Raw genomic sequence first — 57,097 nt, 5'->3', positions numbered from 1 at the left:
GCCGCCCCACCGCGACGGCCCTCCACCGCAAGCTCCTGGACGAGCTGGAGGGGCAGGGGCTGCGGTACCTGCCCCCGCGCCGGGCGGCGGACGCACCGGAGCCCGGGATCCTCGGTACCGAGCGGGAGTTCGTCGTCTACGACAGCGCCCTGGACCTGGACGCCGGGTGGATGGGCGCGTCGCCGGTCGCGGCGCCCGAGGAGCCCGGGCGCAAACGCCGCGCCGGCATGGAGCGCCAGCGGTACCCGAGCACCCACCTGCCGGTCACGGCCGGTCCGCACGCCAGGCAGGACAAGGTGTTCGACCCGGCGCTCAAGCACTTCGACCACGCGTACCGCCCCGGGGAGCCGGTGTTCACGGACCAGGGGCTGGAGTCGGAGTGGTGGCAGATGCAGGAGTGCGCCATGGAGCACGTGCTCACGGCGATCTGCGGCACGCGCTGGCGGGAGCACCTGGTGCTGCGCGGCAGCATGCTCATGCCGCTGTGGGTCGGCCCGGCCGCACGCCGCCCGCGCGACCTGGACTTCGTGGTGGTGCCCGCGGACATGGAGCCGGTCGGCGGGGACGCCGAGCGGATGATCGGGGACATCGTGGAGGGCGTCAGCGACGGGGTGCCGGACATGCCGGGGCTCGCGTTCGACCGGGACGGGGTGACCACCGAGAGCATCTGGACCTACGAGCGGGCGGAGGGGCGGCGCATCGTGCTGCCGTGGTCGTGGGAGGACCTGCCGCGCGGGTCGGTCCAGATCGACGCGGTGTTCCGGGAGCCGCTGCCGGAAGAGCCGGTGCGGGCGGTGGTCGGCCGCGAGGAGGTGCGGGCGGCGGGCCCGGAGCTGTCGCTGGCGTGGAAGGTGCTGTGGCTGTTCACGGACGCCTACCCGCAGGGCAAGGACCTGTACGACGCGGTGCTGCTGGCGGAGCGGTGCTCCTTGGACCGGGACCTGCTGCTGCGGGTCCTGGAGCCGACCATCTCCCAGGAGATGGGGGTGAGCGCGGAGTCGGTGGACGAGACGTTCCTCCGGTCGGAGTCCACGGACACCTACATCGAGGAGGAGTGGGGGCACTTCGCCCGCGAATGCCCATGGGTCGAGGGCACCTGCGAGGAGTGGCTGAGGCGCTTCGAGGAGGCGATGGCGCCGGTGTTCCACCGGGGATGACGGCGGTCGACGAGTCGGCCGTTCACTTCGGCCCCACCGAAAAAGACGAATACGACTGGAGAACGACAGTTGAGCGACCAGACCGCCGTCGGCGCGGCACCCGCCCCGGCGCCCCGCCACCCCGGGGCCTTCTTCACGGGAGGACGCCGCTTCCGCCACCCCGCTTTCGGGAACGAGGTGGTCGCGACCGAGGTCCTACCCCGGGGTGAGCTGGTGTTCCCGACCGGACGGCTGATCGCGGGGGACCCTACGGGGGTGGAGTTCACCGAGGACTACGCGCCGTACGTACAGGAGGTCCCGCCGGGCCGGTACCCGCTGCACATCGTGGTCGCCCGCCGCGACGGGGACACCGGGGACGATGGGGTCGACGGCACGAGGGTGTGCGCGGCGGTCCTGGTGCTGCGCGACGAGCCGGTGGCGGAGTGGGAGATGGCCCTGCTGCCCGGCCAGGATCCCGCGGCACTGGCCGTCGAGGAGGACCACGACGAGGAAGAGGGCGGCGACTTCGCCTTCTTCGGGTTCGGGGTGGACGGCGGGATGGCGTGCTTCTTCGACGCCTCACTGCTGGACCACTTCGCGGGGGTCCTCGCCGACGACGACCCGGCCCCGGATGCGCCGAGCTGGATCACCCTCCTGTGCGGAGGCGGCCCCTACCCGCGCGTCCAGGGGACCGACACGGTGACCCTGGAGGCCCCGGACGGGACGCCGGGCCTGGCCGCCTTCGAAAGCGGCTTCGGAGACGGCGCGTACCCGGTGTGGTTCGGCCGCACGGGCGACGGCGAGGTGGCGGCCGTGGCCGCCGACTTCCTGATCCTCCACGACGCCGTCCCCGAGGGAGAGGGCTGAGAGGCGCCCCTCCCCTGCCGTCAGGGGAGGGTGTCCCCCTTCAGGAGGGTGAGCAGGGCGGCCCCGTCACCAGCGGTGAAGGAGAGGTGCCCGAGGTGGGGTGACTTGGAGTCGCGGACGGAGGCCCTTCCGCCGGTCAGGACGTCTCGAGGGGTGATTCATCGGGCACTACCTCTGCCCCGCTTGGAGCGGGGGGCGCTTCATTCCCGATGCCATGTCGCAGCGCGCTACAGAAGCGGCCGGGAGAGGGAACCTGAATTCCCGGGACGCCCCCAGCGGCGACGGCCAGGCGTAAGGAGGGCGGCGGGCCGACACGGACGCCGCCGCGCACCTGGGGGTGGGAGGGCCCAGACGGCTTCGACGACCACCGCGGCGGGCGGTGGTGATAACACCCCCGACCACAGCCCCTCTCCGGCCGGAATCGGTTCACCTCACCCCATGTGCGGGTAGCGCCAGTCCGTCGGGGGGACGAAGGACTCCTTCACCGCCCTCGGGCTCGCCCAGCGGACCAGGTTGAAGATGGACCCGGCCTTGTCGTTGGTGCCGGAGGCCCGCGCCCCGCCGAAGGGCTGCTGGCCGACGATCGACCCGGTCGGCTTGTCGTTGATGTAGAAGTTCCCGGCCGAGAACCTCAGCGCCGCGTCCGCCTGCTCCACCGCCGCCCGGTCGCGGGCGACCACCGCGCCGGTCAGCGCGTACGGCGCCACGTCGGCCATCTGGGCGAGCACCTGCCCGTACCGGTCGTCGTCGTAGACGTGCACCGCCAGGATCGGCCCGAAGTACTCGGTGCGGAACACCTCGTCCTCGGGGTCGTCGCACTCCAGCACCGTCGGCTGCACGAAGTACCCCTCGGAGTCGTCGGCGTCGCCCCCGGTCAGGATCGTGATCGCGTCGGTGGCCTTGGCCCGGCGCAGCGCCTCGGCGTTCTTGGCGAACGCACGGTCGTCGATCACCGCCCCCATGAACGTGGACAGGTCGCCGGTGACGTCGCCCATGGTCAGCGCCTCGGTCTCGGACAGCAGGCCGTCCCGCATCCGCCCCCACACGCTGCGCGGGACGTACGCGCGCGAGGCCGCCGAGCACTTCTGCCCCTGGTACTCGAACGCCCCGCGGATCATGGCGGTGCGCAGCACGTCCGGATCGGCGGAGGAGTGGGCGACGATGAAGTCCTTGCCGCCCGTCTCCCCCACGATGCGCGGGTAGGAGTGGTAGCGGTCGATGTTCTCCCCGGCGGTGCGCCACAGGTGCTTGAAGGTGCGGGTCGACCCGGTGAAGTGGATGCCCGCCAGGTCGGGCTGGGACAGCGCCACCCGGGACACCGCCTCGCCGTTCCCGGTGACCATGTTGATCACGCCGGGCGGCATCCCCGCCTCCTCCAGCAGCCGCATCAGCCACCACGCGGCCGTCGTCTGCGTCGGCGACGGCTTCCACACGACGACGTTGCCCATCAGCGCCGGCGCGGTGGGCAGGTTCCCCGCGATCGCGGTGAAGTTGAACGGGGTGATCGCCAGGACGAAGCCCTCCAGCGGGCGCAGCTCCTGGCGGTTCCACACGCCGCGCGGCGACAGCGGCTGCTCGGCGTACAGGCGGCGGGCGTAGTGCACGTTGAACCGCCAGAAGTCGATCAGCTCGCAGGCGGCGTCGATCTCGGCCTGCTGCACCGACTTGGACTGGCCGAGCATGGTGGCGGCGTTGACGGTGGCCCGCCACGGCCCCGCGAGCAGGTCGGCGGCGCGCAGCAGCACGGCGGCGCGGTCGTCGATGGACATGGCCCGCCAGCCGGGCGCCGCCTCCCGGGCGGCGCCGATCGCGGCGCGCACGTCGTCGTCGGTGGCCTCGGGCATGCGGCCCAGGACATGGGAGTGCCGGTGCGGCACGACGGCGGGCAGGGTGGGACCTGAGCCCATGCGCCGCTCTCCCCCGATGGTCTGGTCGAGTTCGGCCTCGCCGCCGCTCAGCCGCACGATCTCGGCCTCCAGCAGGGCGCGCTCGGGCGTTCCCGGGGCGTGGGTCAGGTTCGGCTCGTTGACGGGCTCGGGCACGCGGGTCACGGCATCCATCGTCGCCTCCAGGACGGGTCTGCGGACTGGCATACCCGGGCGCGCGGCGCGGGTCACGCATCGGCCGCCGGCGCCCGCCATCAGATCCGTGACCGGCACAAACAGGGCTTGAAGGTGACGCGGCGTCACGTTCTAGGCTCGGTCCACGGCTCCCGACGAGGCCGTCTACAAGGTCGGCGAACTGGCCCGGGCGTCCGGGCTGACGGTCCGGACGCTGCGCTACTACGACCGCATCGGGCTGCTGCGCCCCACCCGCCGGACCGGTGGCGGCCACCGGGTGTACGGCGAGGAGGAGGTGCGGCGGCTCTACCGCATCCTGCTCATGCGCGGCGCGGGGCTGTCGCTCGGGGAGGTCGGGCGGGCGCTGGACGACCCCGGCTGGGACCTGCCGGGGGCGGTGCGCGCCCACCTGTCCTCCCTGGACGGGCGGCTGTCCGCCGCGCACCGGCTGCGGGACCGGCTGTCGGCGATGGCGGCCACGCTCGACCGTGCGGACGTGCCCACGGCGGTGGAGTTCTTCGAGGCGATGGAGGAGATGACCATGCTGGACAGCGCGGTGCGGCGCCGGGTGTCGATCCTGGTGTACGACGACATCGAGGCGGTCCACGGCCACCTGGTCCGGGTGTTCGGCCTGGGCGCGGGGCCCCTGGCCCGCGACGGACAGGGCCGGTGCGTGCACGGCGAGGTGGACGCGGGCGACGGCGTGATCTGGCTGCACCGCCGGGCGCCGGAGTACGGGCTGGACTCCCCCGCGACCCTGGGGGCCGCCACGGCGACCACGGCGGTGATGGTGGAGTCGGTCGACGACCACTACCGCCGCGCGGTGGCCGAGGGCGCGGAGATCGTGTACGCGCCCGTGGACCAGCCCTACGGGTACCGCGAGTACTCCGCCCGCGACCCGGAGGGCGGCCTGTGGTCCTTCATGGCGCCGCTGGGCTGAGGCGCGCCTTCCCCGGGCCGCCCTCTGGGCCCCTACTCGAACAGGTACTTCAGCTCCTGGACGGCGTACCACATCAGGTCGTGGTCGTCCTGGTGCCCGGCCTCGGGGTCCGCGGCGGCGCGGGCGATGTCGTCCTCGGCCCCCACATCGTCCACATGCGCGGACGCGAGCTTCTTGTACGGGATCGACCCGTCGACCCGCACCGCGGCCGGGCCGCCCAGGTCGGCGTCCTCGGTGATCGCGGCCTCGGGCATGTCGGCGGCGAGCACGACGCGACGCCGGGGCGCGCCGGGGTCGGCGGCCAGCAGGCGCAGGGAGGCGTCGGCCGCGGAGAGCATGGCCTCGTACTCCAGCTCCTCGTCGTCGCCCCCGGTGGCGCGCAGGGCGCCGGTGGCGGCGAACGCGGTCGACGGCTCGCCCCCGACCCGCCCCTCGGCCAGGATCTCGGCGAGGGCGGGCAGCGTGCACGGCAGGTAGATGCGCATGGGAGAAGTCTGCCAAAACCCGGCCCCTGGGCAGGCCGGGGACAGGCCGACCTGTGGACGGCGCCCGGCCGAACCGATCAAGGCGGCCGGACACGGTGCGTCACCCCCGCCTCATCCGGCCGCCTTGATCGGCGAGGTCCTCTGGTCACAGATCCTGGTGGGCTTCCTCCTCCGGGCCTCGGCACGGAGCTGAGAAACACGTTGATGCGAAATACCGAGCGCGCGAGCCGCATCGCGCTGTGAAGCGCCTTGGGCCATCAGCGCTTCGATGGCCGCGCTCATGGCCTGCCCCTCCTCGGCCGCGGCCCGCTCCCGTTCGGCACGCGCCCGTTCCAACCGTGCCAGCTCGTCGGCTGCCGCCGTGATCTCCAATTCGACCTCGACATCCTCGATCGGCAGGTCGAGGACGCCCGCGATCGCGTCGCGAGCCATCTCCCTTGCGTCGTCCAGATCTCGGCCGAATGTGTGGAGACGGAGTTCGGGTACGTCGACGAGCCAGTGGCGGCCGTCCTTCTCACACTGGGCCCGGTAGGTCTTCACAGGTCTTCGACCTCCTTGATGATCCGGCGGGCAGTGGGTTCCGCGATGTCTGCATGACGGGGCACGACGAACCGGTAGCCGCTGACGCTGTAGATGTCGTGTCGACTGCCGTGCCGCACGAACACCAGCGTCGCCCCCTTGTCCGCCGCCTTGCGCAGTGTCTCCAGTAGCTTCCGCTGCTTCATGCAGGCGTGTCTATATTACTAGGCACAGCGCGGCTATCAGTATAGACAAACTCATCGCCCGCAGCGGGGAGATGCCGGACATGACCCCCGACACCTCCCCGATGGGAACGGCTCGGTACCGGGCCTTGGGGACGCCCGGAACCGCCAAGGGCCCGACCGGGTCAGGCGCCCGCGGGCTGGAGGTCGGCTCCGAAGGCCTCGGCCAGGAGAGTGCGGGTGGTCGCGGCGTCGGTGTGCAGGATGCCGGTCATCCCCAGCTCGATCGCCGCCGCCACGTTGTGCTCCAGGTCGTCGATGAACACGCACTCCTGCGGCCTCAGGCCGCCGCGTTCGGCGGCCAGGTGGAAGATCTCCCGCTCCGGCTTGCGCATGCCCACCTCGCCCGAGATCACCACCGCGTCGAAGACCTCGGCGAACCTCTCACGCGGGTAGCCGTTGCCCCACGAGTTCGACAGCAGCGCGGTGCGGACCCCCTGGTCGCGTGCCAGCCGCAGCACCTCGTACATCTCCTCCACGGGGTGGAAGGCGGAGAACATCCGGGAGATGAGCCCTTCGGCGGGGACCCGGCCGCCGTCCACCAGGCGCAGTTCGGCGGCGAGCCTGCTCTCGAACTCGGGGACGGGGATCTCGCCGCGCTCCAGGGCGTGGATGGGGTTGCCGCCGCCGTCGGTCTCCCGCAGCCCGGCGAACCACTCCCGCATGACGGCGCCGTAGTGGTCGCGGTCGATGCGGTCGGCCGCCAGCCACGCGTCGATGGTGGGGCCCAGCGGGCCGGTGAGCACCCCGCCCCAGTCGGTGATGATGCCGCGCAGCGCGTGGGGCATGCGATCGCCTCCTCAGCCCCCGGGGGTCTGCGGTACCGGGGGACGGGCATTGTTCCCCTCCGGCCGCCCGCGAACCCTTCCGGCGCCCGGGGAAAAACATCGGCCACCGGAAGATACCGACCGGTCGGTGAAGTGGCATACTCGACACCATGGACTTCGGACTCAGCCCCAAGGCCCGCGACCACCTGTCCCGCCTCGAAGAGTTCATGGACGCCTGCGTCCTGCCCGCCGAGCCCGAGTACCGGCGCTGGCGCGCCGAGGCCGGCCCCGACGACCACCGCCTCCCGCCGGTCATGGAGGAGCTGAAGGCGCAGGCGCGCGAGCGCGGCCTGTGGAACCTCTTCCTGCCCGAGGTCGGCGGGCTGAGCGTCTCCGAGTACGCCCCGCTCGCCGAGGTGACCGGCCGCTCCCCCCTCGCCCCGCAGGCCCTGAACTGCTCGGCGCCCGACACCGGGAACATGGAGGTGCTGCACATGTTCGGCACCCCCGAGCAGAAGAAGCGCTGGCTGGAGCCGCTGCTGGACGGCCGCATCCGGTCCGCCTTCGCGATGACCGAGCCCGACGTGGCCTCCTCCGACGCCACCAACATCGCCACCTCGATCACCCGCGACGGCGACTCCTACGTGGTCAACGGCCGCAAGTGGTGGATCAGCGGCGCCGCCGACCCGCGCTGCGAGATCTTCATCCTCATGGGCAAGACCGACCCGGACGGCCCCGTGCACCGGCAGCAGTCCATGATCCTGGTGCCCCGGGACACCCCCGGCGTGGAAATCGTGCGCGCCCTCCCGGTCTTCGGCTACCAGGACCAGGAGGGCCACTGCGAGATCCGCTTCACCGACGTGCGGGTGCCCGCGGAGAACCTCGTCTCCGGCGAGGGCGACGGCTTCATGATCGCCCAGGCCCGGCTCGGCCCCGGCCGCGTCCACCACTGCATGCGGGCGCTGGGCGTGGCCGAGCGCGCGCTGGAGCTGATGGTCGACCGCGCGAAGAACCGCGTGGCCTTCGGCGCCCCCCTGGCCGACCAGGGCGTGGTGCAGCAGCAGATCGCCGAGTCGCGGCTGGCCATCGACCAGGCGCGGCTGCTGGTCATGAAGACGGCCTGGCTCATCGACGAGTACGGCGCCAAGGAGGCCCGCAACGAGATCGCGGCCATCAAGGTCGCCGCGCCCCGCGCCGCCCTGGAGACCGTCGACCGCGCCATTCAGGTGCACGGCGGCGCCGGTGTGAGCGACGACGTCCCGCTGGCCCTTATGTACGCCCACACCAGGGCGATGCGCATCTTCGACGGCCCCGACGAGGTCCACCTGCGCTCGCTGGCCAGGCGGGAGCTGAAGAAGCGGTCGTGACGCTTGTTGATCTCGGGGAAGTCGGGTTTATGACGCCCGTTTTTACCCCGACTTTCCCGAGATCATCGCGGAGGGGGCGGGCTCAGTACGACAGGCCGTCGCCGTACTCCATCCCCGTCTCCGGGATCGGCACGGGCAGCTCCCCCTTCGGGTCCACCTCCCCGGCGACGGCGCGCGCCGCCGCCGTCCGGGACACCGGGACCGACGAGTACACCGCCAGGTAGGCGTCGACGTCCGGAAGCGCCTGCAGGTCGTACGGCGTCCCCTGGGCGACCACGGCCACCGGGGCTCCCCCGGACGCCGCCTGCTCGACCGCCCGGCGCTGCTCGGCGTCGCCGCGCGCCCCGTTCGTGCCGACCACCACCAGGTCCGCGCCCGACGCGGTCCCGGTCGTCCGAACGCCCAGGTCCTCCAGAGCCGCCGAGATCTCCTCGGCCCCGACGCCCTGCACGGCGACCCGCGCCCCCTCGTCCACCGGGAGCGCGCCGCCCTCGTTGCGCAGCATCGTCACCGACGCGTCGGCCAGGCCCTGGGCGGCCGCGGCGGTGTCGTCGGAGGAGAACACCTCCGCCGCCGCGTCCGGGTCCACCGGCTCGGCGTCGAGGATGCCCCGCTTGGCCTTGAGCTCCAGGATCCGGCGCACCGACGCGTCCAGCCGGTCCTCGCCGATCCTGCCCTCGTCGACCGCCGAACGGACCGCGGCGAACGCCGCCTCGGGGTCCGGCGGCATCAGCAGCTGGTCGGCCCCGGCCTCCACGGCCCGGACCGCGACCTCCCCGTCGTCGTGGGTCTGGCGCACGCCCTCCATGTTCAGGGCGTCGGTGGTGACCACCCCGTCGTAGCCCAGCTCGTCGCGGAGCACCCCGTCGATGACCTCGGGCGAGAGCGTGGCCGGTTCGCCCGAGTCGTCGAGCGCGGGCATGACCACGTGGGCCGTCATGATCGCGTCGACCCCGGCGTCCACCGCTTCGGCGAAGGGCGGCAGGTCGTCGCGCTCCCAGTCGGCCCGGTCCTTCTCGATGACGGGCAGCCCCGTGTGGCTGTCGGTGCCGGTGTCCCCGTGCCCGGGGAAGTGCTTGACCACCGGCACCACCCCGCCGTCGGCGAACGCCCCGGCCTCGGCCGACGCCATCCGCCCCACCAGGCCGGGGTCGGCGCCGAACGAGCGGATGCCGATCACCGGGTTGTCGGCGTCGGTGTTCACGTCGGCGACCGGCGCGTAGTCGAGGTTGATCCCCACCGCCGACAGCTCGGCGGCGGTGGCCGAGGCCAGCGCCTCCGCCTGCCCGGTGTCCCGGGTGGCGCCGACCGCCATGGCGTCGGGGAAGCGGGTGCCCTCCTCCAGCCGGGCCACCATGCCCTGTTCCTGGTCGACGCCGAGCATCAGGGGCACCCCGGCCCCCTCCCCGGCGGCCGTCTCCTGGAGCCCGTTGGACAGTTCGGCGATCTCGGCCGGGGAGCCCAGGTTCTCCGGGAAGTAGATGAGCCCGCCGGGGCGGTAGTCGGCGATGGCCTGGGCGTTCTCATCGGGTGTGGTTCCCGCGGCGTTGAGCACGAGGAGCTGGCCCACCTTGTCGTCCAGGGACATCTCCCCCAGCACGGCCTCGGCGCGCTCGGCGGCCTCGGCGTCGGTGGCCGGGGGCCCGGAGCCGCCGTCCCCGCCCCCGGGCCCGTCGGCCCCGGACGTGCAGGCGGTGGTCAACAGCAGCAGGCCCGCACCGAGCGGCGCGAGGCGGCGGAGCGCGGACATGGCGGTCTCTCCGGCGTGGTCGACGGGAAGGGTCGGCGGGGGACGGCGGGCCTGGGCCCGCTGATGGACTGTACCGCCGACTCCGGCCTGGACCGCCCTCCGCTCAGGACGCGATCGACGAGCACCCCGACGCGGTGCTCACCCGAGCTCCTGGGCCAGGGCCACGATGACGCCCTCGGGGCCGGACATGTAGCAGAGCCGGAAGACGTCCTCGAAGTCGGCGATCTCGCCCACGAGCTCGCCGCCGTGGCGGCGCAGGCGTTCGACGGTGTCCTCGATGTCGTCGACGGCGAACATGACGGTGCGCATCCCCATCACGTTCGGCTGGGCGGGTCCCGGCTCGGGGACGGCCGCCTCCGGGGTGCGGTACCTCGTCAGCTCGATCTTGCCGTTGCCGTCCGGGGTCCGCAGCATCGTGATCTCCGAGCGCATGCCCTCGATCCCGACGACGCGGCCCGCCCACTCCGCGTCGATGGGCATCGACCCCTCCACCTCCATGCCCAGCTCGACGAAGTACGCCGTGGCCGCCTCAAGGTCGCCGACGACGATGCTGACGTGGTCCATCCTCTTAATCGCCATGGGGCGACCGTAGAGGGCGCTGGTGACGTTCTCCTGGAGGAACGCGTCGGGGCCGCCCACCGGTTCGGCGGGCGGCCCCGGACAGGCCCCCTTACAGGCCCAGTTCGGCCACGCCCGACAGGGCCTCGCGGGCCGCGCGCTTGGCCTCGTCGACGCCCGGGGCGTCCAGGGCGGCGCTCGCGGCCGCCTTGCACTCCTCCAGGGTCGCGCGGCTCAGCGCCGCCCGGACCAGCGGCAGCGCGGACGCCCCCATCGACAGGGTGGTCACCCCGGTGCCCACCAGCACGCACGCCAGCAGCGGGTCGGCGGCGGCCTCACCGCACACCCCGCACGGGCGGTCCGCCGCGGCGGCGGCACGTGCGGTGGCCGCGATCAGCTCCAGCACCGCGGGCTGCCACGGGTCCTGGAACCGGCCCAGCCCGCCGGCCTCACGGTCGGCCGCGCAGGCGTACTGGGTCAGGTCGTTGGTGCCGATGCTGAAGAAGTCCGCGCTGCGGGCCAGGTGGCGGGCGCCCAGCGCGGCCGCCGGGACCTCCACCATGACGCCCGCGTGCTCGATCCCCGACTCCCGCGCGCGCTCGGCGAACCAGGCGGCGTCCTCGGCGTCGGTCACCATCGGCGCCATCACGTTGAGCACCGCCTGCGCGCCGTCCGCCGCCTCGGCCAGCGCCGAGAGCTGGGAGGACAGCATCTCCGGGTGGCGGCGCATCATCCGCAGGCCGCGCACCCCAAGGGCCGGGTTGGGCTCCTCCCCGGGCGGCGGCAGGAACGCCAGCGGCTTGTCGGCACCGGCGTCCAGGGTGCGCACCACGACCTTGCTCCCGGCCGGGAACGCGTCCAGCACCGTCCGGTAGGCCTCCACCTGCTCCTCGCGGCCGGGGGCCTCGCCCCGGTCCAGGAACAGGAACTCGGTCCGGTACAGGCCCACCCCTTCGGCGCCGTTCTCCAGCGCCGCCGGGAGGTCCTTGGGGCCGCCGATGTTGGCCAGCAGCGGCACCCGGTGGCCGTCGGCGGTGGAGCCGGGGCCGGAGCTGCCCGCCGCGGCGGCCTCGCGGGCGGCCTGGCGGGCGGTGGCCCGTTCGACCTGCTCGCCGGTGGGGTCGGCGACGACCACGCCGCCGGTCCCGTCGACGAGCAGCTCGGTGCCGTCGGTGATGCGGTCGGCGGCCTCCCCCGCGACCACCGCGGGCAGCCCGAGGGAGCGGGCCAGGATCGCCGAGTGGCTGGTGGGCCCGCCCTCGCGGGTGACGAAGGCCAGCACCGTGGCCGGGTCGAGGGTGGCGGTGTCGGCCGGCGCCAGGTCGGCGGCGACCAGCACGAACGGGGTGTCGGACTCGGGCACCCCGGGGACCGGCACGCCCATCAGCCGGGCGACGATGCGGTCGCGCACGTCGTCCAGGTCGGCCACCCGGGCGGCCATGTACTCCCCCGCCGAGGCGAGCATGTCCCGGTAGACCGCGAACGCGTCGGCGACCGCGCGGGCGGCGGCCGCGCCCTCGCCGACGCGGCGGCGCACGTCGTCGGCCAGGGCCGGGTCGCGCGCCATCAGCGCCTGGGCCGACAGCACCTCCTGGGCCTGCCCTCCGGCGCGCTCACCGCGCGCCGACAGGTCCTGCGCGGTGGCCTCCATCGCCTCCAGCGCACGGTCCGCCTCGGCCCCGGCGTCCCCCTCGTAGCCGCCCGTGGGCGGCTCGGGCACCGAGCGGGCCAGGCGCAGCGCCGGGCCGTGCCCCACACCGGGGCTGACCCCGGTGCCCTCCAGCACATCGCCCGCGGACGTCCCCATCAGGCGGCACCCGCGATCTCGGCCAGGCGGTCGAGCACCGTGCCGGCGTCCTCGCCGTCCACCCGGATGGTGATCTCGTCACCGTGCCGCACGTCCAAGCCCATCACGGCCAGGATGCTCTTGGCGGAGACGGGCGCGCCGTCCCCCTTGGCGACGGTCGCCTCCCCGGACGCCTTCGAGGCGGCCTCGACGAACATCGCCGCGGGACGGGCGTGCAGCCCGACCTCGGACTCGACTTTCACGCGGCGCTCTGCCACAGCTGGCTCCTCTGTATTCCTCATGCCTTGGCTCGGCCGGTCCCGGCGGGCGGGGGCCAGCCCACTTCGGTCAGGCGGTCGACCACCAGGTCGGCACCGGACAGTGTCTCGCGGGCGTGTGTGGTGGTGATCCCCACCACGCCCATCCCGGCCCTGCGGCCGGCCTCCACCCCGGCGGGGGTGTCCTCGAAGACGGTGATCCGCTCGGGCGGCACCTCCAGGATGCGCGCCCCGGCCAGGTACCCCTGCGGGTGGGGCTTGCCCTCGGCCACGTCGGCGGCGGTGACCAGGCCGCTGAACAGCTCGGCGATCCCGGCCATGGCCAGCGCGGTCTGGGCCCACTCGCGCCCGGCGGAGGTCACCAGCGCGACGGGCACCCCGCGGCCGTGCAGGGCCTGCACGAACTTCACCGACTCGGGCAGCACCTCCACCGGCGGCAGGTCCGGCGCGGAGCCGATGCGCTGCAGCTCGACCAGGAGCACGTCCCAGGACACCCCGGGGAACAGGGAGGGGTCCTCGGCGATGACGTCGGGCCCGCGCCGCCCCATGAAGCGGTGCAGCACCTCGCGGTCGTAGGGCCGGCCGTGGGCCTGGAGCAGGCGCGCCCAGACCTCCATGGACCGCGGCTCGCTGTTGACGAGCGTGCCGTCCAGGTCGAACAGGGCGCCGCGCCCGGCGGCGCCGGCCGCGCTCACCGCCATGCGAACAGGGCGGTGGCGCCGGCCTCGACCGCGCCGGACTCCACCGTGTCCAGCACCGTGTCCTTGGGGGCGTCCAGGGCGACGACGGGCACCGCAGGGGAGCGGCCGCCCTGCTCGACCTCGGCGGGGTCCCAGCGCACCAGCGGGGCCCCGGCCTCGACCGTGTCGCCCTCGGCGGCCAGGGTCTCGAACCCCTCCCCCTTGAGGTCGACGGTGTCGATCCCCAGGTGGACCAGGACGCCCTTGCCGTCAGCGCCCGCGATCACGAAGGCGTGCGGGTGCAGCTTGACGATGGTGCCGGCGATGGGCGCGACCGCGGTCTGCGGGGCGCGCTCGGGGTCGACGGCGGTGCCCGGGCCGACCATCCCCTGGGAGAAGACGGGGTCGGGGACGCCGGACAGGCCGGTCGCGGTCCCCGGTACGGGCGAGAGGACTTCGAGCATGGTGGGCACCTCCCGGTGCGGGGCGCGGGCCGGGTGTGCGGCCCGCGCCGGGTGCGGATGTCAGTCGAGGATGTCGTTGATGTCGTCGGTGAGCGCGTCGGCCTCGGGGCCGACCACCACCTGGACGACCTTGCCCTGGGAGAGGACGCCGTGGGCGCCGGCCGCCCGGAGGGCCGCCTCGTCCACCTTGGACGGGTCCTCCACCTCGGTGCGCAGGCGCGTGATGCACGCCTCGATCTCGGTGATGTTGTCGGCGCCGCCGAGCCCGGCGACGATCGCGGCTGCCTTGTCGGCCATTGTGGTTCCTTGCCTTCTTCGAGGTTCCGGCGGGCCGCCCGCGCCCGCGGGCGGTCGGGGACCGGCGCGACCTGCCGGTCCAAGCAGAGCTTAAGCCCGCGCGGCGCGCGGGCCGAAGTGTCCGGCCCGGGCCGCCCGGCGCGTGGGCCTCAGGAGGTCTGGGTGACCTTGCCCAGACCGCGGGGCGCATCGGGGTTGTACCCCAGGCGGCGCGCCAGCCGCTCGGTGAGCAGCTGGGCCGGGACGATCAGCCCGATGGGCGCGGTCCACTCGGGCATGTCCGGGCCGGGCAGGGCCAGGTCGCAGGCGGAGGCCAGGGTGGCGCCGCCGCCGATCCCGTAGACGGGGGCGCCGGCCGAGGAGACCCGCTCGGCGAGGGCGGCGGTGCCCGGCAGGGTCGGCCCGGAGTTCGCCGCCACCAGGATCGCCGGGGTGTCCTGGTCGACCACGGCGATGGGCCCGTGCAGCAGGTCGGCGTAGGACAGGCCCATGGCGTGCAGGTAGCAGGCCTCCTTGAGCTTGAGGGCGGCCTCCAGCGCGGTGGAGAAGGCCATGCCGCGCCCGGAGACGACCGCGCCCGGCACCGGCGCCAGCCGCTCGGCCAGCTCGTCGACCCCGTCGCCGGGGGCGGCCAGCAGCTCCTCGATGGCGTCCGGGACGGCGTTCAGCTCGCCGGGGTCCAGATCGGCGCCCAGCCCCAGGGCGAGCACGGCCAGCGCGGCGAGCTGGGTGGTGTAGGTCTTGGTGGCCGGCACCGCCAGCTCGTCCCCCGCGCTGGTGACCAGCGCCAGGTCGGCGGCCTCGGCCAGCGGGGAGCCCTGGCCGTTGGTGACCGCGACGGTGCGGGCGCCGCAGTCGGCGGCCCAGGCCATGGTGTCGACGATCTCCTCGGTGCGGCCGGACTGGGAGATCGCCACGGCGAGCACCCCGTCCAGGTCGACCTTGGAGCCGTAGGTGGTGGCGATGGACGGCGAGGCCAGGGTGGCCAGCCGCCCGGCGTGGGCCTGCAACAGGTAGGAGCCGTACACCGCGGCGTTGTCGGAGGAGCCGCGGGCGATGAACAGCACCTGCCGGGTGCTGCGGCCCAGCTCGCCCAGGGCACCGGTGAGCGGCGTCAGGTCCTGCAGGGTGCGGCGCAGCGCCGCGGGCTGCTCGGCGATCTCGGCGCGCATGACGCTCGTCGTCGTGGTCATCAGGCATCTTCCCCATCGCTGGTGCCGCCGGGAGGCGCCGGCGCCCGTGTTAATCGCTGATCGGCCGGGAACGGATCGGCACATCGACGATGTACTCTGGTCTAGTCCGGCCTATACCAGTCATACCAGAACGTCCCACCAGCGAACAGGCGACGCGATCATGATCGACCCCACGAGCCCGGTGCCCAAGTACGCGCAGCTCCGGGACCTGCTGCTGGACTGGATCGATGAACACGGGCTCGCCGTCGACGACCCGATCCCCTCCGAGCGCGAGCTCGGCAACCGCTACGGGCTCTCCCGGATGACCGTCCGCCAGACCGTGGACGTGATGGTCTCCGAGGGCAAGCTCTACCGCGTGCCGGGCAAGGGCACCTTCGTGGCCCGCCCCAAGATCGCCATGCCCCTCGAGCTGGCCTCGTTCACCGAGGATATGCGGGCACGCGGGTTCACACCCGGATCCCGCGACCTGGCGCGCCGCACCTCCCCGGCCTCCGCGCACACCGCGCGGCTGCTCGACCTGCCCCCCGGGGACCCGGTCCTGCACATCGAGCGGCTGCGCACGGCGGACGGCGAGCCGATGGCGGTGGAGCGCACGACGCTGCCGCTGGCACCGCTGCCCGGACTGGAGCGCATCGCGCTCGCCGACCGCTCCCTCTACCGGATCCTGGAAGAGGAGTACGGGATCCTCCTCGACTCGGGGGAGCAGACCATCGAAGCAGGGATCTGCGACCCCGCAGACGCGAAGCTGCTCGGGCTGGCCAACAACAGCCCGGTGCTGTCCATGCAGCGCCGCAGCTTCTGCAAGGGGGTCTGCATGGAGCTGGCCGTGTCCAGCTACCGCGCGGACCGCTACCAGTTGCACTCGCGTCTGGACCCGCGGCGCCCCTCCGGCGGCTGAGCCGCCGACGCCGTCCGCCGACGGCCCATCCGCCGGGCGCGCCCCGCACACGCGCCGGCGCCGCCATCCCATCCGTCCGCACCACATGGAGGACCAGTTGAGTTCCACGAAATCCGCCGAGAGCGGCGCAGGGGCGGGATCCTCGCTCCTGGGGCTGCTCCAGCGCATCGGGCGCAGCCTGATGATGCCCATCGCCGTGCTGCCGGCGGCGGCGATCCTGCTGCGGCTGGGCCAGGGCGACATGCTCGGCGCCAACGGGCCCGAGCCCGGCGGCCTGGCCGACGTGCCCGGCATGGGCTGGATGGAGCCGGTCGCCGGGGTGATCGGCACCGCCGGCGACTCGCTCTTCCAGGCGCTGCCGCTGCTGTTCGCGGTGGGCGTGGCCATCGGCTTCGCCAAGAAGGCCGACGGCTCCACCGCCCTGGCCGCCGTGGTCGGCTACATGGTCTTCGACCGGGTGACCAAGTACCTGTTCTTCAACTTCGACCCCAGCGGTGAGCTGAAGGCCAGCGTGTCCACCTTCGACGACGCCGGCGAGGCCATCATCAACTGGGGCGTGAAGAACCCCTCCGACGTGCTCGGCGGCATCGCCGTGGGCCTCCTGGCCGCGGTGCTGTGGCAGCGCTACTACAAGATCAAGCTGCCCTCCTGGCTGGGCTTCTTCGGCGGGCGCCGGTTCGTCCCCATCATCACCGCGGTCGCCTCGCTGCTGCTGGCGGTCCTCTTCGGCTTCATCTGGCCCACCGTCGGCGGCTGGATCAACGACCTGGGCACCTGGATCGTGGCCTCCGGCCCGCTGGGCGCCGGCGTCTACGGCGTCGTCAACCGCCTGCTCCTGCCGTTCGGCCTGCACCACATCGTCAACTCGGTGGTCTGGTTCGTCTTCGGCAGCTTCGAGAACCCCGCCACCGGCGAGGTCGTGCACGGCGAGATCAACCGCTACCTGGCCGGGGACCCGACCGCGGGCGGCTTCCTGTCCGGCTTCTTCCCGGTGCTGATGTTCGGCCTGCCCGCCGCCGCCCTGGCGATGTGGCGCGCCGCGCACCCCAGCCAGCGGGCCGCGGTCGGCGGCATCATGATCTCGGCGGCGCTGACCGCGTTCGTCACCGGCATCACCGAGCCGATCGAGTTCGCGTTCATCTTCATCGCCCCGGTGCTGTTCGCGGTGCACGTGGTACTGACCGGCATCTCGATGGCGATCCTGAACGCGCTCGACGCCCACCTGGGCTTCGGGTTCTCCGCGGGCCTGATCGACATGGTGCTCAACGCCTTCAAGTCCAACACCACCGGGCTGGTGTGGATCCTGCTGATGGGCGTGGTGTACTTCGTGCTCTACTACGCGATCTTCACCTTCCTGATCAAGAAGCTGAACCTGCCCACCCCGGGCCGTGAGCCGATCGAGGAGAACGCCTCGGTGGCGGCCGACCCCGACCAGGCGGGCGGCGCGGCCGCCCCGGCCGAGGGCGGCACGGGCGAGGGCAAGGGCGGCACGGGCTAGCCCGGCACCGCGCCCGGGCACCGCGCCCGGGCACTGGGCCCGCACGCACGACGGGAGCCCCCGGCCGCATCGGCCGGGGGCTCCCCCTTTCTCTCCCCGTCCCCTTCCGCGCATGCGACGGGGCCGCTCCCGGAGGGAGCGGCCCCGATCAGCGTGAAGGCGCGGCTACTTGTTCTTCGGGTCGCCGTGGCACTTCTTGAACTTCTTGCCCGACCCGCAGGGGCAGGGGGCGTTGCGCGGCGTCCCGGCGTAGGAGTCCTCCACCGTCTCGGTCCGCTTGTCCACCCCGCCGTCCTCGGACGGGGCCGAGTACTGCAGCCGGTCCGGGCCCCGGTCACTGCCGAAGCCCGGGACCACGACCTCCTCGGCGCCGTCGGCGCCCCCGTCCTCCGCGGAGGGGCCGCCGTCCCCGGCGGCCTCGCCGTCGGCCTCCCCGGCGTCCATTCCGGCGGCCTCGGCCTCCTCCTCGGAGGCGGTGCCCACCGCCGCGGACACCGCGGCGCCGTTGGCGGCCGCGGCCGCCGCCGCGGAGGGGGCGCTGACCTCCTTCTTGCCCTTGACCTGCACCTCGACGTTGAAGACGTGGCCGACCGCCTCCTCCTTGATGGCGGCCAGCATCTCCTGGAACATGTCGTAGCCCTCCCGCTGGTACTCGATCAGCGGGTTGCGCTGGGCCATGGCGCGCAGGCCGATGCCCTCCTGGAGGTAGTCCATCTCGTACAGGTGCTCGCGCCACTTGCGGTCCATCACCTGCAGCACGATGCGCCGCTCGACCTCGCGCATCGCCTCCGAGCCCAGCTCCTCCTCGCGCTTGGCGTAGGCGGCGTGCGCGTCCTCGCGGACCCGCTCGGAGATCAGGTCCGGGGAGAGCGACCCCAGGCCGCCGTTCTCCTCGATGAGGTCGTCCACCGTGAAGGAGATCGGGAAGACCTGCTTGAACGCGGTCCAGAGCTTGTCCAGGTCCCAGTCGGCGGCGTCGCCCTCGGCCGTGGCCGAGCGCACGTACCCGTCCAGCACGTCGTCGACCATCCCGGCGACCTGGTCCTGCAGGTCGGCGCCCTCCAGCACCTTGCGGCGCTCGGAGTAGATGACCTTGCGCTGCCGGTTGAGCACCTCGTCGTACTTCAGGACGTTCTTGCGGATCTCGAAGTTCTGCGCCTCGACCTGGGTCTGCGCGCTCTGGATCGCCTTGGTGACCATGCCCGAGGCGATCGGCTGGTCATCCGGGAAGTTGGTGCGCTCCATGATCATCTCGACCCGGGCGCTGTTGAACATGCGCATCAGGTCATCGCGCAGCGACAGGTAGAACCGGCTCATGCCGGGGTCGCCCTGGCGCCCGGAGCGGCCGCGCAGCTGGTTGTCGATGCGCCGCGACTCGTGCCGCTCGGTGCCCAGCACGTACAGCCCGCCGGCCTCGACGACCTGCTCGTGCTCGCTGGCGACCTCCTTCTCGGCCTTCTCCAGCGCCTCCGGCCAGGCGGCCTCGTACTCCTCCGGCGTCTCCAGCGGGGTCAGGCCGCGCCCGTGCAGCTCCTCGTCGGCCATGAACTCGGCGTTGCCGCCGAGCATGATGTCGGTGCCGCGGCCGGCCATGTTGGTGGCCACGGTGACCCCGCCCAGCCGCCCGGCGCGGGCCACGATCGAGGCCTCCCGGGCGTGGTTCTTGGCGTTGAGCACCTCGTGCGGGACGCCCTGGCGCTTGAGGAGCTTGGACAGCAGCTCGGACTTCTCCACGCTGGTGGTGCCCACCAGGACCGGCTGGCCCTCCTCGTGGCGCTCGGCGATGTCCTCGACGATCGCGTCGAACTTGCCCTCCTCGTGCTTGTACACGAGGTCCTTCTCGTCCGCGCGGATCATCGGCTTGTTGGTGGGGATGGGCACCACGCCGATGCCGTAGGTCTGGTGGAACTCGGCCGCCTCGGTCTCGGCGGTGCCGGTCATGCCCGAGAGCTTGTCGTAGAGGCGGAAGTAGTTCTGCAGCGTGATCTTGGCGAGCGTCTGGTTCTCGTCCTTGATCTTCACGCGCTCCTTGGCCTCGATGGCCTGGTGCATGCCCTCGTTGTAGCGGCGGCCCCGCAGCACGCGCCCGGTGAACTCGTCGACGATGAGCACCTCGCCGTCGTTGACGATGTACTCCTTGTCCTTGCGGTAGAGCTCCTTGGCCTTGATCGCGTTGTTCAGGAAGGAGACCAGCGAGGTGTTCGCGGGCTCGTACAGGTTCTCGATGCCCAGCTGGTCCTCGACCTTGGCGACGCCGGACTCGTTGATGCCGACCGTGCGCTTCTTCTCGTCGACCTCGTAGTCCTCGTCCCGGCGCAGGCGCGGGGCGATCTTGGAGAAGACCTCGTACCAGCGGGAGTTCTGCTGGGCCGGGCCGCTGATGATCAGCGGGGTGCGGGCCTCGTCGATGAGGATGGAGTCGACCTCGTCGACGATGGCGAAGTTGTGGCCGCGCTGCACGAGCGCGTCCATGGACAGCGCCATGTTGTCGCGCAGGTAGTCGAAGCCGAACTCGTTGTTGGTGCCGTAGGTGACGTCGGCGGCGTAGGCCGCGCGGCGCGCCTCGGGCTTCATGTCCGGGCTGATCACCCCGACCTCGAGGCCGAGCAGCTGGTAGATGCGGCCCATGTTCTCGGCGTCGCGGCGGGCCAGGTAGTCGTTGACGGTGACCACGTGCACGCCGTCGCCGGTGAGCGCGTTCAGGTACACCGGCAGGGTGGAGGTCAGGGTCTTGCCCTCACCGGTCTTCATCTCGGCGATGTTGCCGAGGTGCAGCGCGGCCCCGCCCATGATCTGGACGTCGAAGTGGCGCTGGCCGAGGGTGAGCTGGGCGGCGCGGCGGACCGTGGCGAAGGCCTCGGGAAGCAGGTCGTCGAGCTTCTCACCGTCCTTGAGGCGCTCCCGGTACTCGTCGGTGAGCTCGCGGAGCTCGGCCTCGGTGAGGTCGGCGAAATCTTCCTCGATCGAGTTGACCTGGTCCGTGAGCTTCTTCAGCTTGCGCAGGATCTTGCCTTCTCCCGCGCGGAGGACCTTGTCGAGTATGCCTGGCACTTGCTCTGCGCTCCTCAGCAGATCGGGGCCCGCGTCCGGAGGCGGGACGGTGTCCTTGACCCCCAGCCTTCCATCCTAGGTGAGCTTATTGCCTCACCGTCCCGCCCGCGTCTCGCCGCGTCCCGCGCGCGCTGCGCTCTCGGATGCGGGCCGCGGGCCGCCACCGGGTATATCGGGAGGAGGAGGGGGGTCCGCGGGGCCCGCGGACCACGGTTCAGGGGCACGGCGAAGGGGGGAGCCCGCCATGACCGATCGGCGCGCACACGAGGACGCGGCAGGACGGGACGCCGGACGCTACGACGCCCGCATCCGCGGCTATCAGAGGGAAGGGGGGCGCTTCGCCCCGACCAGCGACCACCGCGGCCGCGTGCGCTCCTGGGCAGGGGTGGCGCTGGTGGTCGCCGGCGCGCTGGCCGCGGCGCTGGCGATGGTGACCGCCACGCCGTGGCTGCTCATCGTGGCGGCGGTGGCGGCCCTGGCCGGGCTGGCGGTGTGCGTGGCCGGGGACATCTTCACCGACGTGGTGCTGGACGACCCGCACCGGGAGTCGGAGGAGCCGCACAGCACGCCGCTGCACAAGATCAAGGAGCGCGACCGGGAGCTGGAGGCCGAGCGCCGCCGGGCCGGGGCCTGAGCGCAGGGGCCGGGTCAGTCCGTCAGCCGGATGACCCCGTAGTTGAAGCCCTTGCGCCGGTAGACGACGCTGGGGGCGTCCTTGTCCTCGTCGTGGAACAGGTAGAAGTCGTGGCCCACGAGCTCCATCTCCATGAGGGCCTGGTCGATGCTCATGGGCTTGGCCGAGTGCGACTTCTCCCGCACGATGAGCGGCGCCTCCCCCTGGGTGTCCAGCTCGACGAACCCGTCGTCGAACCGGGCCTGTTCACCGGAGGCCGCCGCCGGGGCGGACGGCGCGGGCACCGCGACCGCGCCCGGAGCGCCCGATTCGGCCAGGTCGGCGGTGGCGGCGGCCACCGACACCGGAGCGCGCCGCCCCTTGCCGACCTTGCGCCGGTCGACGGCCTTGCGCAGCCGGGACTCCACCCGGTCCAGCGCGAGGTCGAGGGCGCCGTAGCGGTCGTCGGCCGACGCCTCACTGCGGATGACCGGGCCGGTGGAGTGGATCGTCAGCTCGATGCGCTCGCTCTGGGACGCCTGACGCGGGTTGCGCTCCCGGGAGACCTCGACGTCGACGCTCATGCCCTTGCGCTCCCACTTGGAGAGCTTGGTGAGCTTGTTCTCGACGTGCTGCCGGAACTTGTCGCTGATCTCGGTACGTCGCCCCTTGACGATGATGTCCACAAGACCCCCTTGATCGCTCAGCCGCCGCACGGCGGCCAGGCCGTTGGTGCATCCCGGCGCGCTGCGCGCGTGGGGATGAGAAGGGCTCCTCCTTCCGCCCGCCCGGCCCCGCCGGGGTCCGGACGGCTCGCGACGGGTCGCTATGGCTTTGCGTATACCCCGGATCACCGCCGTGATCACCCGCGCATCGTGTGAGAGAAGCCCAGTTCACGGCAGGGAACATCACATTCGGGACAGCCGGGGAAGAGAGGATGCCACCCGCCCGGCCGACCTGGTCTTCGTCCCCACATCCGCCTGCTGAGGGGTCCGCCGCTTCGCGTGCGACTACTGCCCTTCTCCCGCGGCCGAGGGTCATCCGGACCCTCTGCGAGGCAGGACTTACCTCTAAGGCGCACCGTGATCGGACGACGAAAAGTCGCCTTACGTGGGCCGTTTCGCCTGCGCCTGGCATCGGCTTGCCGCGGTCCGCTCCGCCTTCCGGCGCAGCGCACCCCGGCGCAACCACGGACCCGGGCGGGTGCCATGTCCGAAACGCTAACCCGAGAACCGCCTCTTGTCAGGTGGAGAATTCGCCCCGGAGCCCCTGGAAACGGCCCGGATGGCCCGTCCCGCCACCGGAGTGGGCCCCCTCCGGGGCGCGGGCAAAAGTTTTTTGGCGCCCGTCCCGCCCAGGGACCCCACGCGCCACAGCGGCCACAGGGACCCCACCGGCCCCACGGGTCGGCGCCGCTCACCGCCGCTCGGCGAGGACCGCCGCCGCACGGACCCGCACGCCGCCCGCGCGCAGGGCGCGGGCCGCCTCCGCGAGCGTGGCCCCGGTCGTGACGACGTCGTCGATGAGCACCGGATCACCCGCGAGGCCGTGCGGAGCGCCCCTCCGGACCTCCAGCGCCCCGGCCAGGTTCCCCCTCCGCTCGCCGCGCCCCAGGCCCACCTGGTCGGCGACCCTCCGGCGGTGCCGCAGCAGAGGGCGGTGCACCGCCGCGCGCCCCCGGCGGCGCAGCTCGCGCGCGGCGGAGCGGGCGAGCGGGACGGTCCGGTCCCCGCCCCGGCGGCGCACGCTCTGCGGGCGCGCGGGGACCGGGACCAGGAGGAGGGGGCGCGGCCCCGGCGCGGCCGCCGCGACGGCGGCGGCGAGCCGGACCCCCGACCGCGCGGCGAGCGCACGGGCGCCGCCGTGCTTGTAGGCGAGGAGCAGGGCGCGGTCCGCGCCGGTGTAGGGTCCGGCGGCCCAGGCCGGGGGGCAGCCGGGGCGCGGGGCGCAGCGGTGCGGGCGGGCGGCGAGCGCGTCCGCGCACTCGGGGCAGACCAGGGCGCCCGGCCGCCCGCAGGCGCGGCAGCACTCGCCCAGCACCAGCCCGCCGAGTGCTCGGAGGAACGCGGGGAGACGTCCGAAGAACGGCATGCCGCCACTGTGCGCGCCCCGGGACCGCCACGGGGAACGGGCCGCGCCCCTGTGGACAGAGCCCTTTCACGCGGATGGGGGCGGGGCTACCCCGGGAAGACCGGGTCGGTGCCCTCGGTGGCGCGCTGCCACATCACGCGGTCGGCGGTGAGCCAGAGCTGGTCGTCGTCGGCCCCGGCCAGGAGCGGCAGGTCGGGGGCGGCCGCGATGGTGCGGGCGCCGGACAGCGGGCCGACGCTGGAGGGCGCGGTGCCGCCGTCCAGCGGGACCAGGTATCCGCGGACCGCCCCGTCGCGCTGCGTGCCCAGGACGGCGAGCTGGTCCCCGCCGCGCCAGGCCACGTCGACGACCTCGCCGACATCGCGCGCCAGGGCCATGAACCCGCCGAGGCGCACGTCCCCGTCGGCCCCCACGGACACCCGGCCCACCCACAGGCGGCCCCCGGCGTCGCCCTCCTCGGTGATGACCGCGGCGCGGGTCCCGTCGCGGGACAGCCGGAGCTGGGTCACCCTCCGGTCGTTCAGGCCGGGGACGGTGACCTCCACCGGGTCCGTGCCCTCGCGCAGCATCCACACCCGTGTGGACGGCTCCGGCTCGTCCTCCCCGCCGTCGTCCGAACCGCCGTCCGAACCGCCGTCCTGCTCCGCGTCCTCGTCCCCGTCCCCGGCGTCCTCCTCGGAGCCGCCCGGCGTCCGCTCCACGGCCCACAGGTTGCCGTAGCCGTCCCAGGACAGCGCGCTGAATTCGCCGCCCTCCAGCACCGGCCGGAAGGCGTCGTCACCGGAGTCGGCCAGCATCACCCGGTCGTTCTCGGCGTCCACCGCCGCGAAGTGCTTCTGGTCCAGCGAGACGGCGTACCCGTTCAGCCCCCGGCCGGCCCGGCCGGGCGCCCCCGGCACGGCGGCGACCTCGGGGGTGGCGCCGTCCTCCTCGCCCTTCATGCTCCACAGCCGGCCCTCGCGCACGAAGTAGGCGTTCAGGCTGCGGTCCACACCGGAGGGGTTCACGTCCCCCCACTGCTCGGTGCCGCCCTGCAGGGACTCCTCCTCGTCCCCGGGGATGCGGCTCTCCTCCCCGCCCGCGCGCAGCACCACCTCCTGCACCTCGGGGAGCTGCTTGAGGGTCCAGGCGAGCTGGGCCTCCATGTCCGCGCGGTCCGAGGCCGAGGGGGTGCGGCCGCCGAGCTCCACCGTCACCCGGCCGCCGTCGAAGGCCACGTCGGCGGTGGCCTGCTCGGGGAACGCCGAGTCCACGGCGGGGGACAGCCACCGGGTCGGCCCGGCGACGGCCTTCTTGGCCAGCCGGGTGGCCACGTCGTCGGAGGTCACCGGCAGGAAGACCGGGTCGGGCACCAGGGTGGAGCGGTCCCGGTTGAAGAAGTACAGGTTGAGCGGGCGGTACACCCGCTCCACGTCCCCGCGGGCCAGGATGAGCCGGTCGGGCAGGTCGGCGATGCGCCACTCGCCGTCCGCGTCGCGCGACAGCTCGAAGTCGACGTCGATGATCTCGCCGCCGTCCCCGGCCACGTAGTGGCCGTCGGAGCCGATGGAGGCCGCCTCGGGGGTGCGCATCCGCACCGTGGCGGTGTCCTCGTCGGCGCCCGGCTCCACGTCCAGGGAGACCGAGTCCATGCTCTCGTAGACCAGCGCCGAGTCGTCCGGCGACCAGGAGGCCCTGCGGTCGGGGAGCAGGAAGCGCCGCGGGGCGGCGTGGTTGTCCTCGAAGCTGGCCATGTCCTTGAGGAAGCCCTCGACCAGTCCCACCTCGCTGACCCCCGGCTGGGGGCCGGCGGGCAGCATGCGCACGTAGGAGTCGGAGGCGGCGGGCGACTCGCCGCCGCGGTCGCTCTGGGCGATGGGCCCGGCCGAGGGCACGGTGGCGCATCCCCCGGCGATGAGCACCGCCAGGGCGCCGGCCGCGGCGCCGGTGCGGGCCTGGGCGCGTCTCATCCGACCTCCCCCGCGGCGGGGGTCCGCCCCGGCTCGGCGGCGCGCCCGGGCTCGGCCTCGGGCGCCTCCTCCGGCGCGGGGCGGGCGGCCCGTCCCCGTCCCAGGGAGCGCTCCGGCGGGACCAGCGGCAGCGGGGAGCCGCGCAGCTCCTTTCCGGAGGCGCGGGGCAGGGAGAGGCGGAACTGCGACCCGGCGCCGAGCTCGCCCCAGGCCTGCAGCCACCCGCCGTGCAGCTGGGCGTCCTCCTTGGCGATCGACAGCCCCAGCCCGGTCCCGCCGGTCGTGCGGGCGCGGGCCGGGTCGGCCCGCCAGAAGCGGTCGAAACACAGGTGCTCCTCGCCCTCCTTGAGCCCGACCCCGAAGTCGCGCACGGCCACCGCCACCGCGTCCCGGTCGCAGGCGGCCGTCACCACCACGTCCCGGTCCTCACTGTGCTCGATGGCGTTGACGACCAGGTTGCGCAGGATGCGCGTGATCCGGCGGGAGTCCATGTCCGCGGTGCAGGGCTCGGCCGGGAGCCGGAGCACCACCTTGATGCCGCGCTTCTCGGCGATCTGCTCGGAGTCGCCCACCGCCTTGAGCACGCAGTCGCGGATGTCGACCGGCTCCACCGCCAGCGTGGCCGCCCCGGCGTCGTGCCTGCTGATCTCCAGCAGGTCGCCCAGCAGCTCCTCGAACCGCTCCAGCTGGCCCTGGAGCAGCTCCACCGACCGGTTCATCGTCGGGTCGAGGTCGTCGCGCTGCTCGTAGAGCAGGTCCCCGGCCATCCGGATGGTGGTCAGCGGGGTGCGCAGCTCGTGCGAGACGTCGGAGACGAACTGGCGCTGGGACTTGGACAGCTCCTCCAGCTCCTGGATCTTCTCCTGGAGGCTCCCGGCCATCTCGTTGAAGGAGACCGCGAGCCGGGACAGGTCGTCGGTGCCGCGCACCTGCATGCGCTCGTTCAGGTCGCCCTCGGCCAGCCGCTCGGCCGACCCGGCCGCCGCCCGCACCGGGCTGACCACCTGCCGGGTGACCAGGTAGGAGATCACCCCGAGCACCAGGGTCAGCAGCGCACCCACCACGAACAGGGTGTTCTGCACCAGGTCGAGGATGTTCTGCTCGTGCGTGAGGGGGAAGACGTAGTACAGCTCGTAGGTGTGCGACAGCGGGGCGCCCACCACCAGGCCCGGCTCGTCGGCCGTGCGCTCGCGGCGGATGGTGGTGTAGGTCCAGTAGGGCGGCTCGCCGGTCCCCGAGGCCTGTACCTGCTCGCGGAGCCGCTCGGGCACCGAGGAGCTGCGCACGTCCCCGGCGACGAACCCGCGGCTGCCCGCCACGCTGGGCAGGATCATCACGTCGTAGGTGCCCGACTCGGCGCGGCCGCCGGACAGCTCGTCGGCGATGTCCTCGAGCTGCTGGTCCGGGTCGACCGACTGGTCACCGTCCTGCAGCGCGTTGATCGCGCTGCTCACCCCGTTCGCGTGGTCGCTGAGCGCCGCCTCGCGCTGGGCCTCCAGGAGCCCGCTGCGCACCTGCTGCACCAGGAAGAACCCGAGCACGGCGGCGACCGCCACCGAGATCGCCAGCGTGCTGGAGACCACCCGCAGCTGCAGCGAGGAGCGCCAGCGCTGGTGCACCCAGCGCACCAGGCCCCGGGCGGCCCGCTGGGCGGCCAGGTACCCGCGGAGCAGCCCCGTGCTCACCCGGTGCAGCCGCCCGGGGGCGGCCTCGTCGGCCTCCGCCGCCTCGGCCGGCTCGTCGGGTCCGCCGGTGCCGCCGCTCGCCACGTCCGCTGTCCGGTTCCGGTCAGGCCGCGCCGCCGGCCTTGTAGCCGACGCCGCGCACGGTCACCACGACCTCGGGGTGCTCCGGGTCCTTCTCGATCTTCGCCCGCAGGCGCTGGACGTGCACGTTGACCAGGCGCGTGTCGGCGGCGTGCCGGTAGCCCCAGACCTGCTCCAGCAGCACCTCGCGGGTGAAGACCTGGCGCGGCTTGCGGGCCAGCGCCACCAGCAGGTCGAACTCCAGCGGGGTGAGGCTGATCGGCTCGCCGTCGCGGCGCACCGCGTGCCCGGCCACGTCGATGGTGATGTCGCCGATCTGGAGCACCTCGGGGGCGGGCTCCTCGGTGCGGCGCAGCCGCGCGCGCACGCGCGCCACCAGCTCCTTGGGCTTGAAGGGCTTGACGATGTAGTCATCGGCGCCCGACTCCAGGCCGAGCACCACGTCGACGGTGTCGCCCTTGGCGGTCAGCATCACCACCGGCACGCCCGACTCGGTGCGGATCTGCCGGCACACGTCGATGCCCTCGGTGCCGGGCAGCATCAGGTCCAGCAGCACCAGGTCGGGCTTGGACTCGCGGAAGGCCTCCAGCGCCTTGTCCCCGTCGTGCACGAACGTCGGCTCGAAGCCCTCGCCTCTGAGGACGATGCCGAGCATCTCGGCGAGGGCGAGGTCGTCGTCGACGACCAGTACGCGTCCCTTCATCAATGCTTCCGGCACCCGGTCCGCCTCCCCCGCGGGGGACGCGTCACCCAGCGCCTTCTCCTTTCTGGACACTCAAGCGGCGAACTGCGGTCACTACTGCCGGGGTCCCTGGCGGGAGCCGTGTTCTCACCCACACCTTGCCATCTCCCCGGCGGGTCCGGCTGCGGTTCGCCCCGGTCGCCCGGCGGCCTCCGCCCGATCGCCTCCCCGATCGCTGTGCTCCCCGCCCCGTCCGCCGTCCGTGGACGCCGCCCGGGCGGTCCGCCTCCGAACATCGCGCGACTTGGTCGGTAGATAACCGAAAGCATACAAAACGAACGGACGGACGCGCCGCTCACGAGGGTGGCGGGCACGCGCTCCCCCGGGGCGCGCCCCGTCCCGCGGGAGATCTGGCATAGCGTGGGTGTCCCCACGTGACGGATGGACGGCGGAGGAGAGATGACGCACGACGAGGGCCGCCCCGGAGGCGCTCCGGGCCCCGAGGGGGCCCACCCCCCGGGCCCATGGGCCGTCCCCGGCGGAGGGGGGACGCCCCCGCCCCAGGGCCCCGCCGCGCCGCCCGGGTTCGCACCCCCGGGCCCGCCCCCCGGCCCGCCCCCGGGCGGACACGCGGGCCACGGCGCCCCCGGATGGGGATGGGGGCCGCCGCCGGTGCCGCGCCCCGGCATCATCGCGCTGCGCCCGCTCACCCTCGGCGACATCTTCAACGGCGCCTTCTCCTACATCCGCGGCAACCCCCGCACGGTCATGGGGATCGCGGTCATGCTGTCGGCCGTCATCGCGCTGCTGCCGTCGATCGGCAGCGGCAGCATGCTCAATGACATCGACCGGGTCACCGCCCAGGTCGACGCCGGGACCTCCGCCGACACGGCGTTCCCGTTCTCCGTGGGCACCCTGGCGCTCAACGCCGCCGGGCTGGTGGTGCAGTTCGTCGGCGCCGCCGTCCTGGCCGGGGTGCTGGCCGCGGTGATCGGCATGGCGGTGCTCGGGCAGCGGCCCACCGTCCGCGAGGCGTTCACCTGGTTCGCCCCGCGCACCGGCGCCGTCCTCGGGGTGGCCGGGCTGCTGCTGCTCATGGGCGTGGGCTGGTTCGTGCTGTTCTTCGGCGCGCTCATCGGCGGGGTGTTCCTGGCGGTCGAGGCCGACCCCGCGATCGGCGTGCCGGTCCTGCTCGGCGGCATGCTGCTCACCGCCGTGCTGGGGGTGTGGGTCTACGTGCGGACCGCCCTGGCGATGCCGGCCGCCGTCCTGGAGCGGATGGGCGCCGGGCGGGCCCTGGCCCGGTCCTGGCGGCTGACGCAGCGCTCGTGGTGGCGCACCTTCGGCATCCTGCTGCTGGCCTCGCTGGTCACGCAGATGGTCGCGAGCGTCCTGGCCACGCCGTTCTCCATCGGCGGCGCGCTGGGGATGGCCCTGATCCCCGACGCGTCGCTGGCCGCCGTCGTCTACGCGGCGACGATCTTCCTGGGCGCGGTCCTCGGGGGCGCGGTGACCTCCCCGTTCCTGAGCGGGGTGACCGGGCTTCTCTACGTCGACCTGCGGATGCGCCGTGAGGCCCTCGACCTGCGGCTGCAGGCCGCCGCCCAGGAGGGGCGCGGCATCGGGCCCGAGGTCTACCTGCCGGAGCCGCCGCCCGCGCCGCCCGCGCCGCCCAATGAACCTCCCAACGCACCGCCCGCCGGGCCTCCCGGCGGCGGGGCCCCGGGGGCCGCGCCGTGGTGACCCGCGAGGAGGGCGCCCGCATCGCCGGTGAAGAGCTGTCCGACCCCGCCTACGGCAACGCCGAGCCGGGGTGGCTCCAGCGTGTCCTCAGTGCCCTGGGGGACCTGGTGGGCGAGTTCCTCCAGGGCGCCTCCGGCCTGCCCGGCGGGTGGTGGACCCTGGGGCCGCTGCTGGTGCTCCTGGTACTCGTCGTCGTCGCGCTCATCGTCTACGCCCGCCCGTCCCGCAACGTCCGCACCGCGCAGGCCCTATTCGGGGACCGCGCTCCGCAGACCGCGGCCGACCACCGCGCCGCCGCCGAACGGCACGCCGCGGGCGGCGACCACTCGGCGGCGGTCCGCGAGCGGCTGCGCGCCATCGCCCTGGAACTGGAGGAGCGCGGCGTGGTGGCGCCGCGCCCCGGGCGGACCGCCACCGAGCTGGCCGCCGACGCGGGCGAGGCGATGCCCGCCCAGAAGGCCGCCCTGGAGGCGGCCGCGGCGGTGTTCAACGACAGCGCCTACGGCGACCGCCCCGCCACCCCTGACGGCTACCGCACGCTGCGCGAGCTCGACGAGGCGCTGTCCGCCGCGCGCCCCCGGGAGGACGCCCGGTGACGACCGCTCCCCCGTCCCAGGCGGGCGCCCGCTGGCGGCGCGCCCGCGGGCCCATCGCCGTCGTGGCGGTGCTGGTCCTGCTCTCCTTCGTCGTGTCCCTGGGGGCGCGTCCCGAGCGCACCGGTTCGCTGGAGCCCGAGGCGACCACCCCGGAGGGATCACGCGCGCTGGTGAACATCCTGGAGGAGCAGGGCAGCGAGGTGACCGTGGCCCGCGACAGCGCCGCGGCGCTCGACGCCGCCTCCGGTGACGCGCTGGTGGTGCTGGCCGCGAGCCACCGGCTGACCCGGGGCGAACTGGAGCGGCTGGCCGCCTCCGACGCCGACGTGCTGGCCGTGCGCCCCACCGGGCCCGCCCTGCGTCTCCTCGCCCCCGGCGTCGAGATGGTCGGCCGCGGCGACGATGTCACCCCGGAGCCCGAATGCCGCCTGCCCGCAGCGCGCGCGGCCGGGGCCGCCGACGCCGGAGGCGAGTCCTACAGCGGCGGCGACTCCGGCTGCTACCCGGTCGACGGCGGCGAGGGCCTCGTCGTCGCCGAGCGCCCGGACGGCGCCGCCACCACCGTTCTGGGCGCCACCGCCCCGCTGACCAATGAGCGCCTGGGGCGGGAGGGCAACGCCGCCCTCATGCTCAACCTGGCGTCCGGCCGGGACGTCGTGTGGTTCCTGCCCGACGTGCCGGCGCAGAGCGGGCAGAGCACCGTCTGGGACCTGCTCCCGCTGCCGCTGCGCTGGTCGGTGGTGCCGCTGGGCGCCGCCCTGGTGCTGCTGGCGCTGTGGCGCGGCCGCCGCCTCGGGCCGCTGGTCACCGAGCGGCTGCCCGTCGTCGTCCGGGCCGCCGAGACCACCGAGGGGCGGGCGCGGCTGTACGCCGCGCGGCGCGCCCGGGACCGGGCCTCCGCGGCACTGCGCGCGGACACCGCCGAACGGCTGCGCACCGCCGTCGGGCTCGCGGCCGACGCGGACGCCGACGCGGTCGCCGCGGCGGTCGCCCTGCGCACCGGGGACGACCCGGCCCAGGTGCGGCGGCTGCTGTACGGTGCCCCGGAGGGCGGGGACGTGGCCGACGACGCGGCGCTGGCGGCCCTGGCCGACGACCTGGACCGCCTGGAGGGGCGCCTCTCCCCCGGCGCCTGAGCGGCCCGCCCCGGACCGCGGGACCGCGCCTTGACCACCGAGCCTCGACCCACCGAGAGAGGGAAGCACACCGTGACCGCCTTCACCCCGCAGGGCGCGCCCAGCGCAGAGCAGGCGCGGCAGGCCCTGGGCGCCGTGCGCCACGAGGTCGCCAAGGCCGTGGTCGGCCAGGACGAGACGGTGACCGGCCTGGTCGTGGCCCTGCTGTGCCGCGGCCACGTGCTAATGGAGGGCGTCCCCGGCGTCGCCAAGACGCTGCTGGTGCGCACCCTGTCCGCGGCGCTGGCCCTGGACCACAAGCGCACCCAGTTCACCCCGGACCTGATGCCCGGCGACGTGACCGGGTCCATGGTCTACGACGCCCGCACCGCCCAGTTCGAGTTCCACCACGGGCCGGTGTTCACCAACCTGTTCCTGGCCGACGAGATCAACCGCACCCCGCCCAAGACGCAGGCGGCGCTGCTGGAGGCCATGGAGGAGCGGCAGGTGACGGTGGCCGGCGAACCGCTGCTGCTCCCCGACCCGTTCGTGGTGGCCGCCACCCAGAACCCGGTGGAGTACGAGGGCACCTACCCGCTGCCCGAGGCCCAGCTCGACCGCTTCCTGCTCAAGCTGGTGGTCCACCTGCCCGAGCGGGACGACGAGGTGGGGGTGCTGGCCCGGCACGCCGCCGGGTTCGACCCCTCCGACCTGGAGGCGGCCGGGGTGCGGCCGGTCGCCGGGCCGGCCGAGCTGGCGGCGGCGCGCGCGGCCGCGGCGTCGGTGCGCGTCTCCCAGGAGGTACTGGGCTACATCGTGGACCTGTGCCGGGCCACCCGCCAGTCCCCGTCGCTGCAGCTGGGCGCCTCCCCGCGCGGGGCGACCGCGCTGCTGCGCACCTCGCGGGCGTGGGCGTGGCTGTCGGGCCGGGACTACGTGACGCCGGACGACGTGAAGGCGCTGGCGCGGGCGACGCTGCGGCACCGGGTGGCGCTGCGCCCGGAGGCCGAGCTGGAGGGCGCGACCGCCGACGGGGTGCTCGACGGCGTCCTGGCCGCGGTGCCGGTCCCCCGGTGATGGCGATCACGGGCCGCGCCGTGGCGGTCGCCTTCGCCGCCGTGCCGGTGGTACTGGCCGCCGGTGCGCTCGCCGCGTGGGCGGCGTGGGCGGCGGTGGCACTGGTCGTGCTGCTCATCGTCGCGGACACGGCGCTGGCGCCCAGCGCGCGCGGGGTGCGCCTGGAGCGCTCCGGCGACACTTCGGTCCGGCTGGGTGAGACGGCGCGGGTGGAGCTGGTGGTGGCCAACCCGTCCGGGCGGGCGCTGCGCGGTGTGCTGCGCGACGCCTGGCCGCCGAGCACGGGGGCGCGCCCGTCCCGGCACCGGCTGCGGGTGCCGGGCGGTGAACGGCGCCGCCTGGAGACCGTCCTAGAGCCGCAGCGGCGCGGCGACCACGCGTCGGCGGGGGTGACGGTGCGCAGTCTGGGCCCCATGGGGCTGGCGGCGCGGCAGGCCACGCACACGGTGCCGTGGGTGCTGCGGGCGCTGCCCCCGTTCCACAGCCGCCGCCACCTGCCGGGCAAGCTGGCCCGCCTGCGCGAACTGGACGGGCGCACGAGCGCGCTGGTGCGCGGGCAGGGCAGCGAGTTCGACTCGCTGCGCGAGTACGTGCCCGGGGACGACGTGCGGTCCATCGACTGGCGGGCGACGGCCCGCCGGGAGTCGGTGGTGGTGCGCACCTGGCGGCCCGAGCGGGACCGCCGCATCCTGCTGGTGCTGGACACCGGCCGAACGTCGGCCGGGCGGGTGGGAGACGTGCCCCGGCTGGACCACTCGATGGACGCGGCGCTGCTGCTGGCGGCGCTGGCCGCCAAGGCGGGCGACCGGGTCGACCTGCTGGCGTTCGACCGCCGGGTGCGGGCCCAGGTGCGCACCCGGGGACGGGGCACGTCGGTGCCGACCATGGTGCAGGCGATGGCCCCGCTGGAGGCGGAGCTGGTGGAGTCCGACCCGGCGGCCATGGCCTCGGCGGTGCTGGGCGGCCAGGGCCGCTCGCGGCGGCTGGTGGTGCTGCTGACCGACCTGAACGCCTCGGCCCTGGAGGAGGGCCTGCTGCCGATGCTCCCGGCGCTGACGTCGCGCCACACGGTGATGCTGGCGGCGGTGTCGGACCCGGTGGTGGAGTCGATGGCCGCCGAACGCGGGGACGCCCGGGCGGTCTACCGGTCGGCGGCGGCGCGCCGGACCATGGCCGACCGCAGGCGCGTGACGGCCGAGCTGCGGAAGCGCGGCGTGGAGGTCGTGGACGCCCCGCCCGAGACGATCGCCCCGGCCCTGGCCGACGCCTACATCGCCATGAAGGCCCAGGGGAGGTTGTAGGCGCCCCGGGGCGGGGGCGCGTCCCCGCCCCGAAGCGCGGATCACTCCACCGAGGAACCGTCCTTCGGAAGGTCGTTCAAAAGCTCCTCAGCCGATGCGACGACCCCCGCCCGCCGGAGGAGGGCTTCGAGGACGTCCTGATCCGTACAGGCGAGAATGCGCTCCCGCACCACCTCGGACACAGGGAGCCGCCGCCTCTCCAGAACCGCGAGGACCGCGTGCGCCGCCATCTCCGCACGGCCCTCCGCACGCCCCTCCTCACGGCCTTGCAGCCGCATCTGGGACGGGTCGTGGTAGGTCGCTCCGGCCATCAGTTCCCTTCAGAACTCTCGCGCCGGGCCTGCATCGAGGCCGGTCTCCGTGAACTCGGCGATGTACTTCGCGGTCGCCACTTCAATCGTGTCCAGCGCCTCAGCCAGCGCTTTCGGTATGCCATCCCGATTCGGGCCCTTCCGGTGAACGAGAGCGGAGAACACCGCCAGCATCACGTCTCCGGCGGCCTGTTCGGGATCGGTGACGGTTAGGAGACGTAGTAGGGCCAGCTCCCCCGCTTGTCTCCGTCCTTGTCGGACTGCGACTCGATGACCAGGATGTGGTTATCGGCACCGTAATCCAGCCACAGGACGGAGTCCGCGCGTCGCTCGATGACCTTGATCTCGGAGAGATCGGCGTTGAGCACCGACTCAGGCGCGGGCGGTCCGTTGCCGAAGAGGTGCTCGAATGTGCGCCCCAGAAGATGCGGATCCTCGCAGAGGATCCGGTGCAGGGCCTCATGCGGCGGTTTGACCATCGCGGACAAGCCAGCGGGCGGTCATGGCAGGCCGCAGGCGCTTATCCGAACATGCGTATTGACGTTCCGGCCGGAGCCCCTTGCGGTCGTGCCGTGCCCGGCGGCGTGTGCGGGCCGCTCCTACGCCGCGGTCGGGGCCGACGCCGGGGCGCCTTCGACGTCGCCCGACTCGCCCTCCCTGTGCGCCTTCCTCCCCAAGGTGAACACGTACGCCAGGAACAGCGCCTCGGCCACCACGCCGATGCCGATCCGCAGCCAGGTGACGTGCACCCACCCGGTCACCAGGCCCTCGATCAGGCCCGAGACGAACAGCACCAGCACCAGCCCCAGGGCCACCGCCATCGCCGCGCGCACCTCCTCGGCCAGGGCGCGGCCCCGCGGGCGGCCGCCCGGGTCGATGATCGTCCAGCCCAGTTTCAGGCCCACCCCCGCGGCCACGAACACCGCCGTCAGCTCCAGCAGGCCGTGCGGCAGGATCAGGCCGAGGAACACGTCCCCCTTGCCGCTGGCGAACATCACCCCCGCGGCCGCCCCCAGGTTGGCGCCGTTGAGCGCCAGCACGTAGACCGTGGGCAGGCACAGGAACACCCCGAGGGTCAGCGCCTGCGCCGCCGCCCAGGCGTTGTTGGTCCACACGCGCGCGGCGAACGACGCGCCCGGGTGCTCCACGTAGTAGTTCGCGAAGTCGTGCTCGACGTAGGCCCGGATCTCCTCCGGGGTGCCCACCGCCGCCAGCGCCGACGGGTCGGTGGCCAGCCACCAGGCGATCGCGGCGGCGAAGCCCACCGTGCCCGCGCTCGCCCCGATCCACCACCAGCGCAGCCGGTAGGCCACCGCCGGGAAGGTGCGGGTGAAGAACCGCACCAGGTCCTTCCAGGCCGGGTCGTGCGCCCCCACCACGGCGGCGCGCGCCCGCGCGACCAGCCCGGACAGCCGCCCCACCAGGGCGGGGTCGGCCCCGGCCGAGCGCACCGCGGACAGCTGGGTGGACACCCGCTGGTACAGGTCGACCAGCTCGTCCACCTCGGGCCCGGTCAGCCGACGGCGCCGGCGGACCAGCACCTCCAGCCGCTTCCAGTCCTCGCGGTGCGCGGCGGCGAAAACGTCGATCTCCACGCCAAGCGACCCTATCGGTGATGCCAGACTGGGGAGGAGGCACACAGGCGAGGACGAAGGGGGCGGGGGTGGCGTTGGACGCGCACGGTACGCCGGACGGGCGGGCGCAGCTGGTCACCGGGGACGCCGTGGTGCTCGACCTGCGCCCGGCGGGCTTCGCCACCCGGGTGCTCGCGCTGGCCCTCGACATCGCGGTGCAGGGCCTGCTGCTGCTCGGGCTGATCCTGACCGTCGCCGCGATCTCCGACGGGGTGGACCAGGCCGCGACCGCGGCGGTCTCCCTGCTGCTCATGGTGCTGATCATGGTGGGGTACCCGGTCGCCTTCGAGACCTCCACCCGGGGCCGGTCCCTGGGCAAGATGGCGCTGGGCCTGCGCGTGGTCGGGGCGGACGGCTCCCCCGAGCGCTTCCGCCAGGCGCTGGTGCGCGGCCTCGTCGGCATGATCGAGATCTGGTCGCTGTCCGGAGTGATCGCGCTGGTCACGTCGCTCGTGGACCGCAACGGGCGCCGGGTGGGCGACTTCGCCGCCGGGACGCTGGTCGTGTCCGAGCGCACCCGCCGCACCGGGCAGGACCAGGTGCCGATGCCCGCGCACCTGGCCGAATGGGCGGCCGCCGCCGAGCTGAGCGGCCTGACCCCGGACACCGCCGCGATGGCCCGCCAGTACGTGCTGCGCTTCGGCGAGCTCACCCCGCACGCCCGGCACGAGATGGGGGTGCGCATCGCCGACCTGGTCGCCTCCCAGGTGGGGCCGCCCCCGCCGCCCGGCACCACGCCGCCCGACTACCTGGCGGCGGTGCTCGCCGAGCGGCGCCGCCGCGAGGCCGAGCGCCTCACGCGCGCCAGGAGCGCAGGTACTCCTCCTGCTCAGGGGTGAGCGCGTCGGTGCGCACGCCCAGGGCCTCCAGCTCCAGGCGGGCCACCTCGGTGTCGATGCCGCCGGGCACCTCGTGCACCCCGGCCGCCAGGGACGCCCCCTCGGCCGCGATCCAGGCGGCGGTCAGCGCCTGGCCGGAGAAGGACATGTCCATCACCGCCGCCGGGTGCCCCTCGGCCGCGCCCAGGTTGACCAGGCGGCCCTCGGCCAGCAGCACCACCCGGCGCCCGTCGGCGAGCACGTACTCGTCGGCCTCCGGGCGCACGCCCCGGCGCACCTCGACCGCCATGGCCTCCAGCGCGTCCAGGTCGATCTCCACGTCGAAGTGGCCGGAGTTGGCCAGCACGGCGCCGTCCTTGAGGGCGGCGAGGTGCTCGGGGCGGACCACGTCCCGGTTGCCGGTGACGGTGACGATGACGTCGCCGACCGGGGCGGCCTCGTCCATCGGCAGCACCGTGTAGCCCTGCATCGCCGCGTCCAGCGCCTTGACCGGGTCGACCTCGGTGACCACCACGCGGGCGCCCATGCCGCGGGCGCGCTCGGCCAGGCCCCGCCCGCAGTAGCCGAACCCGGCCACCACGAAGGTGCGCCCGGCGAGCATGGCGTTGGTGGCGCGCAGGATGCCGTCGATCGTGGACTGGCCGGTGCCGTAGCGGTTGTCGAACATCCGCTTGGTGGCGGTGTCGTTGACCGCGACCATGGGAAGCTTCAGCGCCCCCTCGGCGCTCATGCCGCGCAGCCGGATCACGCCGGTGGTGGTCTGCTCGCACCCCCCGGCGGCCTCGGCGATCAGGTCGGGGCGCTCGGTGTGGGCGATGTTGACCAGGTCGCAGCCGTCGTCGAAGAGCAGGTGCGGGCGGTGCTCCAGGACAGTGAGCAGGTTGCGGTCGTAGGCGTCCTCGTCCATGCCCGCGCGCGCGTGCACGGAGACGCCGTACTCGGCCACGAGCGCGGCCGCCGTGTCGTCCTGCGTGGACAGCGGGTTGGACGCCGCGAGGGCGATGTCGGCGCCGCCGGCGCGCAGCGCCCGCAGCAGGTTGGCCGTCTCGGCCGTGACGTGCATGCACGCCGACACGCGCACGCCCTCCAGGGGCCGCTCCTCGGCGAAGCGCTCCCGGATGCGCCCCAGGACGGGCATGGCGCGTTCGGCCCATTCCACGCGGCGGACCCCGGCCTGCGCCAGGCCGAGGTCCGCCACGTCGTGCTCAGGCAGTGCCATCGCGAATGTGTGCCGTGCGAAGAGTCGCTGCGAAGCTCTCCTAGTAGCGGTAGTGGTCCGGCTTGTACGGGCCGGCCACGTCCACGCCGATGTAGGCGGCCTGCTCCTTGGTCAGCTCGGTGAGCTTGACGCCCAGGGCGTCCAGGTGCAGGCGGGCGACCTTCTCGTCGAGGTGCTTGGGCAGCATGTGCACGCCGATCGGGTACTCCTCGGTCTTGGCGAAGAGCTCGATCTGGGCGAGCACCTGGTTGGTGAAGCTGTTGGACATCACGAAGCTCGGGTGCCCGGTGGCGTTGCCCAGGTTCATCAGGCGGCCCTCGCTCAGCACGATGATCGAGTGGCCGTCCTTGTAGACGTACTCGTGGACCTGGGGCTTGATCTCCTGCTTCTTGATGCCCGGGGTCTTCTCCAGGCCGGCCATGTCGATCTCGTTGTCGAAGTGGCCGACGTTGCAGACGATCGCCTGGTGCTTCATCCGCTCCATGTGATCGGCGCGGATGATGTCGAAGTTGCCGGTGGTCGTGACGAAGATGTCGGCCGTCTCCACCACGTCCTCGACGGTGGCGACCTGGTAGCCGTCCATCGCCGCCTGCAGGGCGTTGATCGGGTCGATCTCGGTGACGATGACCCGGGCGCCCTGGCCGCGCAGGGCCTCGGCCGAGCCCTTGCCGACGTCGCCGTAGCCGCAGACGACGGCGACCTTGCCGCCGATCATGACGTCGGTGGCGCGCATGATGCCGTCCGGCAGCGAGTGGCGGATGCCGTACTTGTTGTCGAACTTGCTCTTGGTGACCGAGTCGTTGACGTTGATCGCCGGGAAGAGCAGCTTGTCCTCGCGCGCCATCTCGTAGAGGCGGTGCACGCCGGTGGTGGTCTCCTCCGAGACGCCCTTGATCCGCTTGCCGATCCCGGTCCACTTCTTCGCGTCGGCCTTCAGGCTCTTCTGCAGGAGCGTGAGGACGACCCGGAACTCCTCGGTGTCGGCCGTGGAGGGGTCGGGGACCGCGCCGGCCGCCTCGTACTCGGTGCCCTTGTGCACCAGCATGGTGGCGTCACCGCCGTCGTCGAGGATCATGTTGGGGCCGTCCCCGCCCGGCCAGGTGAGCGCCTGCTCGGTACACCACCAGTACTCCTCCAGCGTCTCGCCCTTCCAGGCGAAGACCGGGACGCCCTTGGGGTCCTCGGGGGTGCCGTTCGGGCCGACGACGACCGCGGCGGCCGCCTCGTCCTGGGTGGAGAAGATGTTGCAGCTGACCCACCGCACCTCGGCGCCCAGGGCGACCAGGGTCTCGATCAGGACGGCGGTCTGCACAGTCATGTGCAGGGAGCCCATGATCTTGGCGCCCGCGAGGGGCTTGGAGTCACCGAACTCGGCGCGGGTCGCCATGAGGCCGGGCATCTCGTGCTCGGCGAGGCTGATCTCCTTGCGCCCGTAGCCGGCGAGGGACAGGTCCGCGACTTTGAAGTCGAATGACATGCGTGTCTTCACTCCTTGTGGTGGATGCGCACCGAGTCTAGAGGCCGATCCCGTCCCAGGGCACGGCCCCGGCGGCGAATTTGACGGGGAAATGTCAGATTGGCGCGGCCGGTCCCGGTGGGGGCGCCCCCGGTCGGTTAGGGTCGGGCCATGTCCTCTCCCAGCCCGGGCCGCCGGCGCGCGGACGCGGTGCCCATCTCGGAGGCCGCCGACGCGCTCGGCACCAGCCCGCGCAGCCTGCGCTACCGGGAGGCGCTCGGCCTCCTGCCCGCCACCAAGGACCAGCCGACCGGGCGGGGCCACCGGCACCGCCGCTTCTCCTCCGACGACCTGCGCACCGTCGCCGCGGGGCTGGAGCTGGAGCGGGGGTACGACATCACCCCGGCGGCGCTGGCGTTCGCGCTGCGGATGCTGGCCGAGCCGGAGACGCTGGCGCGGGTGCGGGCCTACGGCGAGCGGCTGGGGCGGCTGGCGCCGCCGCGGGCGCGGGCCATGGACTTCGAGAAGCGCAAGGCGCTGCGGCTGCTGCAGACCCGGGGGAGGACGGCGGACGCGCGGGGGCCGGAGCAGCGCTGAGGGGGTCGGCGGCGCCGCCGACCCGTCACCGGCCCGTCACCGGCGCCTCACCAGCCCGTGGCCGCGAAGAGCCGCTCCTCCAGCTCCGGCGCCATGCTGCGCATGTACGTCGCGCCGATGTGGCTGCTGTCCCAGTACACCAGGACGTTGCCGATGACGGAGGGGCACTCGCCGCCGCTGCACAGCAGGTCGTTGAGGTCGAGGACGGACACGTTGTCCGGCAGGTCGGCACCGTCCAGGGGCGAGTCCGGTGCGAGGGACACGTCCGCGCGGGCCGTGCAGTCGTCCGGCGCCCCCTCCCCCAGGCACTGCACCGCGTCGAAGCCGAGCCGCGGGGTGTCGCGCACCGCCACCACCTCGACGCCCATCGCGTCCAGCTCGCGCCAGCGGTCGACGTAGCCGTCCACGACCTGCTCGCCGTCGTAGCCCGCCGAGGTGTCGATGCTGGTGGTGGTGCCGGTGGTGAACACCGCGTCGGGTCGCAGCGCCTCCAGCTCGTCCATCACGCCGCGGTTCCACTCGGCGCAGGAGGTGTAGGGGTCGCCCTTATAGGTCTGCGGCGCGTCGGTGAACAGGCAGGCGCCCTTGACGATGTTGACGATGCGCCAGTCGTGCTCGGCGGCGATCTCCTCCAGGGCCGGGAACCAGTGCGCGGAGTGGGAGCCGCCGACCAGCGCGATGGTGCGCTCGGGATCGTCGGAACCGTACTCGCAGGTGATGACCTCGGCGTCGAAGGTGGTCTGGTTGCAGCCGTCGGCGTAGGTGGCCGGGATGTCGTCCGCCGCCTCGGAGGGGGGCGGGTAGACGGGGGCGGCGGGCACGGCGGCGCCGTCGGCCAGGGCGGCCGCGCCCGGGTACACCTCGGGGTCGGAGGCCAGGGCCTCGCGGGCGCGCTTCTCGGCGTCCATCCGCACCGACCAGCCGCCGGCCGCGAGCACGACGGGGAGCAGGAAGGCCAGCCCGACGGCGGCGGACCGCGCGGGCCCGGGGAGGCGCCGCCGGGGCGGCGCACCGGGGTCCCGGGGATCCCCGCCTTCCATCGACGTCGGCCTCCCCTCCGGCGCCGGCCTCCCCTCCGGCCGCCGCTTGGCGAACGCGACGACGCGGTCGGCGAGCGGCGTGGTGGCGGCGGCCAGGAGCAGCGACACCGCCAGCACCGCGAGCCCGCCGCGCCAGCTCGCGAGGGTGCGGTCGGTGGCATGCAGGTAGAACACCAGGACCGGCCAGTGCCACAGGTAGAGGGCGTAGGACAGGGAGCCCAGGTAGCGCAGGGGGCGCAGGGTCAGCAGGCGGTCGGCGCCCCACCGGGATCCGCTGGTCCCGGCCGCGATCACCGCCGCGGCGGCGAGGGTCGGCCATAGGGCGATGTAGCCGGGGAACTGGGTGGAGACCTGCAGCAGGAGCCCGCAGGAGACCAGCGCGGCCAAGCCGAGCCACCCCAGCACGACGCGCAGCGCGCGCGGGAGGGCGATGCGCGGGAGCGCGAGGAAGAGCAGGCCGCCCAGGGCCAGCTCCCACAGGCGGGCCCCGGTGTCGAAGTAGGCCCAGGGCTGGTCGGTGCGGGTCATGTGCACCGAGTAGGCGAGCGAGGCGGCGAAGACCGCGGCGACGGCGACGGCCGCACCGGTGCGGACCGTGCGCCCGGCACGGCGGGCGGCCCAGGCCGCGACGGCGATCAGCACCAGCCACAGGGGGTAGAACTGGCCCTGGACCGACAGCGACCAGAAGTGCTGGAGGGGGCTGACGGCCCCGCTGCGGGACAGGTAGTCGACCGAGTCCAGGGCCAGGTGCCAGTTCAGGTGGTAGGCGGCCGCGGCGACGGTCTCGGACAGGGTGTCGCGCCAGCGGTCCTCAGGCAGGAGGAGCGCCGTGGCGGCCAGGACCGCGGCGAGGACGAGGGCGGCGGCGGGCATGAGCCGGGCGCACAGCCGCCCGAGGAAGGCGGCGGCGCCGACCCCGCCGGAGCGCTCGACGGACCGGACCAGTGAACCCGTGATGAGAAAGCCGCTGACCAGCAGGAACACGTCCACGCCGCCGGAGACCCGGCCGAACCAGATGTGGTAGGCGGCGACCAGGAGGACGGCGACGGCCCGCAGCCCGTCGATCTCCGGCCGGTGCCCCCCGCCCGGGGGTGCTGGGGCTGCTGCGGACCGCGGGGAGGGGAAGGCCCTTCCCCGAACGTCCGCGAGGAGGGACTGCACGGCGGCACTGCTCGCTTTCCGATGCGCGGTCGTAGGGGCTCGCTCGGCGCTGGCGGCCCTGTGGTTGTGAGGGCCGTGTGGCCTTGGCGGCGCTGGTGGCCGTGACGGCACTGGTGACCGTGACCGCCTTGGCGGCCCGAGGGCGAGGCAACATGCTGCCCCGGCCCGGTTACCGGCGGGCATCGGGAAGCTGAACCACGGTGCTCAACCCCGGGAAACCCGAGACGGCGGCGGAGATGGGACGGGGGTGGAGTGGGGTGGGCGGCGGCTCGGCCGGTGCCCCGCTCCCGGGCTCCGGCCGGGTGGCGGGCCGCCGGGGTGCCGCCCACCCGGACCGCGAGGGACCCGCCGCCCGACAAGCAGGCCAAGGGAACCGCCCCGCTCTGGCCGTCGCCGCCAAGAACGGTGACCACGCACACGCCCGGCGGCCGACAGAACAGCAGGCAGGGCCGCCGGCCTTCGTCACCGCCCTCTCCCCCCGCCCCGTGCGGTGGCGCTGTCGCTCGCCGCCCCGTCCCCCTGTTCCGGTTCCTCCGTGCTAATCCGGCGATTCCGGTTTCCGGCCGGGCCGTCACGGTTACGGTTGCAAACGTGGACTCCCTTGCCGACAGGCCCCTCTCGGGTGAGGATCTGCCCGCGTCGCTCCGGCGGTCCCTCGGGCGGCTCGACCGGCTGCACGCGCTCAGCCAGCAGCGGTGCCGCACCGGCCCCCGCGAGGGCGGGGACGGGCTCCGCCGGGCGGTCGAACGGCACGTGCGCGAACTGCGCGCCCTCGCCGGGCAGCCCGGCTCCCCGGCGCGCCGTGGCCTGGACGCCGACTCGCTGTGCGCCGTCGCCGCCGAGCCCCCGTCCGGGAGCCCGCTGACCGCCGACCGGCTCGCCGAGCTCGCCCGGCGCATCCCCGACTTCGACCCGCCCGCCCCGGCGCCCCCCATCGGCGGCGCCGCCGACGCCGCGCAGGCGGCCGCCGCCGAGACCCACCCGGTGGTGCGGGCGGCCCTGCTCTTCCAGCGCACCGCCGAGGCCCTGGGCCGCCGCCTGGAGGAGACCGGCACCGGCCCCGGCCCCGCGCCGCACCTGCGCCCGCTCCCGTGGGCGCTGGCGTCGCTGTCGCTGATGCGCTCCGACCACCCGCCGCTGGCGGCCGACCGCCGCATCGGCGCGCGGCTCGCCGCCGCCCTGGCGCACCCCTCCCCCGGTGCCCGTACCGCGGCGCTGGCCGCGCTCTTCGCCGACCTTCAGACCGCCGCCCTGCGCGCCCGCCTGAGCACCCCCCTGCGGGGCCGCCACGACGCGCCGCCGTCGGCGCTGCTGGCGTCGGCCGTGCACCGCCGGGTCCTGGTGCACCTGCGCCACCGGACCGGGCCGCTCTCCCAGGTCCTGCGCGAACTCGACCCGGAGGCCTCCGTCGGGGTCGAGGCCGCCGACATCGCCGAGGGCCCACGCCGCGACCGCTGCGAGGCCGCCGCCGAGCGCGCCCTGTTCGTCACCGGCCCCGGCTGCCGGTGGGCCGCCCTCGGCCTTCGGGCGGCGGGCGCCCGCGTGGAACTGGTGGTGGCCGTGCACGACGTGGGCGGGCCGCCGACCGGGGCGCTCGCGGTGACGGCCTCGGCGGTGCTGGACACCCCGCAGGGGCCCGAGGAAGTCCTCGACCCGGCGTGCACCGACTGCGTCACCCTCGTCCCCGGGGACACGGCCGGGGACCGGTGGCCGTGCGTGGAGGAGTTGATCGACGACGCCGTCTCCCGGACGGTCGACCGCCTGGCCCGCACACTGGCCTGACCCCGGACTCAGCCCGAGAGGGCCACCAGGACCAGGATCAGGACCAGGATGATGATCGTGACCAGCACGGCCGGGATGACCCACCCCTGGGACAGCACCGGGTCCTCCTGCGACTGGGGCTGCTGGGGCATGCCCCCCGGGAACGTGCCGGGGCCCATCGTGCTGTTCGGGCCGCCCATGGTGGTGTTGGGCCCTATCGTCTGCGGCCCCATCGGCCCGCCCGGCCCCATGTTGGGCGGGGGCGGCCCCATCGGCCCGCCCGGGTGGCCCATGCCCGGCGGCGGGGTCTGCGGCCCCATCGGCGACGGGCCCGGCTGCGGCCCCATCGGCGGCGGGGTCTGCGGCCCCTGCGGCGGCATCGGCGTCTGCGGGCCGCTGTGCGGCGGGTAGGGCGGCTGCGGCCCGGTGGCCGGCCGCCCCGGGCCCGGCCCCTGCGGCGGCATCGGGGTCTGCGGCCCGCTGTTGGACGGCGCCCCCGGCGGCGGGGCGAACGCCCCGGTCTCGGCGGCGCGCTCCCCCTCCCGGACGACCTCCTCCGTCGACGCGCCCTCGGCCGGGTCGTGCCCCAGCAGCCGCATCAGCAGCTCCTTGGCCGACGGCCTGCGGGACGGGTCCTTGTCCAGGCAGGACCGAACGACGGGCAGCAGCTCCTCGGGCATCCCGTCCAGCGACGGCGGGGCGCTGACCACCCGGTGCACGACCGCGGGCACGCTGTCGGCGCCGAACGGCGCGTTGCCGGTGGAGGCGAACGCCATCACGCACCCCCACGCGAACACGTCCACCTTGTCGGTGATGCCGCGCCCCTCGATCTGCTCGGGCGCCATGTAGGAGGGGGTGCCGACGATGGAGTTGGTGAGCGTGGCCTGGCCGTCGTCCACCCGCGCGATGCCGAAGTCGATCACCCGCGGCCCGTCCGGCCCCAGCAGCACGTTGCCCGGCTTGAAGTCCCGGTGCACGATCCCGGCCTTGTGGATGGCGACGAGCGCCGTCGCGGTGTTCACCGCCAGCCGCTGCAGCCCGGCCCCGCGCCGCGGCCCGCTCTTGGCCACGGCCTCCTGCAGGGAGGGGCCGTCGACGTACTCGCTCACCACGAACGGCGGGTCGTCGTCCAGGTTGGCCGCGTGGATGGCCGCGGTGCAGAACGACGCCACCTTCTGGGCCGCCCGCACCTCCTTCTCGAAGCGCGCGCGCAGCTCGTCGTTCTCGGCCCACTGGTCGTTCAGGACCTTGATGGCGACCTCTTCACCGTCCCGGTCGCGGCCCAGGTAGACCACGCCCTGGCCGCCCTTGCCGAGGCGCCCCTCGACGCTGTAGTCGCCGATCGATGCGGGGTCGTTCGACGACAGCGATTCGGGACCGGGCATGGAGCTCCTCCAGTGGGGGTTCGGTATCGGCGTCAGCCCTGGCTCGGTTCGTCGGCCGCAGTTTCCACCTGATACGCCGCAGCCAAGTACACAGTGGCGTAATCGGTTAGAGCGATCAAACCGGCCAGACGTTCCATCCGCTCCCCCGGTCCGGTGGAGACCCTGCTCACGCGCGCCCCCGCCGCGTGCGCCGCGTCCTGCAGCGCCGCCAGGTCCGCCTCGGCGTCCGGCCCGCCGTCCGGGTCCTCCAGCACCACCGGGTGCAGCCGGACGCCGGCGTCCTCCACGGGGTCGTCGAAGATGGAGCGCGGCCCTTCCGCACCCAGCGGCCCCGACAGCGCCGTGGCGGCCGTGCCCAGCCCCTCGGGCAGGGACACCGCCAGCACGGGGTAGGCGGCCACGGCGGCGGCGCGGGCGGCGAAGCACCGCGCGGCGGCGGCCGCCTCGGGGGTGGAACCGCAGGCCAGGGGCAGTGTCCCGGCCAGGTCGGCGGCCAGCGTCTTGGCCTCGTTCTCCCAGCTCTCCACGGAGGGCGCGCACGCGGCGGCGACCTCGTCCATGCGCGCCGCGGCCGCCTCCACGTCCTCCGCCGACGGGGCGGGCACCCCGGCCGCGGAGGCCAGCGCGAGCGCCGCGCCCACCGGACCCCACAGGGTGGCGGGGCCGCGCAGCGGCGCGTACACCCCGCGGGACTGCTCGGCCAGCGCCGCCAAGGGGCCGTCCGACGGCCCGGCCGCGGCGAGGGCGCAGCCCCGGCGCACCGCCTCGGCCGCGCACGCCGCCACCGGGTCGGCGGCCGGCCCGGCGCGGCCGGAAACGGCCACCACGAGGTCGGCGGCGCCCACCCAGCCGGGCAGCCCGCGGCCGCGCACCACCTGCACCGGCACCGGGCAGCCGGGGCCGAGCGCGGCGGCGGCGACGTCGGCGGCCACCGCCTCGGCGCCCGAGCCCGCCAGCACCAGGGCCCGCGGACGGCCCAGCGCCTCCAGCACCCCCGTGTCGGCGTCCAGGGCGGCGGCGCGCCCGGCGCGCACGTGCGCCCCGGCCGAGGCGGCGGCGCGCGCCGCCGCGCCCCCGGCACCGGGGCGCTCCAGCAGGGTCTCGTCGAACTCCCGGGCCGCCACGGCGTCAGCCGACCTCGCGGGCCTCGTCGACGAGCAGCACCGGGATGCCGTCGCGGATGGGGTAGGCCAGCCCGCTCTCGTCGCAGACCAGCTCACCGGCCTCGGCGTCCAGCCGCAGCGGCTTCTTGCTCTTGGGGCAGGCCAGGATCTCCAGCAGCCACTCGTCGATCTTCGCGCTCATCGCTTCTCTCGCGCTTCTCTCGGTCGGTCGTTCGTCGTCGCGGGGGCGCACACCCCGTGGGCGCCTCAGGCGCGCACGATGCCCAGCACCTCGTCGCGGAGCCGCTCCATGCCCGCGGTGTCCGGGGCCTCCACATTGAGCCGGAGCAGCGGCTCGGTGTTGGAGGCGCGCAGGTTGAACCAGCTTCCGCCGGGGAAGGCGACGGTGAGCCCGTCCAGCCGGTCCACCTTCGCCCCGTCCCGCCCGGCGAAGGCCCGCTCCACCGCGGCGGTGCGCCCCTCCTGGTCCTCGACCTGGGAGTTGATCTCCCCGGAGGCCGCGTAGCGAGTGTATTGCGCGGTCAGGTCCGACAGCGCCCGCTCGCCGCCGCCGAGCGCCGCCAGCACGTGCATCGCCGCCAGCATCCCGGTGTCGGCCCGCCAGAAGTCGCGGAAGTAGTAGTGGGCGGAGTGCTCGCCGCCGAACACCGCGCCGGTCTGCGCCATGGTCTCCTTGATGAAGGAGTGGCCGACGCGGGTGCGGACCGGCTCGCCGCCGTGCTCGCGGACGATGTCGGGCACGGCCGCCGAGGTGATCAGGTTGTGGATGATCGGCGCCCCGGGCTCCTTGGCGAGCTCGCGCACGGCCACCATGGCGGTGATCGCCGACGGCGGCACGGGCTCGCCGCGCTCGTCGACGACGAAGCAGCGGTCGGCGTCGCCGTCGAAGGCCAGGCCCGCGTCAGCGCCGGTGCGGCGCACCGCATCCTGCAGGTCGACCAGGTTGTCCGGGTCGAGCGGGTTGGCGGGGTGGTTGGGGAAGGTGCCGTCGAGCTCGAAGTAGAGCGGCACGATCTCCAGCGGCAGCGGGGAGAGCAGCCGGTCGCCCAGGACCGCGGGGACGGTGTGCCCGCCCATCCCGTTCCCGGCGTCCACGGCGATCTTCAGCGGGCGCACGCCGCTCAGGTCGACCAGGGAGCGCAGGTATTCGGCGTACTCGGCGAGCAGGTCGCGCTCGGTGACCTTGCCGGGGGCGCCGGACGGCTCCAGGCCCTCCTCGGCCAGGCGGCGGATGTCGGCCAGCCCGGTCTCGGAGCTGATGGGGGCGGCGCCGGCCCGGCACAGCTTGATGCCGTTGTACTGGGCGGGGTTGTGGCTGGCGGTGAACATCGCCCCGGGCATGTCCAGGCGGCCGGAGGCGAAGTAGAGCATGTCGGTAGAGCCCAGGCCCGCCATGACGACGTCGGCGCCCTGGCCGGTGGCGCCCTCGGCGAAGGCCGCGGCCAGCCCCGGGGAGGAGGGGCGCATGTCGTAGGCGACCACGATCGACGGGGCCCCGCTCACCCGTGCGAACGCCGCGCCGACGGCGCGTGCGACCCCCTCGTCCAAAGTGTCGGGCACGATTCCGCGGACGTCGTACGCCTTGAAGATCTGGCCGAGGTCACCCACTGCTGCTCCGCTCCGAGTCGTCGTTGCCGCACGGTCACCGCAGGGCGGTCGCCGGGCCCGCCGGGGGCGGGGGTTCCAACGTACCGGAAGGGCCGCGGGGCGCCCCGCGCCGTCGACGCGGGTGCGGCCGACGGACCGGCCGGTCAGCCGTCCCCGGAGGGGCGAGCGGGCGGGGTGCGGTCCGGGGTGTCGGACTTGACCACGCGCAGGTGGCCCTTGCGCTGCCCCTCGGGTCCCGACGGGGCGGGGGGCTCGGCGCGGCCCCCGGGCGGGCGGGCCGCTTCACGCACGGCGTTGGCCAGGGCTTCGAGGTCGTCGCTGCCCGGGCCGCCGGAGCTGTCCGCGGGGAGCCGCACGACCTCCCACCCGCGCGGGGCGGTGAGGCGTTCGGCGTGCATGGCGCACAGGTCGTAGCAGTGCGGCTCGACGTAGGCGGCGAGCGGGCCGAGCACGGCGGTGGAGTCGGCGTAGACATAGGTGAGCGTGAAGACTGCTGGCTGTCTGCACGCGGTTCGCGAGCAGCATCGGACAACGCTCACGGGAGCCGACCCTAATCCCTTCCTCTCTCCGGCGCCAGTACGGGGACCCTGGTGTGTCCGGCCCCGGCCCGGGGGACCGGGGCTGCGGTCCGGCCCCTGATGGCATACTCTCGAATCGTGCGACGAGTGCGCCTACAGAGGGCTCAGGCCGACCGCTTCCGACGCCGGGACCGCCGGGGCCGTGGAATCCGCGGCCCGCTGGCTCCGCCGGAGGTCCCCATCTCCCGCAGCCGGGCTCAGGTCTTCGACGACCTCGTGCTCGACGCGGTGGAGCGCCTGGAGCGCGTGTGGTCCCGTGAGCTCGCGAACGTGGAGTTCCTGGTCGAGGACGTCCCCCAGGTCCCCCGCGGGGTCACGGCCGAGGACGGCATCCCCTACTCCCGCCTGGAGACCGGGCGCGACGGCCGCGCCCGCATCACCATCTACCGCCGCCCCGTGGAGATCCGCACGCGGGAGCAGGACGAGATGGCCCTGATGGTCCACGAGACCGTGGTCGAGGAGGTCGCCAACCTGCTCGGCCTGGAACCCGAGACCGTCGACCCGGAGGCCTGAGCGGCCTTCGCTCCCGGACGGCCGGGGCCCGGGGGAACGCCCCTGGTCAGCGGCCTCCGACGGCGCCGAGGCGCCACCCCTCCCTGCAGCGATGCCGCCTACGGGGCGTGTGCGCGGTCACCGTGGCGGGCGGCGACGGCGAGAGCCGAGCAATTCCCCGGTCCTGCCTGCCGGGCGGCGGGTTCCTCGCGGTCCGGGGCGGTGGGCGGCTCGGCTGGTACCCCGCTGACGGGCTCCGGCCGTCCGCCGGGCCACCGGGGTGCCGGGTCGAGGGCGGCGACGACGAAGGTCGGCGGCCCTACCTGCAGGCCGGTCGGCCACCAGGCGTGTGCGTGGTCACCGTGATGGGCAGCGACGGGGAAGCCAGTCCCCCACTCCCGGGCCCCGGGGTGCAGGGAAATCGCAGCGACGACGAGAGCGGGGCGGTTCCCCGGCCCTGCCTGCCGGGCGACAAGTCTCTCGCGGTCCTGGCGGCGGCGCGGCCGGTCGGGAAGGCGAGGCTTCTTCGCGTTCCCGGCGGCCGCCGTGCCCACCCCTCGGGTCCTAAGCGGCGCCGTCCGGGGGCCGGGTTCGCCGAGATGCGCCTGGCGGCCGGAATCTGGGCCCCGATACCGGCCACCAGGCGCATCTCGACGAGAGTGTCCCGCATGGTGAGACATGGGGGTCGGAGTTCGCGCTCTCCGACGCCCGCCCCTGCCCCTGTCCGGCCCACCCCGAACCCCGCAGTTCCGTGACCTGGGTGAACACTCCGCGTTAAGGGGTCAGAGGGCCGCAAAGCGCGCTCAGCGACACCCGCGAGGGCTCCGGGCGTGCGAAGTCGACGATTCCAGAACAGGTTCTGGAAACGGAATGCCCGGTTCGTGTCTCTATAGGGTGTTCACCTCGGGCGGCCGAGCGGGCACGGGGGCACCCGGGCGCCTCCGCCGGGCGCTCGGGGGCCGCTCCGGGCCGATATCGGCTACACGCCGTGACAACAGAGGCGGTAAACGGGACCAGCATGCCGTTTGGGGCCCTTGTAGAGGCAGAACGTGTTCTGGAATCGCGATGACCGCCCACCCCGGCCGCCCGCGCCGCCACCCCGGGCGTCGAACAGGGCGCGGGAGGGGCCTCGACGCCCCGAAACCCAGACGAACCGGACACCGGGCGGGTAGCGGCTGGACCGGAACCCGCCTTCCGGACGCCATGCGCGACCCGGGGCCGTCCCGCGTGGCGAAAGAGGCGCTTTGAGCGTGACCGCGTGGCGGATCCGCCACGCGGGATCGCCGCCCTCCTCCCCGCCGCGCCCGATATACCCGGAATGCCCGACCCCAGGGGTGCCCCATCGGGCGTTCGACACGGCCCCGGGCAACGAGTGTGCACTACCGACCACTCCCACCCGCCCAGAGTGCAGTTTCCTGCACACTCGATGCCCGAACCGGACCCCGCACGCGCCCGGCACGCTCCGAACACGTCCTCGCCGAAGCGCCTGCCCGCACCGCAAGGGACCCGCCGGAGGCAGGCAGGCCCGGGGAACCGCGCCGCTTCTGCCGTCGCCGCCCATCACGGTGACCACGCACACGCCGGGCAGCCGACTGAACCGCAGGTAGGAACGCTGACCTTCGTCGTCGCCGCCCTCCACCCCACACCCCGGCGCCCCGGCGCCCCGGCCGGGGGCCGTCAGCGGGGAACCCGAGCCGCACGCCCCCACCGTGAGGAGTGCGCCGCCCGGCGCTCAGGAACGGAGGACCGCCGTCACCGGCCCCCGCCGCTGCCGGAGATGGCGGTCAAACCGCCGGTCACGGCGGGAAGGCGCACCTCGGACGGGGACGGGCGGACCGGGAGCACCGCGGTCCGGCGGTCCTCCCCCTCGCCGTCCGTCAGGACCGCCGCGATGTGCGCCGCCCCCGACCCGTCGCCCAGCTCCAGCGACAGCGCGTAGGCCCCGTCCGGCCCGTCGACCTCCTCTTCGGCGACCGTCCCCGCACCGGCCTCCACCCGGACCGGGTCGCCCGTCGTACCGTCCGGGGACACCGGGGTCGCGATCACCACCGCGTCCTCCTCCATCGCGGCCACGGCCAGATCGACCGACACGCCGTCCGGCACCGCCGGAACCGACCCGGCCCCGCCCGAGGCGCCCGACAGCGCCGGCACCGACGCCGTCAGTGCGGTGTCGTCCCCGCCCTCGCGCTCGGCGGCCATCCCCGCCACCACCGGCCGGTCCGATTCCACGACCACCGTCGCCGGTGTCCCGTTCAGCGGGTTCTCCAGGTCCACGCTGGTCGTCGACGCGGGCGGCACGTCCACCGCCTCCAGCGCCTCGACCTCCGCCTCCCCATCCGGGGTCACCAGCCGTACGCGCACCTCGGCCGGGTCGTCGCCGGGCGCCGCCAGCATCAGCGTGCGCCCACCGCCCCCGCCGGGAACCCCCGGAACCGTCTGGCTCCGTGCCGGGCGCCCGGTCACCGGAGCCCACTGCGTCCCCGGGCCGTCGCGCTCGACCAGCAGCGACGGCGCCACCCGCCCCGATGACGTACGGACGTGCACCGCCGCCGCGTCGCCGGCCGAGGCCTCGGTGAACTCCGCCAGCTCCAGGACCTCCTCGGCGTGCGGCTCTACCCGCACGCCCCGCACCGACGAGTCGGAGACCGGCCCGTCCGACGCGTACACCTCGACGGTCGCCACCGCCGCCGAGTCGTCCGGGTTGGCCAGGCGCAACCGCAGCTCCTCCACGCCGTCCCCCGAGGTGGCGGTGAACCAGGTGCTCCAGCCCGGCTCCGCGCAGCCCACCGCCGCAAGCCCCGGCGCGCCGTCGTCCTCGGCGTCTCCGTCCTCGGCGCGGGCGGTCACGGCGGCGTCCAGACCCGCCGCGAACGCCCCCGACGCCCGCAGCACCGACGCCCCCTCGACGTCGGAGACGTCCTCAGCGAGCAACTGGCCCGGAAGGTCGCCCTCGGCCAGCGGGACGTGGGGATCCTCCTCGTTGGGCTCCAGCACCAGGCCGCCCTCCTCGTCCCCCTCGAAGGGGGTGAAGGCGCCCGCCTCGGCCTCGGTCCCGTCCGGCGGCGGCGGGCACACCCGCAGCGCCGACTCGACCCGGACCCGTTCACCGCTCCCGGCCGCCGCGGGGGTACCGTCCGGCCGGGTCACGGCGGCCACGCCGAAGAGCGCCGCCAGCGCCAGGGCCACCAGGCCCAGCAGTGCGAACCGGTTCTGCACGATGAGCTTCACGCCTGCTCCTCCCCCGCACGGTCGGCTGTCCCGGCACCGGCGGGGCCTCCGTCCGTCTCGGCCGCCGCTTCTGTGTCGGAACGGCCGCCACGGCGCCCCCAGAGCCGACCCCGACCGCGCGCGTGTCCGGCGTGGCGCCGGGCCCGGCCTCGGCCTTGGCCTTCCGGCGCCGCGTCGGTGGCGGGCGCCTGCGTGTCGTCCTGCCCGGTCTCGGTCCGCCCGGTCTCGGTCCGCGGGGTTCCGGCCCTGCGACGTCCACGACGCCGTCCGGGCCCTCCGTCGTCCGACGGCTCCCCCACCGCCGGGAACGGGCCGGTCGTCGGACCGCCCGGCCCGGCCCTTCGGCGGCCCCGGCGGCGTCCTCGGCCCTTCGTGTCCCCCGGCGGGGTGGTGGCCTTGCCGTCCGCACCGTCCGCCGAAGCGGAAGAAGGCGCAGGCGCGGATTCGAGGGCGGTCTCCCCGCTCTCCGATCCGGCATCGGGGCCACTGCCCGTACCGACGGGGGCTGCGGCCGTGTCGGTGGCGGTGGCGGTGGCACCGCCATCACCGCCGCCGTCCTGCTCGTCCTGGTCCTTCTCGGCGCCTGCGCGCCGGTGTCCGCGGGCCCGCTTGCCGCCCCGGCGGGGGCGGCGCGGGCGGCCCTGGGCGCGCACCTCGGCCTCGGTGTCGTCCTCGGCGGTACGCGCGCCGGGCGAGGCCAGCACCAGGGCCAGCGCCAGCAGGACCCCCTGCGCCGCCAGCCACGCGTCGCGCACGGTCGCGTCGCGCTCGACCACCACGTCGCCGCCGGACGCGGGAACCTCGAACGCCGTGGTCCCCGCCTCCGTGGCCGACGGCTCCAGCTCCCGGTCGCCCAGCGCCGCCGTCCACCCGGCCCCTGCGGGCTCGGCCAGCAGCAGCGTCCGGCCCTCCGGCCCAGACGGCACCTGCACCCGGCCGTCGGGGTCGGGGACCAGGACCTCCGGCACCGTCTCCTCGCCGCCGCCCGCGCCGGTCCCCGGCTCTGCCAGCCGCAGCCGCCCGGTCGGCCCGTCCAGCCGCCACAGCGCGAACGCGCCGTTGTGCATCTGCCGGGTCAGCCCGGGCGTCCCGTCCAGCGTGTCCACGATGGTCAGCGCGCCGCCGCCGTCGCCGCCGTCCGGCGGCCGGGGGACGAGCACGTGCCCGATCCCGTAGTCCGAGAGCGCCTCGACCTCGTCCCCGGCGCGCCCCGCGGCCAGTTCGGCCACCGCCGTCTCCAGGGCCTGCCGGGCCTGCTCGTCCGGCTGCACCTGCTCGGTGCCGAGCCGCGGCTCGCCCGGCCGCAGCACCGCGTACCGCAGCGGCCCGTCCCCGGCCGGGGACACCACCAGGGTGCGCACCCCTTCGGCGCCGCCTGTGGTCGCCGTCAGGAACCCGGGCACCGGCGGCGGCGCGTCGCCGCTCAGCGGCCCGTCGACGCCCTGCCACATCCAGGCCGCCGCGGCGCCGACCGGCGTGGTCAGGGCGAGCACCGCCGCCCCGCCCGCGAAGGCGCGGCGCAGCCCGCCCGCGCGCCACATGCCGCCCAGCGACTGGGCGGCCAGTGCGGCGCTGAGCAGCATGGCCGTCGCCGCGAAGGCCAGCGCCACCCCGGGCCACACATGCGCGGGCGGCCCGCCGTAGTACGGCTCCACCGCCACCCGGCTGGTCAGGATCGCCACCAGGATCCCGAAGAGCGCCATGCACCAGCCGACCGCCACCAGCATCCGGCGGCGGAGCAGGAGCAGCGCGCTGAGGGAGGCCGCGACGAACCCCGCGGTCACCCACCACGGCGGCGCCCCGGGCCCGCCGGGGGACAGCATGAGCAGCTGCTGCGCCGCGGCGGGCGGCGAGGACAGCGCCGGGTCGTGCAGCCCCGCCTCCAGCAGCCACTGCGACGGGTGCAGCACGAGCTGGACCGACCACGGCAATAGCAGGAGCAGTGGCATGCCGAGCGCGATGGCGAGGCTGGTGTACAGGCGCCGCCCCAGGTGCCCGAACGCGACCGCCACCACGACGCCGCCGACCAGCGCCAGCAGCCACAGCAGCGGCACGAACGCCGTGCCCGCCGCCAGCAGCAGCGCGATCGCCCACGCCGCGCGGCGGGAGCGCTTGGGCGGCAGGGTCAGCATGCGCGATGCGAGCAGCCCCAGCACCGGCAGGAGCGCGTGCACGACCGCCGTGCCGATCCGCCCCTGCGCGACGGCCCCGGTGGCCACCGGCAGCAGCGCGTAGGACCCGGCCATCCACAGCCGCGCGGGCCGGTACGTCAGCACCTCGCGTGCGAGCAGGTAGGCCGTCGCCCCGGCCAGGGGCACGCAGCCCAGCAGCAGCACGGTGACGGCCAGCCAGGGCTTGCCCAGCGCGATGGTGGACAGCAGCGCCAGGACGCCCACGTACGGCGGAACCGCCGCCGACGACCCGATGCCGGTGTCGTGCGCCCCCGACAGGTACAGCGCCCACAGGTCCGAGGCCCCGCCGACCGCGGGCGGCAGCGCTCCCCCGGCCAGGGTGCCGCCGCTGAGCAGGGACCGCTCGGCGACCAGCGCCACCGCGGTCAGCGCCAGCACCAGCAGCACGCCCGGGTGGGTGAGCAGGCGGCGCACGGCGCCGTGCTCGTCGGCGAGCAGCTCCTCGTCCTCCGGCGGCCCGGAGGCCGGGGACGCCGCCTGGTGGCGCCCGGAGGAGGTGGACCCGCCCTCGCCGGACAGCAGCCCGACCACGGTCTCGGTGAACTGCCGCATCGCCACGCCGTGCGCCAGGTAGGGCCGGATGGCGCTGTAGGTGCGGCGCCGGTTGCGGCGTCTGCGGAAGCGGGCGCGGACCAGCCGCCCCGGCATCAGGTACACCGAGGTGATCGCCACCGCCTCGTCGAGGGCGTCGGCGGGCCGCTTGGCGATGAGGTACATCAGCACCCGCAGCAGCGACCCCAGCGAGTTGCGCAGCAGCGCGCCGACCATCCCCCCGAACGGCAGGTTGGCCAGCAGCACGAACAGGGCATTGCGCCGGTCCAGCCGCCGGGGGTGGTCCCCGGCGGCGCCGATGCGCCTGCGGCGGCGGGCGGCGGCCTCGGCGTGGTGGGCGACGGCCCCGGTGACCAGCAGCACCCGGTGCCCGGCGGCCCCGGCCCGCCAGCAGAAGTCGATGTCGTCGCGGAAGACCGGCAGCGACGGGTCGAAGCCGCCGAGGGCGTCCCACACGTCGCGGCGCACCAGCATCCCGGCGCTGGAGACGGCGAGCACCTGGCGGTCGCCGTCGTGCTGGCCGTGGTCGAACTCGCGCGGCTCCAGCCCCGTCTCGCGGCGCCCGGCGCCGTCGATGGTCACCCCGGCCTCGGTCAGCAGCCGCCGGTCGTACCAGTCGCGCAGCTTGGGGCCGAGCACCGCCGCGCGGGGGTCGTCGGCGGCGGCCGCCAGCAGCCGGTCCAGGGCGTCGGGCGCGGGGGCGCAGTCGTCGTGGACCAGCCAGATCCACTCGGTGGCGCCGGGCCCGGCGCCGGGGAAAGGGGTGCTCAGCCGGGGCAGGTCCAGGCCGGCGCGGACGGCGCCGCCGAACCCCGAGTCGCGGGGGGCGGTGGCGATCGCGTCGGGGGCCAGGTACTCGGCGAGCACGTCGCCGCTGCGGTCGCGGCTGCCCGCGTCGACGCCGACGACGCGCTGCACGGGGCGGGACTGGCCGCGGACGGCCTCCAGCGCCTCCGCGAGCCAGCGTTCTCCGTCGTGGGCGACGATCACGGCGGTGACGACGGGGAGGGCGGGATCGGGGTCCTGGGCTAGCACGCTGCGGGTCTCTCGGGGGTCGAGGGTCGGGATGTTAAGCGGGAAACGGTCCGACTCATTCGGCAGATCACCTTACGGCACACCGGGCACGGCCGGGGGCGGAACGGACGGAGCGGGGCGGGGGCGGGTGGATGCGGAGGCGGCGGACACGGCGGGAGGAGCGGGGCGGGCGGAGGCGTCCGAACCCCGGGGAACCGGGCGAACGGGGCCGGACCGGGGCGCCCCGGCGGGAGGAGCGTAAAAGCGGGATAAAAAAACGTGCGCTCCGGGGTGGAGATCCCGGAGCGCACGCCGTCGGCGCAGACGGCCGGTCCTAGAGCATGTCGGCCAGGAAATCGAAATCCTGTCCGGCGGCTTTCTTCAGCCGGCGGCGCTCGCGCTCGGAGAGTCCCCCCCAGATGCCGAAACGCTCGTCGTGCTCCAGCGCGTATTCCAGGCACTCGGCCCGGACCTCGCAGGACTGGCAGACCTTCTTGGCCTCCCGCGTGGAGCCGCCCTTCTCGGGGAAGAACGCCTCCGGATCGGTCTGCGCGCACAGGGCGCGCTCCTGCCAGCCCAGATCTTCGTCTGCGCCGTGCGCCAGCGGGATCACCTCGCTCATGCGCACCTCCTATTGCCCCCCTAGATGTCCCCTCCCCTTCGACCCCCGGGAGGGGTGAAACACACCCTGAAATTACACGCGTGATGCTTGTGATACGTCAAGCGCGTTGCGTGGCAATCCCTTGAATACCACGTTGCGCACCGCTCTCGGCGGTCGCTGGGCCGGTATCCGCGGGATTGCCGCGCATTTTCGGGTGCCCGGGGGCCGGGCGGGGCGGCGGGGGCGGAGGCGTCAGCGGCGCTCGTCGTCCCGGTACCAGGCCTGCTGGTCCTGGTTGGCCTGGTCGGAGGCCGGGTCCCCGCCCTGGGCGGCGCCGCTCTGCGCGTCGCCGGGCGCGCCCGCCTCGGGCTGCGGCGCGTAGGCGGACGGGTCGTAGGCCTGCTGCTGGGCGTACTGGTCGTACCCCGGCTGCTGGTAGGCCTGCTGGTAGGCGTCGCCGTAGGCGGGCTGGCCGCCGGTGCCGTAGGCCTGGGCCGGGTCCTGCGCATAGGCCTGCTGGTACGGATCCTGCTGAC

General features: G+C 74.4%; 51 protein-coding genes and 1 pseudogene (1 of these 52 cut by a window edge). 16 read left to right on the top strand and 36 right to left on the bottom strand.

What is annotated here, in order from left to right:
* Nucleotides 1–1,157, top strand: partial view of a nucleotidyl transferase AbiEii/AbiGii toxin family protein gene (locus O4U47_RS16060; protein ID WP_270678690.1) — the 3' portion only. It extends 487 nt beyond the left edge of the window; 1,157 of the gene's 1,644 nt are visible here — the last part of the coding sequence; its start codon lies beyond the left edge, outside the window; it ends in the stop codon at nt 1,155–1,157.
* A 69-nt stretch (nt 1,158–1,226) separates the two neighbouring features.
* The gene (locus O4U47_RS16055) at nt 1,227–2,003 is read left to right on the top strand and encodes a DUF4241 domain-containing protein (protein WP_270678672.1); all 777 of its coding nucleotides are present in this window, start codon (nt 1,227–1,229) and stop codon (nt 2,001–2,003) included.
* A gap of 20 nt (nt 2,004–2,023) precedes the next feature.
* Here O4U47_RS16055 and O4U47_RS16050 read toward each other — a convergent pair whose 3' ends face one another.
* Nucleotides 2,024–2,143 (bottom strand): DUF397 domain-containing protein, encoded by a 120-nt coding sequence (locus O4U47_RS16050; protein ID WP_270678689.1) that lies wholly within the window; start codon nt 2,141–2,143, stop codon nt 2,024–2,026.
* A gap of 291 nt (nt 2,144–2,434) precedes the next feature.
* A complete protein-coding gene (gene pruA, locus O4U47_RS16045) occupies nt 2,435–4,063 on the bottom strand; it encodes an L-glutamate gamma-semialdehyde dehydrogenase (RefSeq protein WP_270678671.1) in 1,629 nt (542 codons plus the stop codon).
* 181 nt (nt 4,064–4,244) lie between these two features.
* Here pruA and O4U47_RS31370 point away from each other — a divergent pair, with 181 nt between their 5' ends.
* On the top strand, nt 4,245–5,003 hold the full coding sequence (locus O4U47_RS31370) for a MerR family transcriptional regulator (protein ID WP_456299836.1): 759 nt from the start codon (nt 4,245–4,247) through the stop codon (nt 5,001–5,003).
* 32 nt (nt 5,004–5,035) lie between these two features.
* Here the strand turns inward: O4U47_RS31370 and O4U47_RS16035 are convergent, their stop codons facing one another.
* The 4 genes from O4U47_RS16035 to O4U47_RS16020 all read right to left on the bottom strand — a co-directional run bounded on the left by O4U47_RS16035 (nt 5,036) and on the right by O4U47_RS16020 (nt 7,037).
* Nucleotides 5,036–5,488, bottom strand: a complete 453-nt coding sequence (locus O4U47_RS16035; RefSeq protein WP_270678670.1) for a DUF6912 family protein — start codon at nt 5,486–5,488, stop codon at nt 5,036–5,038.
* Between the two features lie 111 nt (nt 5,489–5,599).
* A complete protein-coding gene (locus O4U47_RS16030; protein ID WP_270678669.1) occupies nt 5,600–6,028 on the bottom strand; it encodes a type II toxin-antitoxin system HicB family antitoxin in 429 nt (142 codons plus the stop codon).
* The gene (locus O4U47_RS16025; RefSeq protein WP_270678668.1) at nt 6,025–6,213 is read right to left on the bottom strand and encodes a type II toxin-antitoxin system HicA family toxin; all 189 of its coding nucleotides are present in this window, start codon (nt 6,211–6,213) and stop codon (nt 6,025–6,027) included. Before O4U47_RS16025 ends, O4U47_RS16030 begins: the two co-directional genes overlap by 4 nt.
* 161 nt (nt 6,214–6,374) lie before the next feature.
* A complete protein-coding gene (locus O4U47_RS16020; protein ID WP_270678667.1) occupies nt 6,375–7,037 on the bottom strand; it encodes an HAD family hydrolase in 663 nt (220 codons plus the stop codon).
* Between the two features lie 149 nt (nt 7,038–7,186).
* Here O4U47_RS16020 and O4U47_RS16015 point away from each other — a divergent pair, with 149 nt between their 5' ends.
* Nucleotides 7,187–8,383: an acyl-CoA dehydrogenase family protein gene (locus O4U47_RS16015; protein WP_270678666.1), complete on the top strand. Its 1,197-nt coding sequence runs from the start codon at nt 7,187–7,189 to the stop codon at nt 8,381–8,383.
* A gap of 82 nt (nt 8,384–8,465) precedes the next feature.
* On the opposite strand, the gene O4U47_RS16010 is transcribed toward O4U47_RS16015, so the two are convergent.
* From O4U47_RS16010 to O4U47_RS15975, 8 genes are all read right to left on the bottom strand, one after another.
* Nucleotides 8,466–10,133 (bottom strand): glycoside hydrolase family 3 protein, encoded by a 1,668-nt coding sequence (locus O4U47_RS16010; protein WP_270678665.1) that lies wholly within the window; start codon nt 10,131–10,133, stop codon nt 8,466–8,468.
* A 138-nt stretch (nt 10,134–10,271) separates the two neighbouring features.
* A complete protein-coding gene (locus tag O4U47_RS16005) occupies nt 10,272–10,712 on the bottom strand; it encodes a VOC family protein (protein WP_270678664.1) in 441 nt (146 codons plus the stop codon).
* A 91-nt stretch (nt 10,713–10,803) separates the two neighbouring features.
* Complete coding sequence (ptsP, locus tag O4U47_RS16000; protein ID WP_270678663.1) at nt 10,804–12,498, bottom strand: phosphoenolpyruvate--protein phosphotransferase; 1,695 nt, start codon at nt 12,496–12,498, stop codon at nt 10,804–10,806.
* Nucleotides 12,498–12,755, bottom strand: a complete 258-nt coding sequence (locus tag O4U47_RS15995; RefSeq protein WP_270678662.1) for an HPr family phosphocarrier protein — start codon at nt 12,753–12,755, stop codon at nt 12,498–12,500. Before O4U47_RS15995 ends, ptsP begins: the two co-directional genes overlap by 1 nt.
* 20 nt (nt 12,756–12,775) lie before the next feature.
* Entirely contained in the window at nt 12,776–13,456 is a 681-nt protein-coding gene (locus O4U47_RS15990) for an HAD family hydrolase (RefSeq protein ID WP_270678661.1), read from the bottom strand.
* On the bottom strand, nt 13,447–13,899 hold the full coding sequence (locus O4U47_RS15985; RefSeq protein ID WP_270678660.1) for a PTS sugar transporter subunit IIA: 453 nt from the start codon (nt 13,897–13,899) through the stop codon (nt 13,447–13,449). Before O4U47_RS15985 ends, O4U47_RS15990 begins: the two co-directional genes overlap by 10 nt.
* A gap of 60 nt (nt 13,900–13,959) precedes the next feature.
* Nucleotides 13,960–14,196, bottom strand: a complete 237-nt coding sequence (locus O4U47_RS15980) for a glucose PTS transporter subunit EIIB (protein ID WP_270678659.1) — start codon at nt 14,194–14,196, stop codon at nt 13,960–13,962.
* A gap of 149 nt (nt 14,197–14,345) precedes the next feature.
* On the bottom strand, nt 14,346–15,389 hold the full coding sequence (locus tag O4U47_RS15975; protein WP_270678658.1) for an SIS domain-containing protein: 1,044 nt from the start codon (nt 15,387–15,389) through the stop codon (nt 14,346–14,348).
* A gap of 160 nt (nt 15,390–15,549) precedes the next feature.
* Between O4U47_RS15975 and O4U47_RS15970 the strand changes: the two genes are divergently transcribed.
* Together O4U47_RS15970 and O4U47_RS15965 are read left to right on the top strand one after the other, a co-directional pair.
* Nucleotides 15,550–16,287 (top strand): GntR family transcriptional regulator, encoded by a 738-nt coding sequence (locus tag O4U47_RS15970; RefSeq protein WP_408638981.1) that lies wholly within the window; start codon nt 15,550–15,552, stop codon nt 16,285–16,287.
* Between the two features lie 97 nt (nt 16,288–16,384).
* Complete coding sequence (locus O4U47_RS15965) at nt 16,385–17,785, top strand: PTS transporter subunit EIIC (protein WP_408638980.1); 1,401 nt, start codon at nt 16,385–16,387, stop codon at nt 17,783–17,785.
* Between the two features lie 165 nt (nt 17,786–17,950).
* Here the strand turns inward: O4U47_RS15965 and secA are convergent, their stop codons facing one another.
* Nucleotides 17,951–20,836: a preprotein translocase subunit SecA gene (gene secA, locus O4U47_RS15960; protein WP_270678656.1), complete on the bottom strand. Its 2,886-nt coding sequence runs from the start codon at nt 20,834–20,836 to the stop codon at nt 17,951–17,953.
* A gap of 244 nt (nt 20,837–21,080) precedes the next feature.
* On the opposite strand from secA, the gene O4U47_RS15955 reads away from it, so the two are divergent.
* Nucleotides 21,081–21,470 carry a hypothetical protein gene (locus tag O4U47_RS15955; RefSeq protein WP_270678655.1) on the top strand — a complete coding sequence of 130 codons (390 nt, stop codon included), beginning with the start codon at nt 21,081–21,083 and terminating at the stop codon, nt 21,468–21,470.
* 14 nt (nt 21,471–21,484) lie between these two features.
* Here the strand turns inward: O4U47_RS15955 and hpf are convergent, their stop codons facing one another.
* The 5 genes from hpf to mtrA form a co-directional block, all read right to left on the bottom strand.
* Nucleotides 21,485–22,135, bottom strand: a complete 651-nt coding sequence (gene hpf, locus O4U47_RS15950) for a ribosome hibernation-promoting factor, HPF/YfiA family (protein ID WP_270678654.1) — start codon at nt 22,133–22,135, stop codon at nt 21,485–21,487.
* Nucleotides 22,136–22,865: 730 nt separating this feature from the next.
* On the bottom strand, nt 22,866–23,540 hold the full coding sequence (locus tag O4U47_RS15945) for a ComF family protein (RefSeq protein WP_270678653.1): 675 nt from the start codon (nt 23,538–23,540) through the stop codon (nt 22,866–22,868).
* A gap of 86 nt (nt 23,541–23,626) precedes the next feature.
* Nucleotides 23,627–25,489, bottom strand: a complete 1,863-nt coding sequence (locus tag O4U47_RS15940; protein WP_270678652.1) for an LpqB family beta-propeller domain-containing protein — start codon at nt 25,487–25,489, stop codon at nt 23,627–23,629.
* Nucleotides 25,486–27,258: an MtrAB system histidine kinase MtrB gene (mtrB, locus tag O4U47_RS15935; RefSeq protein ID WP_270678651.1), complete on the bottom strand. Its 1,773-nt coding sequence runs from the start codon at nt 27,256–27,258 to the stop codon at nt 25,486–25,488. The genes O4U47_RS15940 and mtrB overlap by 4 nt, the downstream gene beginning before the upstream one ends.
* 19 nt (nt 27,259–27,277) lie before the next feature.
* On the bottom strand, nt 27,278–27,958 hold the full coding sequence (gene mtrA, locus O4U47_RS15930) for an MtrAB system response regulator MtrA (RefSeq protein ID WP_270678650.1): 681 nt from the start codon (nt 27,956–27,958) through the stop codon (nt 27,278–27,280).
* Nucleotides 27,959–28,609: 651 nt separating this feature from the next.
* On the opposite strand from mtrA, the gene O4U47_RS15925 reads away from it, so the two are divergent.
* The 5 genes from O4U47_RS15925 to O4U47_RS15905 all read left to right on the top strand — a co-directional run bounded on the left by O4U47_RS15925 (nt 28,610) and on the right by O4U47_RS15905 (nt 33,769).
* On the top strand, nt 28,610–29,680 hold the full coding sequence (locus O4U47_RS15925; RefSeq protein WP_270678649.1) for a glycerophosphoryl diester phosphodiesterase membrane domain-containing protein: 1,071 nt from the start codon (nt 28,610–28,612) through the stop codon (nt 29,678–29,680).
* Nucleotides 29,677–30,276 (top strand): DUF4129 domain-containing protein, encoded by a 600-nt coding sequence (locus O4U47_RS15920; protein WP_270678687.1) that lies wholly within the window; start codon nt 29,677–29,679, stop codon nt 30,274–30,276. Before O4U47_RS15925 ends, O4U47_RS15920 begins: the two co-directional genes overlap by 4 nt.
* Nucleotides 30,273–31,412 (top strand): DUF4350 domain-containing protein, encoded by a 1,140-nt coding sequence (locus O4U47_RS15915; protein WP_270678648.1) that lies wholly within the window; start codon nt 30,273–30,275, stop codon nt 31,410–31,412. The genes O4U47_RS15920 and O4U47_RS15915 overlap by 4 nt, the downstream gene beginning before the upstream one ends.
* A gap of 72 nt (nt 31,413–31,484) precedes the next feature.
* On the top strand, nt 31,485–32,468 hold the full coding sequence (locus tag O4U47_RS15910) for an AAA family ATPase (RefSeq protein WP_270678647.1): 984 nt from the start codon (nt 31,485–31,487) through the stop codon (nt 32,466–32,468).
* Nucleotides 32,468–33,769, top strand: a complete 1,302-nt coding sequence (locus O4U47_RS15905; protein ID WP_270678646.1) for a DUF58 domain-containing protein — start codon at nt 32,468–32,470, stop codon at nt 33,767–33,769. Before O4U47_RS15910 ends, O4U47_RS15905 begins: the two co-directional genes overlap by 1 nt.
* A gap of 41 nt (nt 33,770–33,810) precedes the next feature.
* On the opposite strand, the gene O4U47_RS15900 is transcribed toward O4U47_RS15905, so the two are convergent.
* From O4U47_RS15900 to O4U47_RS15885, 4 genes are all read right to left on the bottom strand, one after another.
* Nucleotides 33,811–34,080, bottom strand: coding sequence for a hypothetical protein (locus tag O4U47_RS15900; protein WP_270678645.1), 270 nt, complete (start codon nt 34,078–34,080; stop codon nt 33,811–33,813).
* 9 nt (nt 34,081–34,089) lie between these two features.
* Entirely contained in the window at nt 34,090–34,254 is a 165-nt protein-coding gene (locus O4U47_RS15895) for a hypothetical protein (protein ID WP_270678644.1), read from the bottom strand.
* Nucleotides 34,255–34,289: 35 nt separating this feature from the next.
* Nucleotides 34,290–34,559, bottom strand: coding sequence for a hypothetical protein (locus tag O4U47_RS15890; protein WP_270678643.1), 270 nt, complete (start codon nt 34,557–34,559; stop codon nt 34,290–34,292).
* A gap of 120 nt (nt 34,560–34,679) precedes the next feature.
* Nucleotides 34,680–35,675 (bottom strand): stage II sporulation protein M, encoded by a 996-nt coding sequence (locus tag O4U47_RS15885; RefSeq protein ID WP_270678642.1) that lies wholly within the window; start codon nt 35,673–35,675, stop codon nt 34,680–34,682.
* Nucleotides 35,676–35,695: 20 nt separating this feature from the next.
* Between O4U47_RS15885 and O4U47_RS15880 the strand changes: the two genes are divergently transcribed.
* Complete coding sequence (locus tag O4U47_RS15880) at nt 35,696–36,553, top strand: RDD family protein (protein WP_408638979.1); 858 nt, start codon at nt 35,696–35,698, stop codon at nt 36,551–36,553.
* Here O4U47_RS15880 and ahcY (O4U47_RS15875) read toward each other — a convergent pair.
* Nucleotides 36,510–37,772 carry an adenosylhomocysteinase gene (gene ahcY, locus O4U47_RS15875; protein ID WP_270678640.1) on the bottom strand — a complete coding sequence of 421 codons (1,263 nt, stop codon included), beginning with the start codon at nt 37,770–37,772 and terminating at the stop codon, nt 36,510–36,512. The two genes, O4U47_RS15880 and ahcY (O4U47_RS15875), sit on opposite strands and share 44 nt — an antisense overlap.
* Before the next feature lie 40 nt (nt 37,773–37,812).
* A complete protein-coding gene (gene ahcY, locus O4U47_RS15870) occupies nt 37,813–39,249 on the bottom strand; it encodes an adenosylhomocysteinase (protein ID WP_270678639.1) in 1,437 nt (478 codons plus the stop codon).
* A 150-nt stretch (nt 39,250–39,399) separates the two neighbouring features.
* On the opposite strand from ahcY (O4U47_RS15870), the gene O4U47_RS15865 reads away from it, so the two are divergent.
* Nucleotides 39,400–39,825, top strand: coding sequence for a MerR family transcriptional regulator (locus O4U47_RS15865; RefSeq protein WP_270678638.1), 426 nt, complete (start codon nt 39,400–39,402; stop codon nt 39,823–39,825).
* A 47-nt stretch (nt 39,826–39,872) separates the two neighbouring features.
* Here O4U47_RS15865 and O4U47_RS15860 read toward each other — a convergent pair whose 3' ends face one another.
* Nucleotides 39,873–42,026, bottom strand: coding sequence for an acyltransferase family protein (locus O4U47_RS15860; protein ID WP_270678637.1), 2,154 nt, complete (start codon nt 42,024–42,026; stop codon nt 39,873–39,875).
* 591 nt (nt 42,027–42,617) lie between these two features.
* Between O4U47_RS15860 and O4U47_RS15855 the strand changes: the two genes are divergently transcribed.
* Complete coding sequence (locus O4U47_RS15855) at nt 42,618–43,808, top strand: hypothetical protein (protein ID WP_270678636.1); 1,191 nt, start codon at nt 42,618–42,620, stop codon at nt 43,806–43,808.
* Nucleotides 43,809–43,816: 8 nt separating this feature from the next.
* Here the strand turns inward: O4U47_RS15855 and O4U47_RS15850 are convergent, their stop codons facing one another.
* The 5 genes from O4U47_RS15850 to O4U47_RS15830 form a co-directional block, all read right to left on the bottom strand.
* Nucleotides 43,817–45,172, bottom strand: a complete 1,356-nt coding sequence (locus tag O4U47_RS15850) for a serine/threonine-protein kinase (RefSeq protein ID WP_270678635.1) — start codon at nt 45,170–45,172, stop codon at nt 43,817–43,819.
* Between the two features lie 32 nt (nt 45,173–45,204).
* Nucleotides 45,205–46,296 carry an SIS domain-containing protein gene (locus tag O4U47_RS15845; RefSeq protein ID WP_270678634.1) on the bottom strand — a complete coding sequence of 364 codons (1,092 nt, stop codon included), beginning with the start codon at nt 46,294–46,296 and terminating at the stop codon, nt 45,205–45,207.
* 4 nt (nt 46,297–46,300) lie between these two features.
* Nucleotides 46,301–46,477 (bottom strand): Trm112 family protein, encoded by a 177-nt coding sequence (locus O4U47_RS15840; protein ID WP_017538528.1) that lies wholly within the window; start codon nt 46,475–46,477, stop codon nt 46,301–46,303.
* Nucleotides 46,478–46,542: 65 nt separating this feature from the next.
* Nucleotides 46,543–47,904 (bottom strand): phosphomannomutase/phosphoglucomutase, encoded by a 1,362-nt coding sequence (locus O4U47_RS15835; RefSeq protein ID WP_270678633.1) that lies wholly within the window; start codon nt 47,902–47,904, stop codon nt 46,543–46,545.
* A 143-nt stretch (nt 47,905–48,047) separates the two neighbouring features.
* Nucleotides 48,048–48,443 (bottom strand): DUF3499 domain-containing protein, encoded by a 396-nt coding sequence (locus O4U47_RS15830; RefSeq protein ID WP_270678632.1) that lies wholly within the window; start codon nt 48,441–48,443, stop codon nt 48,048–48,050.
* A gap of 126 nt (nt 48,444–48,569) precedes the next feature.
* Between O4U47_RS15830 and O4U47_RS15825 the strand changes: the two genes are divergently transcribed.
* Entirely contained in the window at nt 48,570–48,995 is a 426-nt protein-coding gene (locus tag O4U47_RS15825) for a metallopeptidase family protein (protein ID WP_270678686.1), read from the top strand.
* Between the two features lie 1,731 nt (nt 48,996–50,726).
* On the opposite strand, the gene O4U47_RS15820 is transcribed toward O4U47_RS15825, so the two are convergent.
* The 4 genes and pseudogenes from O4U47_RS15820 to O4U47_RS15805 all read right to left on the bottom strand — a co-directional run.
* Nucleotides 50,727–52,202, bottom strand: coding sequence for a DUF5719 family protein (locus O4U47_RS15820; protein WP_270678631.1), 1,476 nt, complete (start codon nt 52,200–52,202; stop codon nt 50,727–50,729).
* Nucleotides 52,199–55,981 carry a glycosyltransferase gene (locus O4U47_RS15815; protein ID WP_270678630.1) on the bottom strand — a complete coding sequence of 1,261 codons (3,783 nt, stop codon included), beginning with the start codon at nt 55,979–55,981 and terminating at the stop codon, nt 52,199–52,201. Before O4U47_RS15815 ends, O4U47_RS15820 begins: the two co-directional genes overlap by 4 nt.
* Before the next feature lie 313 nt (nt 55,982–56,294).
* Nucleotides 56,295–56,582: a WhiB family transcriptional regulator gene (locus O4U47_RS15810; RefSeq protein ID WP_017538535.1), complete on the bottom strand. Its 288-nt coding sequence runs from the start codon at nt 56,580–56,582 to the stop codon at nt 56,295–56,297.
* Between the two features lie 231 nt (nt 56,583–56,813).
* Nucleotides 56,814–57,097 (bottom strand): annotated as a pseudogene (locus O4U47_RS15805) (hypothetical protein); the annotation flags it as partial.

The organism is Nocardiopsis suaedae (assembly GCF_027706745.1).
Lineage (GTDB): Bacteria > Actinomycetota > Actinomycetes > Streptosporangiales > Streptosporangiaceae > Nocardiopsis_A > Nocardiopsis_A suaedae.
Note: the sequence above shows the minus strand (reverse complement) of the source record. Positions and strands in the feature narration are given on the sequence as shown.

Coding starts and splice junctions, on each gene's coding strand:
- O4U47_RS15990 (WP_270678661.1), bottom strand. CDS start 13,456: ATGGCGGTGAGCGCGGCCGGCGCCGCCGGGCGCGGCGCCCTGTTCGAC.
- O4U47_RS16035 (WP_270678670.1), bottom strand. CDS start 5,488: ATGCGCATCTACCTGCCGTGCACGCTGCCCGCCCTCGCCGAGATCCTG.
- O4U47_RS15850 (WP_270678635.1), bottom strand. CDS start 45,172: ATGCCCGGTCCCGAATCGCTGTCGTCGAACGACCCCGCATCGATCGGC.
- ptsP (WP_270678663.1), bottom strand. CDS start 12,498: ATGGGGACGTCCGCGGGCGATGTGCTGGAGGGCACCGGGGTCAGCCCC.
- mtrA (WP_270678650.1), bottom strand. CDS start 27,958: ATGAAGGGACGCGTACTGGTCGTCGACGACGACCTCGCCCTCGCCGAG.
- O4U47_RS15945 (WP_270678653.1), bottom strand. CDS start 23,540: ATGCCGTTCTTCGGACGTCTCCCCGCGTTCCTCCGAGCACTCGGCGGG.
- O4U47_RS16020 (WP_270678667.1), bottom strand. CDS start 7,037: ATGCCCCACGCGCTGCGCGGCATCATCACCGACTGGGGCGGGGTGCTC.
- O4U47_RS15810 (WP_017538535.1), bottom strand. CDS start 56,582: ATGAGCGAGGTGATCCCGCTGGCGCACGGCGCAGACGAAGATCTGGGC.
- O4U47_RS15840 (WP_017538528.1), bottom strand. CDS start 46,477: ATGAGCGCGAAGATCGACGAGTGGCTGCTGGAGATCCTGGCCTGCCCC.
- O4U47_RS16005 (WP_270678664.1), bottom strand. CDS start 10,712: ATGGCGATTAAGAGGATGGACCACGTCAGCATCGTCGTCGGCGACCTT.
- ahcY (WP_270678640.1), bottom strand. CDS start 37,772: ATGGCACTGCCTGAGCACGACGTGGCGGACCTCGGCCTGGCGCAGGCC.
- O4U47_RS15895 (WP_270678644.1), bottom strand. CDS start 34,254: ATGCTGGCGGTGTTCTCCGCTCTCGTTCACCGGAAGGGCCCGAATCGG.
- O4U47_RS15880 (WP_408638979.1), top strand. CDS start 35,696: ATGCCAGACTGGGGAGGAGGCACACAGGCGAGGACGAAGGGGGCGGGG.
- O4U47_RS15955 (WP_270678655.1), top strand. CDS start 21,081: ATGACCGATCGGCGCGCACACGAGGACGCGGCAGGACGGGACGCCGGA.
- ahcY (WP_270678639.1), bottom strand. CDS start 39,249: ATGTCATTCGACTTCAAAGTCGCGGACCTGTCCCTCGCCGGCTACGGG.
- O4U47_RS16015 (WP_270678666.1), top strand. CDS start 7,187: ATGGACTTCGGACTCAGCCCCAAGGCCCGCGACCACCTGTCCCGCCTC.
- O4U47_RS15975 (WP_270678658.1), bottom strand. CDS start 15,389: ATGACCACGACGACGAGCGTCATGCGCGCCGAGATCGCCGAGCAGCCC.
- O4U47_RS15970 (WP_408638981.1), top strand. CDS start 15,550: ATGATCGACCCCACGAGCCCGGTGCCCAAGTACGCGCAGCTCCGGGAC.
- O4U47_RS16025 (WP_270678668.1), bottom strand. CDS start 6,213: ATGAAGCAGCGGAAGCTACTGGAGACACTGCGCAAGGCGGCGGACAAG.
- O4U47_RS15940 (WP_270678652.1), bottom strand. CDS start 25,489: ATGAGACGCGCCCAGGCCCGCACCGGCGCCGCGGCCGGCGCCCTGGCG.
- O4U47_RS15900 (WP_270678645.1), bottom strand. CDS start 34,080: ATGGCCGGAGCGACCTACCACGACCCGTCCCAGATGCGGCTGCAAGGC.
- O4U47_RS15985 (WP_270678660.1), bottom strand. CDS start 13,899: ATGCTCGAAGTCCTCTCGCCCGTACCGGGGACCGCGACCGGCCTGTCC.
- O4U47_RS15890 (WP_270678643.1), bottom strand. CDS start 34,559: ATGGTCAAACCGCCGCATGAGGCCCTGCACCGGATCCTCTGCGAGGAT.
- O4U47_RS15980 (WP_270678659.1), bottom strand. CDS start 14,196: ATGGCCGACAAGGCAGCCGCGATCGTCGCCGGGCTCGGCGGCGCCGAC.
- pruA (WP_270678671.1), bottom strand. CDS start 4,063: ATGGATGCCGTGACCCGCGTGCCCGAGCCCGTCAACGAGCCGAACCTG.
- O4U47_RS16010 (WP_270678665.1), bottom strand. CDS start 10,133: ATGTCCGCGCTCCGCCGCCTCGCGCCGCTCGGTGCGGGCCTGCTGCTG.
- O4U47_RS15905 (WP_270678646.1), top strand. CDS start 32,468: ATGGCGATCACGGGCCGCGCCGTGGCGGTCGCCTTCGCCGCCGTGCCG.
- O4U47_RS15865 (WP_270678638.1), top strand. CDS start 39,400: ATGTCCTCTCCCAGCCCGGGCCGCCGGCGCGCGGACGCGGTGCCCATC.